This window comes from Ruminococcus sp. NATIVEDY160, from assembly GCF_045819885.1.
Taxonomy (GTDB): domain Bacteria; phylum Bacillota; class Clostridia; order Oscillospirales; family Acutalibacteraceae; genus Ruminococcoides.
Map to the genome: position 1 here is coordinate 515,436 of NZ_CP162391.1, position 57,671 is coordinate 573,106.

Annotated in this window: 49 protein-coding genes and 1 tRNA gene (2 of these 50 cut by a window edge); 34 read left to right on the plus strand and 16 right to left on the minus strand. The window is 53.3% G+C overall.

Annotation, left to right across the window (positions count from 1 at the left end):
• A protein-coding gene (locus tag AB1I49_RS02495; RefSeq protein ID WP_407721301.1) for a leucine-rich repeat protein crosses the window boundary here: on the plus strand, window positions 1-626 show its 3' end. Its footprint begins 2,488 nt before the window's first position; 626 of the gene's 3,114 nt are visible here — the last part of the coding sequence; the start codon falls outside the window, past its left edge; it ends in the stop codon at window positions 624-626.
• Between the two features lie 88 nt (window positions 627-714).
• Here AB1I49_RS02495 and AB1I49_RS02500 read toward each other — a convergent pair whose 3' ends face one another.
• Entirely contained in the window at window positions 715-1,554 is an 840-nt protein-coding gene (locus AB1I49_RS02500; RefSeq protein ID WP_407721302.1) for a hypothetical protein, read from the minus strand.
• 376 nt (window positions 1,555-1,930) lie between these two features.
• Between AB1I49_RS02500 and pyk the strand changes: the two genes are divergently transcribed.
• The 3 genes from pyk to AB1I49_RS02515 all read left to right on the plus strand — a co-directional run bounded on the left by pyk (window position 1,931) and on the right by AB1I49_RS02515 (window position 4,682).
• The gene (pyk, locus tag AB1I49_RS02505) at window positions 1,931-3,373 is read left to right on the plus strand and encodes a pyruvate kinase (protein WP_316610198.1); all 1,443 of its coding nucleotides are present in this window, start codon (window positions 1,931-1,933) and stop codon (window positions 3,371-3,373) included.
• Window positions 3,373-3,885, plus strand: coding sequence for a shikimate kinase (locus AB1I49_RS02510; protein ID WP_316610197.1), 513 nt, complete (start codon window positions 3,373-3,375; stop codon window positions 3,883-3,885). Before pyk ends, AB1I49_RS02510 begins: the two co-directional genes overlap by 1 nt.
• Before the next feature lie 242 nt (window positions 3,886-4,127).
• Complete coding sequence (locus tag AB1I49_RS02515; protein ID WP_316610195.1) at window positions 4,128-4,682, plus strand: helix-turn-helix transcriptional regulator; 555 nt, start codon at window positions 4,128-4,130, stop codon at window positions 4,680-4,682.
• 178 nt (window positions 4,683-4,860) lie between these two features.
• Here AB1I49_RS02515 and mnmA read toward each other — a convergent pair whose 3' ends face one another.
• Entirely contained in the window at window positions 4,861-5,928 is a 1,068-nt protein-coding gene (gene mnmA / locus AB1I49_RS02520; protein WP_405318020.1) for a tRNA 2-thiouridine(34) synthase MnmA, read from the minus strand.
• The gene (nadA, locus tag AB1I49_RS02525) at window positions 5,929-6,846 is read right to left on the minus strand and encodes a quinolinate synthase NadA (RefSeq protein ID WP_407721620.1); all 918 of its coding nucleotides are present in this window, start codon (window positions 6,844-6,846) and stop codon (window positions 5,929-5,931) included.
• A 254-nt stretch (window positions 6,847-7,100) separates the two neighbouring features.
• Here nadA and AB1I49_RS02530 point away from each other — a divergent pair, with 254 nt between their 5' ends.
• The 3 genes from AB1I49_RS02530 to AB1I49_RS02540 all read left to right on the plus strand — a co-directional run bounded on the left by AB1I49_RS02530 (window position 7,101) and on the right by AB1I49_RS02540 (window position 9,591).
• Window positions 7,101-7,334, plus strand: coding sequence for a hypothetical protein (locus AB1I49_RS02530; protein ID WP_407721303.1), 234 nt, complete (start codon window positions 7,101-7,103; stop codon window positions 7,332-7,334).
• A 72-nt stretch (window positions 7,335-7,406) separates the two neighbouring features.
• Window positions 7,407-8,243 (plus strand): class B sortase, encoded by an 837-nt coding sequence (locus AB1I49_RS02535; RefSeq protein ID WP_316611563.1) that lies wholly within the window; start codon window positions 7,407-7,409, stop codon window positions 8,241-8,243.
• A complete protein-coding gene (locus tag AB1I49_RS02540; protein ID WP_407721304.1) occupies window positions 8,227-9,591 on the plus strand; it encodes an LCP family protein in 1,365 nt (454 codons plus the stop codon). The genes AB1I49_RS02535 and AB1I49_RS02540 overlap by 17 nt, the downstream gene beginning before the upstream one ends.
• Window positions 9,592-9,627: 36 nt before the next feature.
• Here AB1I49_RS02540 and AB1I49_RS02545 read toward each other — a convergent pair whose 3' ends face one another.
• Entirely contained in the window at window positions 9,628-10,272 is a 645-nt protein-coding gene (locus AB1I49_RS02545) for a vWA domain-containing protein (RefSeq protein WP_407721305.1), read from the minus strand.
• A gap of 176 nt (window positions 10,273-10,448) precedes the next feature.
• Here AB1I49_RS02545 and AB1I49_RS02550 point away from each other — a divergent pair, with 176 nt between their 5' ends.
• Together AB1I49_RS02550 and AB1I49_RS02555 are read left to right on the plus strand one after the other, a co-directional pair.
• Complete coding sequence (locus AB1I49_RS02550; RefSeq protein ID WP_316611558.1) at window positions 10,449-11,684, plus strand: ATP-binding protein; 1,236 nt, start codon at window positions 10,449-10,451, stop codon at window positions 11,682-11,684.
• Window positions 11,685-11,699: 15 nt separating this feature from the next.
• Window positions 11,700-13,034, plus strand: a complete 1,335-nt coding sequence (locus AB1I49_RS02555) for a peptidoglycan-binding protein (protein WP_407721306.1) — start codon at window positions 11,700-11,702, stop codon at window positions 13,032-13,034.
• A 58-nt stretch (window positions 13,035-13,092) separates the two neighbouring features.
• On the opposite strand, the gene AB1I49_RS02560 is transcribed toward AB1I49_RS02555, so the two are convergent.
• On the minus strand, window positions 13,093-14,268 hold the full coding sequence (locus AB1I49_RS02560; RefSeq protein WP_407721307.1) for a L,D-transpeptidase family protein: 1,176 nt from the start codon (window positions 14,266-14,268) through the stop codon (window positions 13,093-13,095).
• 109 nt (window positions 14,269-14,377) lie between these two features.
• On the opposite strand from AB1I49_RS02560, the gene AB1I49_RS02565 reads away from it, so the two are divergent.
• The gene (locus tag AB1I49_RS02565) at window positions 14,378-14,902 is read left to right on the plus strand and encodes a DUF5662 family protein (RefSeq protein ID WP_186833721.1); all 525 of its coding nucleotides are present in this window, start codon (window positions 14,378-14,380) and stop codon (window positions 14,900-14,902) included.
• Window positions 14,899-15,387, plus strand: a complete 489-nt coding sequence (locus AB1I49_RS02570; protein WP_407721308.1) for a DNA-deoxyinosine glycosylase — start codon at window positions 14,899-14,901, stop codon at window positions 15,385-15,387. Before AB1I49_RS02565 ends, AB1I49_RS02570 begins: the two co-directional genes overlap by 4 nt.
• Before the next feature lie 54 nt (window positions 15,388-15,441).
• On the opposite strand, the gene AB1I49_RS02575 is transcribed toward AB1I49_RS02570, so the two are convergent.
• From AB1I49_RS02575 to AB1I49_RS02585, 3 genes are all read right to left on the minus strand, one after another.
• Complete coding sequence (locus AB1I49_RS02575) at window positions 15,442-15,987, minus strand: zinc-ribbon domain-containing protein (protein WP_407721309.1); 546 nt, start codon at window positions 15,985-15,987, stop codon at window positions 15,442-15,444.
• A 269-nt stretch (window positions 15,988-16,256) separates the two neighbouring features.
• Window positions 16,257-20,021 carry a phosphoribosylformylglycinamidine synthase gene (locus AB1I49_RS02580; RefSeq protein WP_407721310.1) on the minus strand — a complete coding sequence of 1,255 codons (3,765 nt, stop codon included), beginning with the start codon at window positions 20,019-20,021 and terminating at the stop codon, window positions 16,257-16,259.
• Between the two features lie 108 nt (window positions 20,022-20,129).
• Window positions 20,130-20,843, minus strand: a complete 714-nt coding sequence (locus AB1I49_RS02585; RefSeq protein ID WP_316609841.1) for an HAD family hydrolase — start codon at window positions 20,841-20,843, stop codon at window positions 20,130-20,132.
• A gap of 653 nt (window positions 20,844-21,496) precedes the next feature.
• Here AB1I49_RS02585 and AB1I49_RS02590 point away from each other — a divergent pair.
• Both AB1I49_RS02590 and AB1I49_RS02595 read left to right on the plus strand, forming a co-directional pair.
• Window positions 21,497-22,999, plus strand: coding sequence for a phosphohexomutase domain-containing protein (locus AB1I49_RS02590; protein ID WP_186833727.1), 1,503 nt, complete (start codon window positions 21,497-21,499; stop codon window positions 22,997-22,999).
• 34 nt (window positions 23,000-23,033) lie between these two features.
• Window positions 23,034-24,908 carry a fructose-1,6-bisphosphatase gene (locus AB1I49_RS02595; RefSeq protein WP_186833728.1) on the plus strand — a complete coding sequence of 625 codons (1,875 nt, stop codon included), beginning with the start codon at window positions 23,034-23,036 and terminating at the stop codon, window positions 24,906-24,908.
• Window positions 24,909-25,017: 109 nt separating this feature from the next.
• Here the strand turns inward: AB1I49_RS02595 and AB1I49_RS02600 are convergent, their stop codons facing one another.
• Complete coding sequence (locus tag AB1I49_RS02600; RefSeq protein WP_407721311.1) at window positions 25,018-26,478, minus strand: hypothetical protein; 1,461 nt, start codon at window positions 26,476-26,478, stop codon at window positions 25,018-25,020.
• Window positions 26,479-26,480: 2 nt separating this feature from the next.
• Window positions 26,481-27,239, minus strand: a complete 759-nt coding sequence (locus AB1I49_RS02605) for a sporulation initiation factor Spo0A C-terminal domain-containing protein (protein WP_186833730.1) — start codon at window positions 27,237-27,239, stop codon at window positions 26,481-26,483.
• A gap of 212 nt (window positions 27,240-27,451) precedes the next feature.
• On the opposite strand from AB1I49_RS02605, the gene AB1I49_RS02610 reads away from it, so the two are divergent.
• On the plus strand, window positions 27,452-27,814 hold the full coding sequence (locus AB1I49_RS02610; RefSeq protein ID WP_186833731.1) for a helix-turn-helix domain-containing protein: 363 nt from the start codon (window positions 27,452-27,454) through the stop codon (window positions 27,812-27,814).
• A gap of 44 nt (window positions 27,815-27,858) precedes the next feature.
• On the opposite strand, the gene AB1I49_RS02615 is transcribed toward AB1I49_RS02610, so the two are convergent.
• Together AB1I49_RS02615 and AB1I49_RS02620 are read right to left on the minus strand one after the other, a co-directional pair.
• Window positions 27,859-28,536, minus strand: a complete 678-nt coding sequence (locus tag AB1I49_RS02615) for a zinc ribbon domain-containing protein (protein WP_407721312.1) — start codon at window positions 28,534-28,536, stop codon at window positions 27,859-27,861.
• 152 nt (window positions 28,537-28,688) lie between these two features.
• Window positions 28,689-29,477 carry a histidinol-phosphatase gene (locus AB1I49_RS02620; RefSeq protein WP_316609835.1) on the minus strand — a complete coding sequence of 263 codons (789 nt, stop codon included), beginning with the start codon at window positions 29,475-29,477 and terminating at the stop codon, window positions 28,689-28,691.
• 170 nt (window positions 29,478-29,647) lie between these two features.
• Here AB1I49_RS02620 and pflA point away from each other — a divergent pair, with 170 nt between their 5' ends.
• Together pflA and pflB are read left to right on the plus strand one after the other, a co-directional pair.
• Window positions 29,648-30,382, plus strand: coding sequence for a pyruvate formate-lyase-activating protein (gene pflA / locus AB1I49_RS02625; protein WP_407721621.1), 735 nt, complete (start codon window positions 29,648-29,650; stop codon window positions 30,380-30,382).
• Window positions 30,383-30,437: 55 nt separating this feature from the next.
• Window positions 30,438-32,684: a formate C-acetyltransferase gene (gene pflB, locus AB1I49_RS02630; protein ID WP_407721622.1), complete on the plus strand. Its 2,247-nt coding sequence runs from the start codon at window positions 30,438-30,440 to the stop codon at window positions 32,682-32,684.
• A gap of 39 nt (window positions 32,685-32,723) precedes the next feature.
• On the opposite strand, the gene AB1I49_RS02635 is transcribed toward pflB, so the two are convergent.
• Window positions 32,724-33,524 carry an amidohydrolase family protein gene (locus AB1I49_RS02635; protein ID WP_316610712.1) on the minus strand — a complete coding sequence of 267 codons (801 nt, stop codon included), beginning with the start codon at window positions 33,522-33,524 and terminating at the stop codon, window positions 32,724-32,726.
• 118 nt (window positions 33,525-33,642) lie between these two features.
• Here AB1I49_RS02635 and AB1I49_RS02640 point away from each other — a divergent pair, with 118 nt between their 5' ends.
• The 3 genes from AB1I49_RS02640 to AB1I49_RS02650 are packed head-to-tail and all read left to right on the plus strand — an operon-like array spanning window position 33,643 to window position 35,541.
• Window positions 33,643-34,347 (plus strand): Crp/Fnr family transcriptional regulator, encoded by a 705-nt coding sequence (locus tag AB1I49_RS02640; RefSeq protein ID WP_407721313.1) that lies wholly within the window; start codon window positions 33,643-33,645, stop codon window positions 34,345-34,347.
• Between the two features lie 4 nt (window positions 34,348-34,351).
• Window positions 34,352-35,065 carry a tRNA threonylcarbamoyladenosine dehydratase gene (locus tag AB1I49_RS02645; RefSeq protein ID WP_316610714.1) on the plus strand — a complete coding sequence of 238 codons (714 nt, stop codon included), beginning with the start codon at window positions 34,352-34,354 and terminating at the stop codon, window positions 35,063-35,065.
• A gap of 11 nt (window positions 35,066-35,076) precedes the next feature.
• Window positions 35,077-35,541, plus strand: coding sequence for a hypothetical protein (locus AB1I49_RS02650; protein WP_316611583.1), 465 nt, complete (start codon window positions 35,077-35,079; stop codon window positions 35,539-35,541).
• A 381-nt stretch (window positions 35,542-35,922) separates the two neighbouring features.
• On the opposite strand, the gene AB1I49_RS02655 is transcribed toward AB1I49_RS02650, so the two are convergent.
• A tRNA-Arg gene (locus tag AB1I49_RS02655) sits at window positions 35,923-35,999 on the minus strand.
• Between the two features lie 412 nt (window positions 36,000-36,411).
• Here AB1I49_RS02655 and AB1I49_RS02660 point away from each other — a divergent pair.
• Window positions 36,412-37,719, plus strand: coding sequence for a CHAP domain-containing protein (locus tag AB1I49_RS02660; protein ID WP_316609938.1), 1,308 nt, complete (start codon window positions 36,412-36,414; stop codon window positions 37,717-37,719).
• 99 nt (window positions 37,720-37,818) lie between these two features.
• On the opposite strand, the gene AB1I49_RS02665 is transcribed toward AB1I49_RS02660, so the two are convergent.
• Window positions 37,819-39,402 carry a dockerin type I domain-containing protein gene (locus AB1I49_RS02665; RefSeq protein ID WP_316611584.1) on the minus strand — a complete coding sequence of 528 codons (1,584 nt, stop codon included), beginning with the start codon at window positions 39,400-39,402 and terminating at the stop codon, window positions 37,819-37,821.
• Window positions 39,403-39,549: 147 nt separating this feature from the next.
• Here AB1I49_RS02665 and gpr point away from each other — a divergent pair, with 147 nt between their 5' ends.
• The 9 genes from gpr (at window position 39,550) to AB1I49_RS02710 (ending at window position 50,371) form a co-directional block, all read left to right on the plus strand.
• Complete coding sequence (gpr, locus tag AB1I49_RS02670) at window positions 39,550-40,425, plus strand: GPR endopeptidase (RefSeq protein ID WP_407721314.1); 876 nt, start codon at window positions 39,550-39,552, stop codon at window positions 40,423-40,425.
• 62 nt (window positions 40,426-40,487) lie between these two features.
• Window positions 40,488-41,561, plus strand: a complete 1,074-nt coding sequence (gene spoIIP, locus AB1I49_RS02675) for a stage II sporulation protein P (protein WP_316609939.1) — start codon at window positions 40,488-40,490, stop codon at window positions 41,559-41,561.
• 116 nt (window positions 41,562-41,677) lie between these two features.
• The gene (locus tag AB1I49_RS02680) at window positions 41,678-42,175 is read left to right on the plus strand and encodes a hypothetical protein (RefSeq protein WP_316609930.1); all 498 of its coding nucleotides are present in this window, start codon (window positions 41,678-41,680) and stop codon (window positions 42,173-42,175) included.
• Complete coding sequence (dusB, locus tag AB1I49_RS02685) at window positions 42,172-43,137, plus strand: tRNA dihydrouridine synthase DusB (protein WP_407721315.1); 966 nt, start codon at window positions 42,172-42,174, stop codon at window positions 43,135-43,137. Before AB1I49_RS02680 ends, dusB begins: the two co-directional genes overlap by 4 nt.
• 112 nt (window positions 43,138-43,249) lie before the next feature.
• Window positions 43,250-44,506, plus strand: a complete 1,257-nt coding sequence (gene glyA / locus AB1I49_RS02690) for a serine hydroxymethyltransferase (protein WP_316609932.1) — start codon at window positions 43,250-43,252, stop codon at window positions 44,504-44,506.
• A gap of 69 nt (window positions 44,507-44,575) precedes the next feature.
• On the plus strand, window positions 44,576-45,847 hold the full coding sequence (locus AB1I49_RS02695) for a replication-associated recombination protein A (RefSeq protein WP_316611587.1): 1,272 nt from the start codon (window positions 44,576-44,578) through the stop codon (window positions 45,845-45,847).
• A gap of 185 nt (window positions 45,848-46,032) precedes the next feature.
• Window positions 46,033-47,661 carry a starch-binding protein gene (locus AB1I49_RS02700; RefSeq protein ID WP_407721316.1) on the plus strand — a complete coding sequence of 543 codons (1,629 nt, stop codon included), beginning with the start codon at window positions 46,033-46,035 and terminating at the stop codon, window positions 47,659-47,661.
• 15 nt (window positions 47,662-47,676) lie between these two features.
• Window positions 47,677-50,073 (plus strand): alpha-amylase family glycosyl hydrolase, encoded by a 2,397-nt coding sequence (locus AB1I49_RS02705; RefSeq protein WP_407721317.1) that lies wholly within the window; start codon window positions 47,677-47,679, stop codon window positions 50,071-50,073.
• Between the two features lie 52 nt (window positions 50,074-50,125).
• Entirely contained in the window at window positions 50,126-50,371 is a 246-nt protein-coding gene (locus AB1I49_RS02710; RefSeq protein ID WP_407721318.1) for a hypothetical protein, read from the plus strand.
• Between the two features lie 54 nt (window positions 50,372-50,425).
• Here AB1I49_RS02710 and putP read toward each other — a convergent pair whose 3' ends face one another.
• Window positions 50,426-51,988 carry a sodium/proline symporter PutP gene (gene putP / locus AB1I49_RS02715; RefSeq protein ID WP_407721319.1) on the minus strand — a complete coding sequence of 521 codons (1,563 nt, stop codon included), beginning with the start codon at window positions 51,986-51,988 and terminating at the stop codon, window positions 50,426-50,428.
• Window positions 51,989-52,196: 208 nt separating this feature from the next.
• On the opposite strand from putP, the gene alr reads away from it, so the two are divergent.
• The 5 genes in view from alr to tsaD are tightly spaced (at most 13 nt apart) and all read left to right on the plus strand, a layout consistent with a single transcriptional unit that may run on beyond the window.
• Window positions 52,197-53,372 (plus strand): alanine racemase, encoded by a 1,176-nt coding sequence (gene alr, locus AB1I49_RS02720; protein ID WP_316610700.1) that lies wholly within the window; start codon window positions 52,197-52,199, stop codon window positions 53,370-53,372.
• Window positions 53,369-55,918: a DNA polymerase I gene (gene polA / locus AB1I49_RS02725; RefSeq protein WP_407721320.1), complete on the plus strand. Its 2,550-nt coding sequence runs from the start codon at window positions 53,369-53,371 to the stop codon at window positions 55,916-55,918. Before alr ends, polA begins: the two co-directional genes overlap by 4 nt.
• Window positions 55,902-56,336, plus strand: coding sequence for an arsenate reductase/protein-tyrosine-phosphatase family protein (locus AB1I49_RS02730; protein ID WP_316610701.1), 435 nt, complete (start codon window positions 55,902-55,904; stop codon window positions 56,334-56,336). The genes polA and AB1I49_RS02730 overlap by 17 nt, the downstream gene beginning before the upstream one ends.
• Window positions 56,326-56,760: a ribosomal protein S18-alanine N-acetyltransferase gene (gene rimI, locus AB1I49_RS02735; RefSeq protein ID WP_316612259.1), complete on the plus strand. Its 435-nt coding sequence runs from the start codon at window positions 56,326-56,328 to the stop codon at window positions 56,758-56,760. The genes AB1I49_RS02730 and rimI overlap by 11 nt, the downstream gene beginning before the upstream one ends.
• Before the next feature lie 13 nt (window positions 56,761-56,773).
• Window positions 56,774-57,671: the 5' portion of a tRNA (adenosine(37)-N6)-threonylcarbamoyltransferase complex transferase subunit TsaD gene (gene tsaD, locus AB1I49_RS02740; protein ID WP_316612257.1), read on the plus strand. It continues 107 nt past the right edge of the window; only the first 898 of its 1,005 coding nucleotides appear in the window; its start codon is at window positions 56,774-56,776; the stop codon falls past the right edge of the window.

Below are 57,671 nucleotides of genomic sequence, written 5' to 3' on the forward strand. Positions count from 1 at the left end.
GCGTCGCGGAGAACACCAAATGGTTCAACGACCAGCCCAACGGTCCCGTCTATTTCGGCAAGGTATTCTACGGCTATCACGGCGGCGTCCCCAAGGACACCGTGCTCACCATCGAGGAAGGCACCGTTGCGATCGCCGCCGGCTGCATGTCGGACGCGTCGCAAAAGGAGAACCTGATTGCCGTGGTCTTCCCGTCAACGATAACGAAGATCCCCGCGATGTTCCTTTTCTACGACTGCAAGAATATCAAGGAGTTTGAGATTCCCGCTACCGTGACCGAAATCGAGGACAACGCTCTCGGCTACTGGAGGGACGAGGAAGCGGACGAGATGAAGAAGATCGAAGGTCTTACGATCGTCGGCGTCAAGGGCACCGAGGCTGAGCGTTACGCCAACGATAACGGCTTTGCGTTCAGGACAAAGGGCGGCTATATCCTCGGCGACGCTGACGGCGACGGCGTGATAACCGTTATGGACGTTACCGCTGTTCAGAAGCACATAGCAGAGATTAATATTCTGACGGGGGACCGATTCCTTGCGGCTGATGTTAACCGTGACGGCGTTGTTGATATTTCCGACGCTACTCTGATCCAGAAGTATGTAGCTGATATTATCGATGAATTTTAATAGTATGGAAGTCCGCGTTTGCGGGCTTCCTTTTTTTCGGCAAAAAACAAAGGCAGGAGCTCAGTCCTGCCTTTGGATTTTTATTGAATTATTCCCAGCTCTCGGAAATCTTGAAGCTGCTCTTGATGTCGCCGTTGACGACCATAGGATTGTTTTTCTCGTCGGTCACGATTTCCCAGCTGATTTCGGGAGAGGTCGAGCCTGAGCCGATGACCTCGTAGGTGACATACATGAACTTGCCGCCGTCGGTGTAATCATATCCGGCGAGGTTGATACCGTTGAACTTGACCTTGCCGTCGAGCTTGTAGTTGACAACGCTGCCTGAGGAGGCGTCGCCCTGCATTTTGGCGCCCGTAGCCTTGAGAACAGAGCTGTCGTAGTTCAGAGTGGCCTGGAAGTTGATGAAGCTGTCGGGACATGTAACGCTGTAAACACAGGTGATCTCATCGCCGACGCTGAAGCTCTCGCCGCCTACCTTCAGCACCTCGCCGCTGCCGCCGCCTTCGCTTTTGCTTGACTTGCTCGACTTGCTTTCCTTGCTCTCGGAGGATTTGCTCTCCTTGCTGTCGTCGGATTTGCTGCTACCGTTATATCCGTCGTCTGACTTGCTTTCGGCAGCTTCGCTTTTCTCGCCGTTCGACTTGCTCTCCTTAGCCTCGCTCTCGCTCTTTTCCTTAGCGTCTGTATCGGGTGTGCCTGCCGGAGCGGTCATCGGATTGCCGTCTGCGTCCTTGATAATGTTGCCTTCCTCATCGGTAAAAACGCCGTTGACAACCTTGGTGACGATCTGAGTTTCGGTGACGACTCTTGTTTCCTTCGCCTCGCCTTCTCCGCCGCCGCATCCGGAGAGGATGCTCGCTGTTGCCAGCATCGCAGCGAGTGCCGCCGCTGTCGATACTATGAGAAAACGGTTTTTTGACTGGTTCAAATGAATACACTTCCTTTTTTCACTTTTGGTTCATTGTTATTATAACAAATTAAAATCAAAAAATAAAGATGAAATTTATAACTTCCCAAAAAAATATACAAAAATGCCGTTCATTGTGAATTTCGCGTGATAAAATAAAAATAAACAATCATTTTCGGGGCAAAACGGGCAATATTTTGCCGTTGAGATAAAAATAACTGAAACAAAAAAACAAGATTTTGCTTTTCTCACCCGTGATTTATGCAAAGTAATATCAAAGAAATTGCTTACTTTTAGCTATAAAACGGTAAAAAAATATCAGGTTATTATTGAAATTGCGTAAATATTATTGTATAATTAAGATGTATGGTTAAACTATTCTAAAGGGGGATAAACTATGAGAAAAACAAAAATTGTCTGCACGATAGGCCCTGCCTGCAATACAAAGCCAATGCTGCTCAAGATGATCGACGCGGGCATGGACGTTGCCAGAGTCAATATGTCGCACGGCACCCACGAGGACCTGGCGGTCGTTTTCCAGACGATCCGTGAGGCGATTGCCGAGAGCGGAAAGAACGTCGCTATCCTTCTTGACACCAAGGGACCCGAGGTCAGAGTCGCTACCTTCGCCAACGGAAAGGCGACCCTTCAGGAAGGCGCGGATTTCACACTCTACAAGGAGCGCGATGAGGGCGATTTTGACGGAGTTGCGATTTCCTACCCGAAGCTCGTCGACATCTTCTTCAACGAGGGCAGCGCCGCAATCGGCAGAGAGCTGTTGCTTGACGACGGTCTGATTTCCATTATTGTCAAGGAGGTCTATCCCGACCGCATCGTCTGCCGCGTAAACAAGGGCGGCGTCATCAAGAACCGCAAGAGCATAAATATCCCCGGCTATCATATCAGCATGCCATACGTAAGCGCGCAGGACAGACGCGACATCGAGTTCGGTCTTTCGCAGGGCGCTGACGTCGTCGCTGCGTCATTTGTAAGAAATCACGAGGATGTGCGCACGCTCCGCGACTTCATTGACAGTATCGGCTACGAGCACGTTGAAATAATCGCGAAGATCGAGAACCAGGGCGGCGTTGACGACATGGATCTGATCATGGACTACGCCGACGGCATCATGGTTGCGAGAGGCGACATGGGCGTTGAGATTCCCTTCATCAAGCTGCCAGAGATCCAGAAGCGACTTATCCGCAAGTGCGTAGCAAAGGGCAAGTACGTCATCACGGCTACCCAGATGCTCGAGAGCATGACCACCAACCCGCGTCCGACCCGTGCGGAGATCAGTGACGTTGCGAACGCTGTATACGACGGCACCAGCGCCGTTATGCTGTCGGGCGAATCTGCTGCGGGAAAATATCCCCTCGAGAGCGTATGCGCGCTCAACGACATCTGCACCGAGGCGGAGAAGAACGGCGAATTTGAGGCGCTGCAGAACTATGTAGAGCGCCACGCCATCAAGGACCAGAATGTTTTCCGCGGAAGCATCTGCAAGGCGGCAAAGGAGATCGCGAAGGAAGTCGGCGCAAAAGCTATCATCGTAGAGAGCGCCACCGGCCGCGTCGCGCGCGCGATGGTTCACTACCGTCCGGAGGTTCCCGTGATCGCTGTCGTAACGAGCGAGAGAGTCTGCCGCAAGCTCAGCCTCAACTGGGGCGTTACCGCGCTTGTCGGCGAGGAAAAACTCAATTCCGACGACATCACCACACAGGCAATGGAAAAAGCGCTCGGCACCGGCCTTGTCAAGAGAGGCGACACGGTTGTTGTTCTCTCCTCGAACAAGACCGTACCCACCTCGAGCACAGACTCGCTTAATATCCGTATACTTTAATGAAAAACAACGTAATTTTAATCGGCATGCCCGGCTCGGGCAAGAGTACGCTCGGCGTACTGCTTGCCAAGGCAATCGGCTATTCGTTTGTCGATACCGACCTGATCATCAGCAGACGGGCGGGCAAGCCTCTGCAAAAAATACTGGACTCCGACGGGCTGGACAGCTTTCTCGCGCTCGAGGAAGCCGTCGGCTCGGAGCTTGAATGCGACCACACTGTTGTCGCCACGGGCGGCTCGATGGTTCTCAGCGCACAGGCGATGGAGCATCTGCATTCTGTCGGAACGGTGGTTTTTATCGATGTGCCATTTGAGGAGATAAGCCGCAGGGTGAAAAATATCCGCACGCGCGGTATCGTTTTCCAACCGAACGAAACCCTTGAGGATGTTTTCCGCAACCGTTCACCGCTCTACGCAAAATATTCCGACCTTACGGTCAGCGTAAATTCAGCGGCGGATATCGAGGGAACGGTTGACAGGATTTCGGAGGAACTCGGCAACCGCAATATATAAAGTGTACTAAACAAAATTGAATAAAAATGTAACCGAAGTAAAAAATATACATTTGCAAAAAATCATTGTGCACAAACAAACCTTGCAAAAAATGAATATTTTTATCACCATTTCCCCAAAATAATATTATCTGTATGACGAAAGTGTCAATTCTCCAACCAAAATGTCATTGACAAATCGGAAATAGTTCACAAAAGTGAGTTTTTTTGTGATATAATTCTCTTAACGTACAGAATGGGGAAATGAAAATGACTTTCCGGAATCGGTTAAATGACTACATTCTGCAGGCAAAGTGTTCAAGCAAGGAGCTTGCGACAGCTTCAGGGCTATCGGAAGGAACAATAAGCAGGTACAGAAAAGGTTATCGAGTACCCGGCATTGACAGCGAGCAGGTGCGTGCTCTCGCCGAAGGCCTTCATCAGCTGTTGCCCGATCCTCCCTCTGTGGAAGAGATCAGGGACAGTATCTGTGATTCCATCGGAAATGTACTGTCAATTTCTTTTGATACCTATATCCGAAATCTGAAGCAGCTTTTGAGAAGTTTTGAAATCAGCAACAATGAGCTCGGCAGAAAACTTAATTACGATCCCTCGTATATTTCCAGAATTCTGTCGGGGCAGCGCAGACCGGGCGACATTCATAAGTTCACCCACGATGTCGCCGTTTACGTGGCTCACCAGAAGGCGGAAGAAGTGAAGCCACCATTTTTGGCTGATTTTCTCGGATGTGATGAACAGACCATCAGCACCGCTGACGGCCTGCAGGATCAAATTGAAAAATGGTTATGCTCGGATTAAAACGCCGCCAATTTTCGGGGCGTTTTAATCCAATCTTTTGGCATAATCCAAGATTAATTTAACGTCAATATTTGTGGAATCCCCCACAATGAACTGGCAGGCGTTAGCTCTCATCGGTCTGACGTCTGCCTTTAATTTTGCAAAGAAAAAGACGTCCTGTGCGGACGCCTTTTGTTTTCTATTCAATTACTCCGCCGCCGACTACGATATCGCCGTCGTAGAGCACGACCGCCTGTCCCTTGCAGACAGCGCGCTGCGGCTCGTCAAAGACTACGCGGATCCTGTCGCCGTCAGGCTGCGTAACGGTCGCGGGCTGTTCCTTCTGGTTATAGCGCACCCTCGCGCTGACTCTCATTTCGCCTTCTATCCTGTCGGTCGAAATCAGGTTGACATCGGTCGCCGTAAGCTCTTTTGAGAACAGCGCTTCGTTTTCGCAGAGGATAACCTTGTTTTCTTCGAGGTTCTTTTCCTTGACGTACATCGGGTGGGGAAGAGCGAGTCCCAGACCCTTGCGCTGACCGATTGTGTAGCGGATGATTCCCTTGTGCTCGCCGAGTACGTTTCCTTCCTCGTCGACGAAATCGCCGGAGGGATAGCTTTTGCCCGTCCGGCGCTCGATGAACTCCGCGTACTTTCCGTCGGGCACAAAGCAGATGTCCTGGCTGTCGCGCTTGGCGGCGTTGACAAAGCCGTTTTGTTCGGCGATTGCGCGGGTCTCGGTTTTTGTCAGTTCTCCGAGCGGAAGATACAGCATCGAGAGCTGCTCCTGAGTGAGCGAATAGAGCACATAGCTCTGATCCTTGCTGAGGTCGATCGCTTTTTTCAGAATATACCTGCCTCTCTCTTCGTCGTATTCAACGCGCGCGTAATGCCCGGTGACGAGCTTGTCCATACCGAGCTCGCGCGCGTGGAGCATCAGCTTTTCAAATTTAATATAGCGGTTGCAGTCGATGCAGGGGTTCGGGGTCGCGCCGTTTTCGTAAGCGCTGATAAAGCGTTCGATGACGTTTTCGCGGAAGCTCTCCTTGAAGTTGCGCACGAAGTACGGGATACCGAGGTGCCGGCAGACGCTTCTCGCGTCCTCAACGTCGTCGAGCGAGCAGCAGGTCTTTTCGCGCAGCTCGTCCGTATCCTCGCTGTCGTACAGCTTGAGGGTAACGCCAGTGCAGTCGTATCCGCTTTTCATTGTAAGATATGCGGCGACGGAGCTGTCGACTCCGCCGCTCATCGCGATAAGGGCCTTCATTTATTCACCCAGTCTGATCATTTCGTCAATGCACTTGCCGGCGTCTCTGATCGTTTCGTCGGAGAGCAGGATCTCCTCGCCGCCCTTGCCCGAAAGACAGTTGTAGACGTCCATCAGAGTGGTCGCCTTCATGTTGGGGCAGATCAGCTTGAGCGAGAGAATGTGGAAGGTCTTGTCGGAGCACATATACTGCAGGTGCTCGGCAATGCTTATCTCGGTGCCGATGATGAACTCCTTCTTGTCCGACTTTACGGCGTAGTCCATGATGCCCGAGGTCGAGCCGATGTAGTCAGCCTGTTCGCACACCTCGGGTTTGCATTCGGGGTGAACGAGCAGCTCCGCGTCCGGATATTGTTCCTTTGCGGCTTTGACGTCCTCGGCAGTGACAGAGGCGTGGATAGGGCAGCAGCCGCTGAGCAGCTTGATGTTCTTGTCGGGACACTGCTGCGCGACAAAGCTGCCGAGGTTGCAGTCGGGAATGAAGAGGAGATTCTTGTTTTCTATATTATTTACGATCTTTACCGCAGACGAGCTGGTGACGCAGACGTCGCAGATCGTTTTGAGCTCAGCCGTGGTATTTACGTAGGCGACGACGGTGTAGTCCGGGTAATCCTTCTTTACGCGGGAGATCATCTCTCTGTCCATCTGATCGGCCATCTCGCATCCCGCGAAGGGCTGTGCGAGCCATACGTGCTTGTCGGGAGAGAGAATCTTGCAGGTTTCAGCCATGAAGCGTACGCCGCACATCAGAATGTTTTTGTTGCTGACCTTGGTCGCGTCGACGCTGAGCTTGTAGCTGTCGCCGGTGAAGTCGGCGATCTCACAGATTTCGCGCGCGACATAGCTGTGCGCGAGCACACATACGTCTTTTTCCTGTTTTAGTTTGAGTATTTCCTGTTGAAGTGAAGCGACGTTCATCGTCATCAGCCCTTTCATATTTCGTTGTTTCTATTATAACTTTTTAAATCTGAACTTTCAATAAAATACTGTTATTTGGGGGTGCATTTGTTTAAAAGCATGGAAAAATCAAGAAAAAAAACCGCATATTAGTTATAATTAATAAAACTTTACTCTTTACATTTCAGAAACGATGTGATATAATGTTAATGTCCTCAATGAGAGGGCAAGTTGGTACGCACAATACATCAAAATTGTAACAGGAGATAATGAACATGAAAAAGATTTTTGCGGCTCTTGCAGTCACCGCTATTATGGCTTTCTCTGTTGTACCCGCATTTGCGTCTTTGGATAGTCCTGTAGCAACTACTGCTACTTCTCCGAAGAAGGACAATCCCAAGGAGTCTCCCAAGACTGGTTCTTCAGACATCGCGGTTTATTCCGTCATTGCTCTTTCTCTGACAGCTTGCGGCGCGGCTTCCGTTGCTCTTGCTAAGTCAAGAAAGTAATTATAAGCCTGAAAGCTGAAAAGGCCTCTTTGATAAAAGAGGCCTTTTTTATTGAATTAAAGGAGACGCCTTATGCACAAAAGCAAAAAAGGGGTTTTGATTGCGGTAATTGTTATCTGTGCACTCATCGCTCTAGGCACATGCGGTTATCTGGTCTACAAGACCATCAGCTCAGACGCCGAAGAGAAGGTTTATGATAATATTGCAAGCTCCTTTGCGTCGAATATCGACGTTGAAGGAACTACAGCTCCAAAAGTTGACGGCACCACAAAGCCTGAAGAAACCAAGGTTGCCAGACCTGATAAGGTAGACACGGATACCAAAGAGAATCCGGTAAACCTTGAGGAACTGTCTGCTATGAACCCGGACATTTACTCGTGGATATACATTCCCGATACAAATGTCAACTATCCCGTGGCACAAAGTGAGGAAGAGGATAATTTTTATCTTGACCACGACGTTTATAAAAACTACAGCTTCCCGGGAACGATTTACACCCAATCCTGTAACAGCCTGTCTTACAATGACAGAGTAACCGTACTTTACGGTCACAATATGCTTAACGGCTCGATGTTTGCGACGCTGTACAATTTCAGCGACAAGACGTTCTTTGACGAGCATCCGTATTTTTACATTTATACTGCCGACAGAAAGCTGACCTACGAGGTAGTGAGCGCTTTCGAATACGACAGCAGACATATTATGAATTCATTTGACTTCAAGGACGACGCTGTTTTTCAGGACTGGCTTGATCAGGCAAAGAATCCGAGAAGTCTGAACAGCAATGTGCGAGATTCCGTCAATCTGGGCCTTGATTCCAAGCTCGTTGTTCTGAGCACCTGTCTGAATTACGGCGACGGCCGCTATCTGGTGCAGGGGGTGTTGGTAAGCGATGAAAAAACCGAATGATGAAAACGGACAGTTTGAAGATATATATTCGGCATCTGAGGATATCCGTCCGACGGGAGAGAGGGTACCTGTTCAGCAGGACGAAAGAACCGTCAAGGACGACGCAAACGACTATCTTTATCTGAAGACAAAGCGCACTCACCATCATTTACAAACACAGGATGAAAGCACTGAGAGCGCCGATGATATGCAGTTTGTCATGTCGACCCGCAGCAGCAGAGGCAGCCGCAGTCACAGCCACAGCGGACATTCGCACCATCACCATCATCACCACCATCATCACCACGGCTCGCGCCGCAAAAAGAAGATGAAGGGCTGGAAGAAGGCGCTGCTGATAATCGGCTGTGTATTGCTTTCTCTGATACTGGTTACAGTGGGCACAGCGTTGATTCTGTATAACAAGGGCAACCGGGAGCTGTTCAACAGCGAGGACATCAAGATCGTCGCGCCCGAAGAGGTTCCCGCCAAGGTTCAGGACGACGGTAAATACATTGTCTATAACTGCGAGACCTACAAGATGAACGAGCATATCACCAACCTGCTTTTCATGGGCGTGGATATGCGCGATATCGAGAATCTGACTTCCGAGGGACTCGGCGGTCAGGCTGACGCGATCGTCATGATGGCTATGGATTTTGACAAGAACAAGACCAGCATGATCGCAATCCCGAGAGATACCATTACCGACGTCGCAGTCTATTCGGTCGGCGGCAGCTACGCCGGAATGAGAAAGCAGCAGCTTTGTCTTGCTTACGCTTACGGCGACGGCAAGGAATCGAGCTGTGAGAATATGGTAGCGTCTGTGCGCCGTATTTTCTATAACATTCCGATCAGCACCTACTTCGCGCTCGACCTCGACGGCATTTCCGAGCTGAACGACGCGGTCGGCGGAGTCGACGTTATCTCTCCCGAAACTATAGAACAGTTTGTTGAGGGTGAGGAATACCACCTCGTCGGCGATGAGGCGGAGACCTTTGTGCGCAAGAGGCGAATGGACAGGCTTGACGCCAACCTTTTCCGAATGGAACGACAGAAGGTCTATACCAAGTCGTTTATGGATAAGGTTATCTCGCAGACCAAGCAGGATATTTCCGTTCCGCTGACGCTGTTCAACGAGTCGGCGCCGTATTCATGCACAAACATGAACCCGGCGAAGGTTACTACACTGGCGCAGCAGGTTATTTCGGGCAAGGGTATGGACTTTGAATTCTACCGTGTCAACTGCGATATCAAGGAGAATCCCGACGACGGCAGAGCTTTGTATTATATCAAGGACAGCGAGTTCTTTGAGCTGTTCCTCAGCGTTTACTACGACAAGGTAACATCCCTTGACGACACTACAAAATAATTAAGGAGAGGTTTTCAGCCTCTCCTTTTTGTTTTATCAGTGCTTTCTTGAGTTGTAGTCGTCGTTGATTTCCTTGCTCCAGCACGGCGCGAGCGGAGCACTGCTTCTCACCGAGCCAACGGCGGCGCTTACGGTCTCAAAAACAACCGCCGTACCCTTTTTGTCGGCGTGGTAATTGACCGCTCTGTCCTCGCTGATTCCGTAGCAGTGCGCGGTCTCGACAGCGTCGATGTTGGCGCCGATGAAGAGGAATTCCCAGCCGTGCTTTTTCTGTTTCCCGATCAGCTTTTTGATGTCGCTTGACGAGTATCTGCGGCTGGCGTTTTCCATGCCGTCGGTGGTGATCACGAACATCGTGTGCTCGGGCACGTCCTCGGGTCTTGCGTATTTGTGGATATTTTTGATGTGGTGCACGGCGTCGCCGATAGTGTCAAGCAGAGCGGTGCAGCCTCTGACGGTGTAATCCCTGTCGGTCATCTCGGGCACCTGCGCGATCGGGAGCCTGTTGTGGAGAACCACGCTCTCGTGGTCGAAGAGTACGGTGGAAACGAACGCCTCTCCTTCATCCTTCTTCTGCTTTCTGAGCATGGAGTTGAAGCCGCCGATGGTGTCGCTCTCAAGTCCGCCCATGGACCCGCTGCGGTCGAGGATAAAAACGATCTCAGTAATATTGTTTTTCATGATAAATACCTCCGTTTTGAATGATACTGTGTTTTCCCTTTGACAACTACAGTATAACAGAGTTACAAGGCGAAAAGGTCGCTCGTCAGGCGACAATTTTTTCCTTTCAAATCCTGCGCCGCCCTTGACTAAAACGTCAAAAAAGGGTACAATATAAGTTGATTGGAATGATGCATATGAATAAGGTCGAATTGACGCGGCTGCGGATCGCCTCACTTTCCGTATTTCGCGGAATTCTCACGCGGAGCGTTCCAAGGGCGTTTTACCGCCTTCTCTCGTCGCTCGACAAGCCGCCCGAGCAATTTCTTGAGTGCTACGGCGAATTTTACTCACTTATCAGCGAGAGAGGCTGTTCCGACAAGCTCGCCTACGCGATGACCGAGGCGGCGCTTTTTGACGAAAACTGTTTTACAAGAGCCGCTGCGGGCGGTACATACAGGGAGCTTCCCGAGGACGTGCTTCACGCCGTCAGACGCGACTGCGAGGCTATTCTCTCAGCCGCCGAGCTCAGTGCCGACAAGGTGATTTCCGCCTATCCGCACGCCGAGGAGCTTTTGGCTGTGACTGACAGCCTGCCGAGGTGGAAGTGCGGCGAGTGCGCCGAGAGCTTCAGAATGTTCGACGGCTCGCTCGATAACGTAGCCGCCTACTACCGCAAAAACGGCTGCGGTATGTTCGCGAGATACAAAGCGTTCGTTTGGCGCGACGGAGATATCCGTCCCGTGCTAAATTACGACACGATCTCGCTCGATGAATTCACCGGCTATGAGAGCCAGCGCGACAAGGTCGTTGCCAACACAAAGGCGTTCCTCGAGGGCAAGAGTTGCAACAACTGCCTGCTCTTCGGAGATATGGGAACGGGCAAGAGCTCGACCGTCAAGGCGGTTGCCAACGCATTCAGGGCTGACGGACTGCGCATTGTCGAGATCCCCAAGGAGCGGCTGACCGACTTTCCGCTGCTGGCGGACAAGCTCTCGCTGCTTCCGATGAAGTTCATCATCTTTATCGACGACCTCTCGTTCCAGCATCAGGACAGAAGCTACACCACCCTCAAGGCGGTTCTCGAGGGAGGACTGGCGGCACGTCCGCGCAACGCGCTTATTTACGCCACCTCGAACCGCAGGCACATCGTCAAGGAGAAGCTCTCCGACCGCGCTTTTGAGATCGACGATGTAAACACACGCGACAATATGCAGGAGACGCTCTCGCTTTCCGACCGCTTCGGTCTGACGGTTTGCTACACCGTGCCCAAGAAGAGTGAGTTCCTCGAGATCGTTGCGGCTATGGCAAAGGAAAAGGGAATCAATATCAGCGAGGCTGAGCTGTTTGCGGGAGCCGAGCGTTTCGCGCTTGTCAAGGGCGGACGTTCTCCGCGTTGTGCGAAGCAGTACGTTGAATCACTATACACATAAACAGGAGGATTAAATATGAAAAGAATTATTTCCGTTCTTCTCGCGGCAGTCATGGTCTGCACCGCGGCGGTAATCTTCGCGGGCTGCGGCGACGGCAACTATCCCGTCACTGTCGCGAACATTACGATCGACAAGGAACCCGAGGCTATCGTAGTTCTCGATCCGTCGGCTGCGGACATCATCTCGTATATGAACTACGACGGCAAGATTGTCGGCAGAAGCACCGAGGTTGACCAGAGCTACCTTTCCGTTGCACCCGATTTCGGCGCTGCGGCAGAGCCCGATGTAAACAGCATCATCAATTCGGGCGCACAGGTCGTTTTCGCGGGCGACAAGATCAACGACGACGCCGTAAAGCAGCTCCAGGAAAAGAAGATCCAGGTTATTAAGATGTCGCTCGCCGACACTCCCAAGGAGCTCGAGACAAACTACCTGACCATCGGCAAAATCCTCGGCGGCGCTGTGACTGGCCTTGAAAAGGGCACCTCGTCCTACGAGAAGCTCATTGAACATATGGAGAAGCTCAAGATCGAGGTTTCTTCCTCGACTACCTCGGGCGCTCTCGAGACCGCATGCTACCTCTATGTTGACGACGGCAGCCTTCGCGTGATGACGAGCGGCACCTATGTCGATATGCTCATCGGCTACACAGGCGCCGTAAACGTGGCGGTCAATATCATTGACGGAAACGTTGAGGTCAACACCCTGCGCATCGCGAACCCCAACTATATTTTCTATTCAGACGAGCAGACCCTCAACGCGATCCAGAGCGACGACGTTCTCTCAAAGCTCACCGCGGTCACCTCGGGCAAGGCTCTCCAGGTTTCCGAGAAGGATATCACACGTCAGGGACTTACCGCTCTCGCTACCCTCGAGAAGATGATCGGCTTCATGCACCCCGAGCTTGCGAAGAAGGCTACTACAGACGAGGCAGCGCCCCAGGCTCAGACTCCCGCTCAGACCGCTACCGAGGCTGCGACTCAGGCAGCGACTCAGGCGGCAACACAGGCTGCAACTACTCAGCCAGCGAACGCGGCTCCTCATTCAGAGGCGGACAGATATGACATCAAGATCACCGACGACCTATCTCTCAAGAAGGGCGACGAGGACAAGGGCGACTCCAAGGACGTATGGGAGCTGCAGCACAGACTGTGGAACCTCGACTATCTTGTCGGCGTAGATAACGTAACGGGCTATTTCGGCGATCTCACCGAGCAGGCTGTCAAGGACTACCAGAAGGCGGCAGGTTTTGAGGTAACGGGCGTTGCCGACAACAAGACCATCAAGGCGCTGTTCATGAGCGACGCTCCCAAGGGCGTGCTTCCCGAGGGCGTTTCCAACGAACCGTAATCAATAAAATAATTGACCGGCTCAGAACCAGAAACGGTTTTGAGCCGGTCGTTTTCTTTTATTCCACCCAGATTATCAACGACTGTTCGGCGCTTCGGTTCAGCGCGTCGGTTACGCGGTAGGTGATTTTGTACTCGCCCCTGCGCGAGCTGATAACGTTGCCCACAGCCTCGATTTTATCGGTGATATCATTGCCGCAGCTGTCCGTCGCCGTAACTCCGCGGTAGATGTTATAGTCGTCGCCGAGGTGCACGCTGGTGCTCTCGGGCAGCTTGATTTTGGGAGTTTTGCCGTTGTAGGGGTTGTCCTCCTCGTTGTCCGTCGGATCCCAGCCGATTTTCAGGTCGGCAACGCGCATGGGTACGGGTTTGCCGAGCGGCTCGGTTTCGTCGCTGTCATAAATCTTAACGTATGTGCCGACGGGGCAGTTGTCGTAGATCCACTTCGCGTCGCTCACCGCGAGCCTTACGCAGCCGAGAGAAGCGTCTGTGCCGAGCTTGTTGTACTCGTCGCTCTCGAGGCTGTCGTTTTTGAGCAGCTCGGTATAGGGTACGGAGTGAAATAGGAAGTTGCCGTCGATGCCCGTGACGTACTTTCCGTATACGTCGTCGAAAAGTGCGTGCCACTCCGTCTTGAAATAGGTTTCGAACTCGCCCGTGATCGTGCCTTTGTCAAGTCCGCAGGAGCATACCATCGCGCGGACAGGCACGGTGTACTCGCCGTCATCGTCGTAGGTGTAGACGGTGACGATGTTCTGTTCGCGGTTGACGAGAATGTGATAAAGGTCTTGATTTCCCAGCTCGTTTCTCTCCAGGATATCCTCATTCGCGGTTATTGCAGTGGAGAAGATATTTCGCTCGGGTTTTTTCTCGGCTTCCTCGACGGTGACAGTGTAGACGGTCTCACTGCCGTCCTTGTAGCGCGCCGTAATCTCCGCGACGCCTGTTGCGTACGCGTCAAGACGTCCGCCGCTGTCGACCTCAACTATGCTCTCGTCGCTGCTTTCCCATGAGAGCAGCTTATCCTCGTTTTCTTTTTTGATGTGAATGACAGTCGGTTCGTTTTGCTTCATTATAAAGGCTTCCTCGGTGACTGTCGGTTCCGTCGTCGTAAATACGGGTTCGGGCTTTGAGATATGCAGGCTCTGGGTCAGACCGATAAGGCACAGCCCCGAGAGCAGCATGATGGCGGCGGCGATTACGTATAATACGATAATCATTATTCTTTTTGTCATATATCTACCTCATTGTAATACTGATTACTATTATACAATTTTCGGGAAAAATAATCAATAGTTTTACATTTGCTATTTTTTGTGATAAAATAGGGAAGGTGATAGAAATATGGGACATCCGATCAAACACTTTCTGACAATAACCAACCACAGACACAAGGTTATCGCCAACTGCGCGCGCGCGGGAATCCTCTGGCAGGGTCTACGCCACGATTTGTCAAAGTACAGTCCGACGGAGTTTATCCCCGGGGCAAAATTCTTTCAGGGCGACCGCAGCCCCAACGAGAAGGAACGCGAGATCTACGGCAGCTCGCGTGCGTGGATGCATCACAAGGGCAGGAACCGCCACCACTACGAGTACTGGAACGACTACAACCCAAAGACAAAGCAGATCGAGAACGTAGAGATGCCGACAAGGTTTCTGATAGAGATGTTCTGCGACCGTGTGGCTGCTAGCAAGATATACAACGGCAAAAACTACACCGACGCGCATCCGTATGGGTACTTTCTTCGCGTCAAGGGCAAGCACAGAATGCACGAGAACACCGAGGCGATGCTCAACAAGCTGCTCGAAATGCTGCGTGACGAGGGCGAGGAGAAGACCTTCGCCTACATCAGGAGAATGAAGAAATGAGCGAGGCACAGAGAATCGACCATCCTTTTCCGCCGCTGTTTGACAGCGAATCGCGCACGCTGATCCTCGGCAGCTTTCCGTCGGTCAAATCCCGTGAGGCAATGTTCTTCTACGGACATCCTCAGAACCGCTTCTGGAAGCTGATTGCGCTGCTGTGCAATGAGGATGTGCCTGTTACAATCGAAGAGAAATCCGCGCTGATACTGCGACACCACCTTGCGCTGTGGGATTCTATACATTCCTGCACGATCACAGGTTCGTCGGACAGCTCGGTGCGCGACGTTGTGCCGAACGACCTCGGCGTGATTTTTGAGAACAGCAAGGTCAGCCGCGTGTTCTGCAACGGCGCGCTCTCCCATAAAATGTACATGAAATATATCTATCCCGCGACGGGCATTGATGCTGTGAAGCTGCCGTCGACAAGCCCTGCGAACGCCGCGTACTCCCTTGAACGGCTGGCGCAGGAGTGGAAAGCGATTCTTTAAGCAAAGCAAAACCCCGAAGCGAAGTGCTTCGGGGTTTGATTCTATGTAAATATATTACTTGTTGATAGAAGCGTAAATCTTGTCCATCAGAGTCTTGATGAAGGGGATTTTGCCGATAAGCGGAAGCTCAAGCTTCTTGCCTGTAGCCGCACGGACAATACCGATGATCATCATCACGCCGAAGAAGACGTTGCCAAGGCTGAAGATGACGTTAAGGACATTGTACAGACCGCTGTGCCAGTAGAAGCCGTAGTAGTAGGTTCTGGTGGGAATGTCGATGATCACCAGCAGGATCGTCGTGACGAGCCAGTAAGCGATGTGCGCCGCCCAGAGGGTAGCGCCCTCCTTGACGTGAAACTTGCAGTAAGCGGAGGTCTTCTTCACAAACAGGGGGATGAGGAAGGCGGGCGCCCACAGAATGTACGCGAGCCACGCGAGACCTTTTTCGGCGGGGATGGGAGCGCCGTCGTTATTCATCACCTGGGGCTGCACGGGAGCCTGCTGCTGAGCCTGCTGGCCGTTGTCAACGGTTGTGCCGCAGTTGGGGCAGAAAGCCGCGTCATCATTGATCTGCTGTCCGCAATTCTTACAAAATGCCATGATAGTACTCCTTTTTTTACAAGTTGTTTTTTCTGACCGTTCCTCGCTGTTTGGGCGGAACAGCCTTATGTTTTTGGCTTTAGCAAGCTAAATTATAAGCCAATCAGCGCACGTTGTCAACGGATAAAAAACAACTTTGTAGCAATGCCTAAAAATAAAAATCCGTGAATTGTCGGTTGGTGTATTTTAACAATGCAAACAGAGGATTTTTGTGTGTTGTGGACAGAAAAACATGGGCAGCCTTTTGCGGGCTGCCCATTAAAATCAGCTTATTTGAAGTAGTTTACGCCGCTCTCAAAGATTTTCTGATCCTTCTCGAACGGAACGTTTTTGTAGAGGTTTTCGCCTTTTCTCTCGCTGTGGCCCATCTTGCCGAGCACTCTGCCGTCGGGCGAGGTGATACCCTCGATCGCGCAGACGGAGCCGTTGAGGTTGAATTCAATGCTGCTTGAGGGCTTGCCGCCGAGGTCGACGTACTGGGTAGCAATCTGACCGTTTGCTGCGAGCTGCTTTACAGTCTCGGTGTCAGCCATGAATCTGCCCTCGCCGTGGGATACGGGAATCGCGAACACGTCGCCCGCGTTGACGCCGCTGAACCAGGGTGACTTGACCGAGGTAACGCGCGTGTACGCCATATGGGAGATATGTCGGCCGACAGTGTTGAAGGTCAGAGTCGGGTCGGTTGGCTTGAGCTCGCGGATCTCGCCGTAGGGAACAAGTCCGAGCTTTATCAGCGCCTGGAAGCCGTTGCAGATACCGAGCATCAGACCGTCGCGGTTGTTGAGCAGGTCGCTTACCGCCTCAGACACGCGCGGATTGCGGAAGGTCGTGGCGATGAACTTGCCCGAGCCGTCGGGCTCGTCGCCGCCCGAGAAGCCGCCGGGAAGCATTATCATCTGTGACTGGCGGATGATCTGCTCCATGCGCTCGATGGTTTCCTCGATTCCGCTCTGGGTGAGGTTCTTGACGATGAGCATCTCGACCTCAGCGCCTGCCTTCTCAAAGGCTCTCGCAGTGTCTACCTCGCAGTTTGTGCCGGGGAATACGGGAATGAATACCTTCGGCTTTGCTGTCTTAATGACGGGAGAGGAGGTGTTTCTCTCTGTGTACAGAGGAGCGTCGACCGAGATTTCGGGGCATTCAGCCTGAGTCGGGAATACCTTCTCCAGCGGAGAGGTCCACTTTTCTATAATATCACTGAGAGCGACTGACTTGCCGCCCATTGTGATATTCGCGTCGTCGGTAACGGTACCGAGGTCGTAGCTGAGCACGCCGTCGAGAGCCGCGCCGTCAGCGAGCTCGAGAATAAGCGAGCCCGAGAGCGGAGCGAAGAGTTCCTTGTTGGTGAGCTCCTTTGTAAAGCTGAAGCCGAAGCCGTTGCCGAAGCACGCCTTGCAGACGCTTGCCGCAGCGCCGCCTTCCTTGACAACGGATGCAGAGAGAACATTGCCGCTCTCCATGAGGGCGTAAACAGCCTTGTACATCTCAATGAGCTTGTCCCAGTCGGGCATGAGGGTCGCTTTGTTCTCGGGAACGGGAACGTAGATTATCTTTGAGCCTGACTTCTTGAACTCTGCGGAAATAGTCTTGCTTGCCTTTGTCATGGCTACGGCGAAGCTTACGAGGGTAGGCGGTACGTCGATGTCCTCGAAGGAGCCGGACATACTGTCCTTGCCGCCGATAGATGGCAGACCGAGCTTGAGCTGAGCCTGCATAGCGCCGAGCAGAGCCGCGGCGGGCTTGCCCCAGCGTGAGGGAACGTCATTTAGTCTTTCGAAATATTCCTGGAAGGTGAGTCGTGCCGTCAGCGGATCAGCGCCGATTGCGAGGAGCTTTGAGGTAGATTCAACGACAGCGTAAGCCGAGCCGTGGAACGGGCTCCAGCGCGAAACACCGGGGATAAAGCCGTAGCTCATCGCGGTGGCGTCGTCGGTTTCACCCTTCTCAAGCGGTATCTTGGCAGCCATTGCCTCCTGAGGAGTGAGCTGAGTCTTTCCGCCGAAGGGCATGATTACGGTCGCCGCGCCGATGGAAGCGTCAAAGCGTTCGCTCAGACCGATCTGTGAGCAGACCTCAAGACGAGCCATGTTTTCAGTGATAGCTTCCTCAAAGGGCAGGTCTGCGAGCTTTTCGGGGCACGCCTCGCGGTAGCAGTGCTCAGCCTTGGGAGCTGTGATGAACGCCTTTGCAACCTGTGTTACGCCGTTTGTGTTGAGGAATGCGCGGCTGAGGTCGACGATCTTGTCGCCTCTCCAGTGCATCGTCAGGCGCGGATTCTCGGTAACTACAGCTACTGCGGTAGCTTCGAGGTTTTCGGTCTCTGCGTACTTGATGAACTTGTCAACGTCGTTTTTATCGAGAACGACAGCCATTCTCTCCTGAGATTCGGAGATAGCGAGCTCTGTGCCGTCGAGGCCGTCGTATTTCTTTGTTACCTTGTCGAGCTCAACGGTCAGACCGTCTGCAAGCTCGCCTATCGCTACGCATACGCCGCCCGCGCCGAAGTCGTTGCAGCGCTTTATGAGCTTTGCGACCTTTGGATTGCGGAACAGGCGCTGGATTTTGCGCTCTGTGGGCGGATTACCCTTCTGAACCTCAGCACCGCAGGTTTCGATGGAGCTTTCGGTGTGAGCCTTGGAGGAGCCTGTAGCGCCGCCGCAGCCGTCGCGTCCGGTTCTGCCGCCGAGAAGCACGATAACGTCGTCGGGCATGGGTACCTCGCGGATAACGTTCTCCTTGGGGGAAGCGCCGATTACCGCGCCGATCTCCATTCTCTTGGCGACATAGCCCTGATCGTAGAGTTCAACTACCTGACCCGTGGCAAGACCGATCTGGTTGCCGTAGGACGAGTAGCCGTTAGCCGCGCCCGTGGTGATCTTGCGCGAGGGCAGCTTGCCGTGCATTGTGTCCTTGAAGGGGATAGTAGGATCGCCCGAGCCGGTTACGCGCATAGCCTGATATACATAGGCGCGTCCCGAGAGCGGATCGCGGATCGCGCCGCCCAGACAGGTAGCCGCGCCGCCGAAGGGTTCGATTTCGGTGGGGTGGTTGTGGGTCTCATTCTTGAACTGAACGAGCCATTTCTCGGTTTTGCCGTCGATCGTTACGGGGACCTCGATCGAGCAGGCGTTAATCTCGTCGCTCTCGTCGAGGTCGGGGATCATGCCCTTTTTCTTGAGGGACTTCATGCCCATGAGAGCCATATCCATCAGCGACACGATGCGGTCGGTGTCCTTGCCGTAAACCTCGTCGCGGGTCGCGTAGTATTCCTTGAGAGCGTCCTCGATGACAGAGCCGAGAGCCGCCTTTTCGATCTCGACCTTGCTGAGTCTTGTGAGGAAGGTGGTGTGGCGGCAGTGGTCAGACCAGTAGGTGTCGATTACCCTGAGCTCGGTAACGCTCGGGTCGCGGTTCTCCTCGTCGCGGAAGTAGTCGCGGCAGAATTTGAGGTCGTCGAGCGTCATGGCAAAGCCCATCGAGCCGTAGTACTCAGCCATCTCGTCGTCGTTCCAGCCGATGAAGCCCTCAACGCGCTTAACGTCGTCGGGAACGGGAGTTTCCATGTCGAGCGTCTCGGGCTTGTCGAGGGAAGCCAGACGGCTCTCAACGGGGTTGATAAGGTAATCCTCTACCTTCTTCTGTTCCTCGTCGGTAAGGTCGCCCTTGAGAGCGATGACTCTCGCGGTGAGCACCTTGCACCTCTCGCCCTGAGTCAAAAGCTGTACGCACTGCTCGGCGGAGTCGCCGCGCTGGTCGTACTGACCGGGGAGATATTCCATAGCGAAGACCCTCCAGCCGGTTTCTACGGGCAGAGTTTCCTCGTAAATAACGTCGGCGTTCGGCTCTGAGAGCACGATACCCTTCGCCTTGTCATATTCGTCGCGGGTAAGACCCTCGATATCGTAGCGCACAATATAGCGCAGGTCGGTTACGGACCTCATGCCCAAGTTGTGGCGGATGTCCCAAAGCGTCTGCTTTGCGACAACATTGAAGCCCTCGCGTTTTTCTACAAAAATTCTGATTACGTCTGACATGCCATCAGCCTCCTGAATCATATTACATTTTATTCTATCATATCCGACAGTAATTATTTTTCGGTATAGGAAAAAAGAAAAGGTTTGGCGCGCGCCAAACCGTGAAGTTTATTTATATGAATCCTGAATGAAATCGAACAGGTCCTCAAAGTCGCCGTGGCGGAACAGACTGAGGCTTTTATCAGAGCGGTTGATGAGGCAGTCCGTGACGAGGAAGGTGTCGAAGCCGAGGCGTGAGGAAATCATGTCCTCGTCGACATCGTTGCCTATCATCAGGCTCTCCTCGGGGTGGATACCGCAGACTGAGCAGACCTCCTCAAAGTAGTTGAGGTTCGGCTTGCAGGCTGAGGAGTTGTCGTAGGTAGTGATGTAGGAGAAGTCGTTGACGTTCAGACCTGCCCACTCAATTCGGGTGTAGGTTGAGGATTTCGGGAAAATCGGGTTGGTAGCGACAATAATCCTGCCGCCGCGCTTCTTGATGTAGTCAACGACGACCTTTGCGAGCGGCTGAACCTTTGTAGCGGCTCGGCATACCGAAAACTCGCCGCGGTAGAAGCTGTCAAAGTTATCGCTGAAAACGCGCATATCGCGCTTGCAGCGTGAGTTCATCGTGCGCCAGAAAACCGTTTCGTTGAGGCAGTCGCCGTCGTTTCGCGCCATCTGAGCCACGCTCGCCCAGATAGAGTCCATGAGCGGCTTCGACTCGATTTTGGTGACGGGAGCCAGACATTTGCAGAAAGCCGCGACATAGAGCTCGATGAAATATTTCATATCCATCGGCAGCAGGGTGCCGTCTAGGTCAAAAAGAAAGTTCTTGTACAAAGAATATCACCTAATATCTTATTTCCGTTTTAATTATAATACAGAAAAATATTCTTTTCAATATTTATTAAGAAGATTTAATAATTGTCACAAAATGAATGCCCCAAGAACCGGTACAGCCGCAGCGAAGATCAGATGAACATCTCCCGCGAAAATGAGTACTTGAAGTATCATAAACCCCAGAGTACGCGTGTTGCCCGCGGGCGCGTGCCCGCCGCGAATGCCCGCAAAAACCGAAAAGGGGCGCTTGGCAGCGTCCCTTTCCGGATTTAGAAGTTTTGAAATTAACGTGAAAAACGTGGATTGGCTTGATGAAAATGTTCTGTCAGGTGAACTGCTCCTGACAGTCCTTTATTATACTCACTTCTTCGGAAATGTCAACAAGAAATTGCGGTAATATTTGTAAGTTACGCTAATTGAGTGTCGGAAATATACAAAACCACCGCGCGATAACTGGTAATATTTACTAAGCGTAACCGCAAAAAAGAATATATCAGCCGCAAACATACAAATTCGCCTTGGAGGTTTTATACAACTTCAATTGACTCCCGGTGAAAACAAGGTGAGGTTTTTACAAACTTCCCGATTATGTGTATTGAGATTTCCCTGCGGTTGTGTTAAAATGAAGAAAACGAGTGAATGGAGAGATTATTATGCTCAATGAGTTTTACAGACAGTTCAAAAGCGGCACCGATATCCGCGGAGTCGCCTCTGAGGGAGTTGCGGGTCAGCCCGTGAACCTCACCGATGATGTGATAGAAAACATGGCTGACGGCTTCGTGCTCTGGCTCAGCGAAAAGGTCGGCAAGCAGCCCTCGGAGCTTAAGATTTCCGTCGGCAGGGACAGCCGTATCTCGGGACCGCATATCATGGCGCTCACCACCGAGAGATTCAGACGCGCGGGCGCTCAGGTGCTCTGCTGCGGACTCGCGTCCACCCCGAGTATGTTCATGACAACCGTTGATCTGGGCTGCGATGGCGCGCTGCAGATCACCGCGAGCCATCACCCGTTCAACCGCAACGGACTCAAGTTCTTCACACGCGGCGGCGGTCTTGAGGGCAGTGACATCGAGGATATCCTCACTTTCGCGCAGGACGGTAAGCACCCCGATTTAATGGACGGCGGCAGCACCACCGACGTCGACTACATGACCGACTACGCCAAGGGTCTGTGCGAGAAGATAAAGCGCGAGGTCAACGCCGATGACTACGAGCACCCGCTCAAAGGCTTTAAAATCGTCGTCGACGCGGGCAACGGCGCTGGCGGCTTTTATGCAGAGAAGGTTCTCGCCGTTCTGGGCGCCGATACAGAGGGCAGCCGATACCTCGACCCCGACGGAATGTTCCCGAACCACGTCCCGAACCCCGAGGACGCTGTGGCTATGGCTTCCATCAGCGAGGCTGTGCGTGAGAACAACGCCGATCTGGGCGTGATTTTTGACACAGACGTTGACCGCGGCGGCGCTGTTGACAGCAAGGGCAACGAGATAAACCGCAACCGCCTTGTGGCTGTGGCGGCGGCTATCGCCCTCGAGGGAAACGACGGCGGCACCGTTGTCACCGATTCGATAACCTCAAGCGGTCTGAAAGCCTTCATCGAGGAGAACCTCGGCGGAAGGCACTACCGCTACAGACGCGGCTACAAGAACGTTATCGATAAGGCGCTCGAGCTCAACGCGCAGGGCATCAACTGTCCGCTCGCTATCGAGACCTCGGGTCACGCCGCTATGCGCGAGAACTACTTCCTCGACGACGGCGCGTATCTCTGTACCAAAATCATCATCAAGGCGGCTCAGATGCGCAAGGAAGGCAAGGAGCTCGACGAACTGACCGCCGACCTCAGGGAGCCTCTCGAGAGCCGCGAGATCCGCTATCAGATCACTGAGAAGGACTTCCGCGCCTGCGGTGAGAGGATCATCGCCGACCTGACCGCTTACGCCGAGGCTCAGCCCGACTGGCACCTCGCCGACGACAACCGCGAGGGCGTGCGCGTTTCGTTTGACAGGGACAACGGCGACGGCTGGTTCCTGCTCAGGCTCTCGGTTCACGACCCGATCATGCCGCTCAACATTGAGAGCGACAGCGAGGGCGGCGTTGAGATAATTCTCGGCAAATTACAGGAATTCCTGAAAACAACCACAGGCTTGAAGCTGTAAAATAATATACGCGGCTCTGAAAGGGGGCGTTACCGTGGACGAACAGAAAAAATATTACGCGCTGCTCTCCGAAAAGTACCCGACAATGCGCTCGCTCTCGCGCGAGATCATCAACCTCACCGCGATTCTCAACCTGCCGAAGGGCACCGAGCACTTCATGAGCGACATTCACGGCGAGTACGAGGCGTTCTGCCACATTCTCAACAACTGCTCGGGCGTTGTGCGCGAGAAGGTCGATATGCTCCTCGGCGGCACTCTGTCCGCGGAGGAACGCGGCGAGCTGTGCACTCTTATTTACTACCCGAAGGAAAAGCTCAGGCTGCTGCGCAAATCGGGCGAGCCCGACCGCGCGTGGTACGAGCAGACAATAAACAACATGCTCGAGGTCGCGCGGTTTCTGTCCTCGAAGTACACCCGCTCAAAGGTGCGCAAGGCGATGCCCGAGGACTACGCCTACATTCTCGACGAGCTTCTCCACGCCCAGCGCGACGAGGACGACAATCAGGTGCGCTACCACAAGCAGATCCTTGATACCATCACCGAGCTCGGAGCAGAGGACTTCGTTATTTCGCTCGCGGAGCTGATAAAGCGCCTCGCGGTAGACAGGCTGCATATTGTCGGCGATATCTTCGACAGGGGCGACTCCGCCGAAAAGATTATCGATCTGCTCATGCGCAGACATTCCCTCGACATCGAGTGGGGCAACCACGATATTCTCTGGATGGGCGCGGCGTCGGGCAGCGAGGCTTGTATCGCAAACGTCGTGCGCAACTGCGTAAAATACCGGAATCTTCGCACCCTCGAGAGCGGCTACGGCGTCAGCCTTCGCGCGCTGACACTGTTCGCTCGTCAAACCTACGGCGGCGAACCGATGGACGCGGCTCTCAAGGCGATCGCGGTCATTCAGTTCAAACTCGAGGGTCAGGCGATTCTCCGTCACCCCGAGTACGGCATGGACGACAGGCTCCTGCTCGGAAAAATAAACGGCAGCACGGTCGAAAGCGAGGGAGTTACATATCAGCTCAACGACAGCTTTTTCCCGACCGTAAACCCCGACGGTCCATATGAGTTGACGGAAGGCGAACGCGAGGTCATCGACGGACTGAGAGATTCCTTCCTTAACAGCGCGGTTCTCAGGAGCCACATCACGTTTCTGTACGAAAAGGGCGGAATGTACCGCTGCTGCAACGGAAACCTGCTCTATCACGGCTGCGTGCCTCTCAGGGACGACGGCAGCTTTGACGAGGTCGAGCACTTCGGCAAAAAGTACAGCGGAAAGGCGTACTTCGACATGGCTGACAGCCGCGCGCGAAGGGCGTTTTTCAGCAGGCATAAGAATCAGGACGAGCTCGACTTCATGTGGTACCTCTGGTGCGGCAGAAGGTCGCCTCTCTGCGGCAGGAACATCAAGACCTTTGAGCGCACCTTTATTTCCGATAAAAGCGCCTGGCACGAGGAACAGAACCCATACTACCGCCTGTACCACGAGCGCGCGACCTGTGAAAATATCCTCGCGGAGTTCGGGCTGAACTCACCGTACGCGCACATCGTGAACGGTCACACTCCCGTGCGCACCGTCAGAGGCGAGCTTCCTATCCGCGCGGACGGCAAGTTGCTTGTGATCGACGGCGGCTTCTGCCGCGACTACCACGACACGACGGGTATCGCGGGCTACACTCTGATTTTCAATTCCCACGGTCTGCGGCTCAAGGCTCACCAGCCCTTCGAGAGCGTCGAGGCAGCGCTGAGAGCCAACCGCGATATCAGATCTCATTCAGAGATCGTCGAAACGGAGCGCTACCGCGTGATGGTCGACGACACCGACGCGGGCGAGCGTATCCGCGGTCAGATCGCCGACCTCTTCCGCCTGCTGCAGATGTACAAAAGCGGCGAGCTGGAGCCGAAATAAAAGCCACGATGGGCGCGCTCTCCCGCCTTTGGAAAAGTTCATCAACGGCGGGACGGAGAAGTTCCCTATAAAGAAAAAATCTGCCCTTCCGATAGGGGAAGGACAGATACTATTCATTGATTACCAAAACGTCCTCTCTTGTGAGGGCGTTTTTTATTTGTTCGGCGCGCGGTGATTTTATGACGAACTTACCCTTGCCGTCAAAGCGGAAGCCGACTGATTTTGTGAAGGGCAGACCGCTCTCGAATTCTGTGATCACAATGCTGCCGTCGCAGGCTCTGAGCGTCGAGAAGGTTTGCATAAAGCCAATGCCGCTGCCGCCGCTGTCGGAGTGGGTGGTGACGCGCTCGCGTCCGAGCTTGTCAAATACATGGAGCTCGAACGGCGCGCCGTTGTCGAGCACCGTCAGGGTGTAAACTCTGCCGTCGCGCGCGAGGTTGAGCAGGATATTGCCCTGCTTGTCGTCACGGCTGCCGACAGCGATCACCGCGTCCTTTACGTGGTCTGAAATCAGCGTTTGAAGCGCCGTGCGGCTGAGGCTGTCGCCAATGATTTCGGTCACGGGAGCGGTCACGTTTGCGCTCAGGCGGATTCCCTTTGAAGCCGCGCTCAGCGCGAGTGAGTGCAGGGTGTTGTCAATCATTCTGTCGCCTGTTTCGGGCATCAGATCTGCTTCCCGAATTTCGCTTTCGATCAGCTCCGAGCGCTCGCGGACGAGTGTGCGTATCTCATCTGCGAGCTCTTCCTTGCTGCGCGCGTTGTCGGCGGCGGATTTAAGCGACAGGAAGAGGTGGTTGTCGCGGTGCACTACTACCGAGAGCAGCTCGTTTGTGCGGTTCAGGCGGTCAAGCTCCTCACCATGGTTCTCGAGCTCGCGCAGGTTGAGCGTAGCGTCACGGTCGCGCAGCTTTGATTTATAGTGCCTTGTGATTGCGAGCTTTACCCATACGAACATACCTATGCCCGATACCGTTATTCCCGCGAGCAGCGCCAGCAGAGTCGTGTCAGATACAATCACGCGGCGCAGGTCGATAGAGGTCAGTATGAAGATTATGCCCGAGAGAAAAATCCCGATGCCGAGGTTCTCGGTCTTGTGGAAAAACTGTACTCCGTTTCTCAGACGCTTCAGCCGCGCGATAAGCTCAGCCTGAAAAAGCGTCAGTGCGTTGGCGGTAAGCGCCATGTAGATGTTATATACTCCGATTCCTAACACGCTGAATACACAGGCGACAGTGATCGCCGAGAGGAACCTCAGAAAATGCGCGAAGCCGTTGGACATAAAGCCCACGGCGGTGGTTTTGTTGCGGTTTCCCTTGAGGCTCATTGAAAATACCGCTGTCGAACCCGCAAACGAGATGACCTGCGCGAGCTGGCAGCTGTATCTGAACACCCACGCGTAGAGCGCGGATATTGCTACCCCGAAGGCTAAAAGCAGGAAGCACTTTCTGAGAGATATTTTTTCATTGAGCGATCTGTAAAACAGCAGTCCCGCCGAAAAATAGGTGAAAATGCAGTTCAGAAAAAAGCAGAGTACGATGTTGTTCTGGGTAAAGATGTGGCGAAGTTCCATGGTTATTTTACGATTTTTTCCGCGTAGTAATAGATAAACTCAGTGGTGGTCGGAACGCCCTTTGCAGGGTTGATACGCGCGGTGTAGCAGGTTATCAGGGTGTCGATGTCCGTCAGCTTCCACGCGCGGTTGATGGCGTGCTGCATGGCGCGCTCAACGCTCGCGGAGGTCGTTGAATAGCGCTTCGCGATAACGGCGCTTATGTTCGGCTGCTTTCGCTCGCAAATCAGCGCGATCGCCTCGCGCAGGTACTGTCTGCCCTTGTGCTTGGGGTTGATGCCGATGCGGTCGAGCTCGGCGCATATCCTGCCGTCGAGGTCGCCGCAGCTTTCGTCGGGAACGGAAGCCGGTTTCTTTCCTTCATACATACAGGCGCTGATGCTTTGGAGCATCGAGAGCACCATCGAAACGCTGTAGTCGGTCTGGCTCTTTGTGATGATAAAATCCGCACCCATCTTGCGCGCAAGAGAGTGGGTGGCGGCGCTGATGTTGTTTGTGACGACCATCACGTACGGCTGATGACCAAGCTTGAGCTTTTGCAGTTCCGAAAGGTATAGCAGCCCGTTGCCGCTGCCGTTGTGCAGCTCGAGGTCGAGCACGACCGCGTCGGGCTGTTTTTCTTTGGTGAGTTCAAGACCCTCCTGTGATGAATTCGTAACGCCGGCGAGAATGATACCGCGTGAGGTGCTGCACAGCCGCGCGTATTCGCCGCAGACGGAGTCGTCGTCCTCAATGACGAGCAGAGTAAGAGTATTTGCCATAATAAACTCCCTTTCAGAGTCTATAAAGTACATTTTTATTGCCAATTTGTCAATGGCTTCTTGCGATTTCTATTGTATCACAAAAACCAACAGAAACCAACATATTTTTCGTGATTTTTTTAACAAAAATGAATTGTCTCTCCGCTTTGTCACAGTATATAATAGAAACTGGGATAATAAGGAAAGTATAGAAGAAATAGGAGATGATTGAGATGCTGTTCGGAGAATTTGTCAGACTGAAGCGCAGAGCGAAGAAGCTGTCTATCCGTGTGTTGGCTGAAATGCTCGGGATTTCGCCCGTATACCAGTCAAGCATCGAAACAGGCAAGCGTTACGCGCCAAGCTACGAGATTTTGCAGAGAATGGTGTCATTGTTTGGGCTTGACGAAGATGAGCAGGCGTATTTTTACGACCTAGCGAGCGAATCCGCGTCCGAAAAGACCGTACCGATGGACATTGTGACGTATATCAACGACAACGAGCATATCCGCGCTCTTATCCGCGCGGCGAGGGACGGGAAGGTTTCCGATGACGAGATCCTCCGTCTTGTGAACAAGGCAAAGAAAAGAAAATGATTTAAAAACAAAACAGGACACTGAAGTGTCCTGTTTTGTTTTTATCAGTTCGCCTTCTCGAGTTCAGATGCTTCTACCAGACGTCTGCCGCAGTCGTTGCAGAACATGGTCTCAACGTCAAAAATCTCAAAGCCGCAGTTGGTGCAGACTTTCTTGGTCGGCTCCTTCGGAGCTTCCTCTTCCTGTGTGACCTCTTCGCCGTCCTCGGTGACAAGACGTCTGCCGCAGTTCTCGCAGAACATCAGGTCGGGGTCATTGGTGGTGAAGCCGCAGTTAGCGCATTCCTTGAGCGCCTTGGGAGGCTCGGGCTCTTCGAGCATCGAGTGGCCGCAGTTTGTGCAGAAGCGGATACCTTCTCTTACAGCCTTGTTGCAGTGCTTACAGAGAACCATACCCGGCAGGAGCTTGACGGGCATCTTTGCGCCGCAGTTGTTGCAGAAGAGAGCGTCCTCGTCGACCTGCTCGCCGCATTCCTCACAGAAGGTGATATCAAACAGCTGACCGATCTTGAGCTTGCTGTCCTTGATTTTCTTTTTAGAGGCGTTAACGCCTGCTACAAGCGCGCCGAGCTCACCGTCGGTCTTGTGGGAATTGTTCTTGTAGTAGAGTCTGCCGATTTTCTCGTACTCACCCTCGATTTTTTCCTTTTCCGCGGTGATGACCTCGGTCAGTTCTTTGATTTCAGCTTCGTGCGGTGTTTTTGCGGAAACGCAGTTTTCCATAATGTCCTTGACAAATCGTCAAGGTATAGCATAAAAATTATCCTCCTTGTTTTTATTGTTCGTAATCGCGAAAGCATTATTGCGCAAATTACAATTTTTCCTCATATGTTATACAACACATTGTGTAAAGCGTCAATGCACTAAAATGTTTTTTATCCGAAAATCTTGCCGTTCGGACGGCGTATTTCTATATCCCTGAACTGTATCGGCGTGATACCGAGCATATTCAGGTACCCCATGCACGCGTCGTAGTTGTTTTCCTCGAGAAGCGCTCCGGGTTCGTGCGCGTCATAGCCGAGCACAACGCGGTTGCCGACCTCGGCGACTACCTGCCAGAACAGCGCGTTCGGATACCATTTTTTGTTGCGGTAGCCGAGAATATTGTACTCAACGGGGATATCCATATCCTTCAGCTCCCTGCAATACTCCGTCATCAGCTCGCGGTAAAAGACAGGATCCTCGTGGCGGAGAATATCGGGGTGGGCTATGTAGGTGAACATGCCCGTTCTCAGACCCTCGAGAGTCTGTCTGACGTACTGCTTTGCGTCCTCATATGTCGGGTTGCTTGCGTAGTAATTCGGCACCTCGTACTCGTTGTGAATGAAATGCTGACCCATGATCATGTAGTCAAGATCAAGCGGCGCGATGAATTCCCTGAACTTGTCGAAAATCGCGGGGTAGTACTCTGTCTCAAAGCCGATCAGAATCTCTATGTCGTCCTTGTACTCCTTTTTGAGCGTGCGAAGGCTCTCAACGTAATCAGCCGCCGCCTCGGGCCGCATGCGGAAGGTGCTGTAGTAGTCATTCGGAAAAAACTGCGGACAGTGATCGGCAAAGCCTAAGGTTTTCATGCCTGCCTTTATAGCCGCCTCAACGTATTCCCTGTCCGTTCCCGACGCGTGATTGCAGCGGTAGGTGTGGGTGTGCAGATTGTATCGCATAATGACCTCCGATGGTTAAATTCTACTATATTATATCTTATTTTCACGAGCTTTTCAATAAGTTGCCGATAATTTGAATTTGGGTGTCAAATTGATTTAAATCAATGTTGAAAGGGCGTATGGTTGTTATACTAAAACCATAATAAGAACGGTATTGAAAGGGTGTGAGAATGATGTCTGAGGGCAGGATCCACTCCATCGAGAGCTTCGGTTCCGTCGACGGGCCGGGCGTGCGCTTCCTGATATTTCTGCAGGGCTGCAAGCTTCGCTGCCGTTACTGCCACAACGCCGACACATGGCGCACTGACGGCGGTACTCTGATGAGCGCGGACGAGCTGCTTGACAAGGCCGAACGCTGCAGACCCTACTGGGGGAAAAACGGCGGAATAACCGTCAGCGGCGGCGAGCCATTGCTTCAGATAGACTTTCTCCTCGAGCTGCTGCGCAAGGCAAAGCAGCGCGGCATCAACACCTGTATCGACACCGCGGGACAGCCGTTTGCGCGCAAGGAGCCGTTTTTTTCGAAATTTGAGGAGCTGTGCACGCTGTGCGACCTCTTTCTCGTCGATATAAAGCACATCGATCCCGACGCGCACAAGTCCCTGACGGGCGCTTACAACGGCAGCATTCTAGATATGCTGAGATACTTGTCCGATATCAACAAGCCGGTGTGGATACGCCACGTGCTCGTACCCGGGATAACCGACGACGATGAGGCGCTGCGCAAAACGCGCGGTTTCATCGAAACCCTGCAAAATGTCGAGAGGGTAGAGGTGCTGCCGTATCACAGCATGGGCGCCTACAAGTGGAAGGAGCTCGGCGTGAGCTACACCCTTGAGGACACTCAGCCCCCGACGGCTGACAGAATCAAAAACGCAAACGATATTCTTAACGGATTGAAATAAAGGAGTGTTTGAAATGACCTTTGAAACAGGAGTAACCTTCCCTGTCACCAAAGAGATGGAGCACGCATGGAGAGGCTTCACAGGCAGAAAATGGCGCGAGGACGTCAACGTCCGCGAGTTTATTCAGAGCAACTATACCATGTACGACGGCGACGAGAGCTTCCTTGAGGCTCCCACCGAGGCTACCGACAAGCTCTGGGGCAAACTTCAGGAGCTTCAGAAGGAGGAGCGTTCCAAGGGCGGCGTATTGGAGTGCGAGACCGAGATAGTTTCCTCACTCACAGGCTACGGCCCCGGTTATATCGACGAGAGCATGAAGAATCTGGAAAAGGTCGTCGGACTCCAGACCGATAAGCCCCTCAAGCGCGCGTTCATGCCCTACGGCGGCATCAAGATGGCGGTTCAGGCGGCTTCCACCTACGGCTACACGGTGAATCAGGACTTGGTAAAAATCTTTACCGATTATCATAAAACCCACAATCAGGCGGTATTTGACGCCTACACACCTGAGATGAAGCGCGCTCGTCACAGTCACGTCATCACGGGTCTGCCCGACACCTACGGCAGAGGACGTATCGTCGGCGACTACCGCAGAGTTGCGCTCTACGGACTTGACTACCTTATCTTCACAAAGGAGAAGGATTTATTCTACTGCGGCGGCAGAAATATGAGCGAGGAGCATGTCCGACTCAGAGAGGAGATCGCCGAGCAGATCCGCGCTCTCAAGGGCATGAAGCAGATGGCTGAGATCTACGGCTTCGATATCTCTGCGCCCGCTCAGAACGCTAAGGAAGCTGTTCAGTGGCTCTACTTCGGTTACCTCGCCGCGATCAAGACACAGAACGGCGCAGCTATGAGCGTCGGCAGAATCTCGACCTTCCTGGATATCTATATTCAGCGCGACCTCGAGGAGGGCACCCTGACAGAGAAAGAGGCTCAGGAGCTTATCGACCACCTCGTTCTCAAGTTCCGTATGGTCAAGTTCGCGCGTATTCCGTCCTACAACGAGCTGTTCTCCGGTGACCCCGTATGGGTAACCCTCGAGATGGCAGGTATCGGTATGGACGGCAGACACATGGTAACAAAGAACGACTTCCGCTTCCTCCATACCCTCGAGAACATGGGACCTGCGCCCGAGCCTAACCTCACCGTGCTCTGGTCGTCAAGACTTCCCGAGGCGTTCAAGAAGTACGCCGCGAAGATCTCGGTCAACACCTCGTCTATCCAGTACGAGAACGACTGCGTAATGCGTCCTGTCTGGGGCGACGACTACAGCATCTGCTGCTGCGTTTCCGCGACTCAGACCGGCAAGGAGATCCAGTTCTTCGGCGCGCGCGCAAACCTCGCGAAGTGCCTTATCTACGCGCTCAACGGCGGCGTTGATGTAGCTACCGGCGAGCAGGTAGGCCCCGAGATCGCGCCTATCACCTCCGAGTACCTCAACTACGACGAGGTCATGCACAAGTTCAACGCTATGATGAGCTGGCTTGTTGAGCTCTATGTCAACACCCTCAATCTCATTCACTATATGCACGACAAGTACTACTACGAGGCGGCTGAGATGGCTCTCATCGACACCTACACCCGCCGCACCTTCGCGACAGGTATCGCGGGCTTCTCCCACGTTGTAGACTCCCTCTGTGCTATCAAGTACGCCAAGGTTAAGCCGATCCGCAACGATAGCGGTCTGATCGTCGACTACGAGATCGAAGGCGACTTCCCGCGCTACGGCAACGACGACGAGCGTGCCGACTCCATCGCTATCTGGCTGCTCAAGGCGTTCATGAAGAAGGTCAGAGAGCACCACACCTACCGCCATTCCGAGCCGACGACATCTATCCTCACGATCACCTCAAACGTCGTTTACGGCAAGGCTACAGGCGCTACCCCCGACGGCAGAAAGGCTCACGCACCCTTCGCCCCCGGCGCGAATCCCTCCTACGGCGCTGAGAAGAACGGATTGCTCGCTTCTCTCAACTCCGTCGCTAAGCTGCCCTATGAGTACGCTCTCGACGGTATTTCCAATACCCAGACCATCAGCCCCGACGCTCTCGGTCACTCCCTCGAGGAGAGAAAGGACAACCTCTGGCATATCCTCGACGGCTACTTCGATCAGGGCGCTCATCACCTCAACGTCAACGTATTCGGCGTTGAGAAGCTCAGGGATTGCATGGAGCACCCCGAAAAGCCCGAGTACGCGAACTTCACTATTCGCGTTTCAGGCTACGCTGTAAAGTTCATCGACCTCACACGCGAGCAGCAGCTCGACGTTATCATGAGAACCGAGCACAAGACACTTTAAAATACAAGCGCGGTAACGGAACCCGTTACCGCGTGATTTTTATTTTACTGATAAAATCCTCTCAGCATTCCTGTGGAGGATTTTTTCTTTTTCGCCCTCACTCAGCGGCAGGTTCTCAAATATCCCGAGATACTCGCCCTGAGATTTCCACGGCGAGTCCGTCGCGAAGAGAATCCTGTCCGCGCCGTGCTTTCTGATTATTTCAACGCATTTGTCGGGGTAGAGGTCGAGCACCGCCGCGGTGTCCATGTAAACCGGCTTGCCGCAGAGCTTGCAGAGTACCTCGTCGGGCATTTCGTAGCTGCCCATGTGCGCGAGAATCAGTCTGTTGTCGATTACGCCCTCAAGCTGACCGAGTACGTTCAGAATCATATCGGGCGTGCAGTGCACATGATCGCGGAAGCCTACGTCGATACCCGCGTGAGTCACGATGTACAAGCCGCGCTTTGCTGCCTCGCGCATGATGTTAACGTACCTCGGGTCGTCGAAGTGCACGCCCTGATAGTCGGGGTGGAGCTTGATGCCGAAGAGTCCGCTTTTTTTGATGAAATCCAGCGTGCCGCACACGTCCCCGCAGTCGGGGTGGATTCCGCCCGCGTAAAATATCACGTCTTTTCCGTTAAGCTCGGCTGAGAGAGCGTTGATAGACCTCTCCTGCTTCGGCAGTGTCGCCACGGGCAGAACAACGCTGCGGTCAATGCCGTATTTATTCATTGACTCAAGCAGAGAGCCTCGTTTGCCGTCGGTGTGAGGCGGAAGTCCGCCGATTTTCGCGAGGTGCGCGACGGTTTTCTCCGCCATCTTGTCGGGAAAGGTGTGAGTGTGAAAATCTATAACCAAAATAATACCTCCAATTCTCCAAAGCTAAGTATATCACCGATTCTCCGCCGCCGCAAGTCTTTACATGCGCGAAAAATTGCGCTATAATATACAAAAACCTGACGAGAGGAGTGCGCGCATGAAGTTCAATCCCAACTGCCAAAAGCCGAATACCTGCGAGGAATGCACAGACAGATGCATAAAGGACATCGCCTTTCTCTACGGTCTGCCCGAGGAGAAGCAGATCGACATTCTGCGCCACTCAACACATAAGACACTGCGCCGCGGAGACTTTGTTTTTCACGAGGGCGACAGCGTGGAGTCGATTGTGATCATCAAGCAGGGGCAGGTCAAGCTCAGCAACTACGAGGCTGACGGCCGCGAGAACATCATCGGTATATTTGCAGACAACGATACCATATGGGAGGGAGTTTTCTCTGCCGCGAGCAGCTATCCCTATTCGGCGGTCTGCCTGACAAAGACATATTGCTGTTATATCCGCCGCGTCGATGTTGAGTCCGCCATCAGCGACCCCAAGGTCGCGCTAAAGGTTATCCATATGCTCAGCAACAAACTCCACGACGCGAACGAGCGCAGCCGCATTCTTTCTATCAGCGAGCCGGTCAAGCGCGTGGCGGCGTTTCTTATCTACCGCGAAAAGCGCAGCAACGAGCCGTATATAACCCTGCGTCTTGACGATATCGCGGGCAGCGTCGGTCTGCGCGCCGAGACGGTCAGCCGCAATGTGCGCAAGCTGGTCAGCGACGGACTTATCGAGAAGGTCGGCAGAAGCGGCTTCCGCATTCCCGACTTTGAGCGGCTCAACAGCTTTGTATCGGAGTGAAAATATGAACCAATTTGAAAGAACTGAGTTGCTTTTGGGAACGGAAGCGCTCGATAATCTGAAAAACTCGCGCGTCGCGGTGTTCGGAGTGGGCGGCGTCGGCGGCTATACGGTGGAGGCTCTCGCCCGTTCGGGAGTGGGAAAGCTCGATCTGATAGACAACGACACTGTGAGCATTACTAATCTCAACCGACAGATCATTGCCCTGCACAGCACCCTCGGTCAGTACAAGGTAGATGTTGCGGCGGCTCGGGTGAAGGACATCAACCCCGACTGCGAGGTCAAAGCTCACCGCATGTTCTATCTGCCGGAGACCGCCGAGCAGTTTGACTTTACGGAATACGACTATATCGTCGACGCGATCGATACCGTGAGCGGAAAGCTCGAGCTCGCGCAGAGGGCACAGGCGGCAGGTACGCCGATAATCAGCTCGATGGGCGCGGGCAACAAGCTCGACCCGACAGCCTTCGAGGTCGCGGACATCAGCAAAACCTCTGTCTGTCCGCTCGCTCGCGTAATGCGCATAGAATGCCGCAAGCGCGGAATAAAGAAGCTCAAGGTCGTTTACTCAAAGGAACAGGCGAGAAAGCCGCTCGGAAAGCCGTCTGAAAGCAGCGGCGTCCGCAAGGATATCCCCGCTTCAAACGCGTTTGTGCCGTCGGTTGCAGGGCTCATCATCGCGGGCGAGGTAATAAAAGACTTGTGTGATGTAAAGTGAGTGTGAATGAAATGAAGAAAGTTATTTTTATATTATCAGCGTGCGCGTTTATCGCGTGCGCAGCAATGTCGGGCTGCGGTGAGGAAGCGTCATCACAGGCTCAGACCACAGCTACGTCAGCAACACAGGCGGCAGCACAGGACGCGACAAAGGCGAAAGGAACAACTCAGCCGACTGCTGCCGCCGAAACTGAAGTATCTACAACAAAAGCCGCCGATTCCAAGGCCGAAAGCAGCGGCGGTGAAGAAACGCCCGATAATAATTTTGATGTCTACGGCGGAATGCGCGAGGACGAAGCTATAGCCGAGGCTCTCGGCAGCTCGGGCGGCACGGTCGTGAGCGTTGAAAAGGGCAAGGACAGCGACGGCAGCGAGGAATGGGTCATAGGCGTAAAAGAGGACGAAAAATCCGAGGTCGTCTATCACCACGTCAAGGGCAATTCGGACTCAGAGGTGGAAACCCCACTTATTTATTGATGAACATAAACAAAAACAGACGTCCGCTATGGACGTCCGTTTTTTATGGCGCGTTGGAATAAATGTGAAAATACCTGCGTCGCTTGAGCGGTTCAGTGCGTAAGGAGAGATTCATCAGTCGCTCTCGTTAAAAACGCTTCCCCGAAGCGTTTTTGCCTGCGGCTCGGCGTTCCGCCTGCGCCTTGGCACACTCTCCGTTTGAAACATGGTCGTTCAGCGTCGTACCTGAAGGTACTTCCTCGAACTCCCTGTTTCGGCGCTTCCTCGAACTCCTTTTATCCGCCACCGGCGGCGGTCGTTCTCGTCACCTTCGAGTCTCTTCCGGCTTGCTGTCAGCAGTAAATAGAAAAAAGGATACCCGAGTGGGTATCCTTTTTTCTATGGCGCGCCGGAAGAGACTCGAACTCCCGACCTTCTGATTCGTAGTCAGACACTCTATCCAGCTGAGCTACCGGCGCATATGGGTTCTTTTGAACCGCAAGATATATATTACCATACTTTCGGAGAAAAAGCAAGTCTTTTTTTCAGGAATATTAAATTCATCAAAAAGCACATAATTTCCCCCACCTTTTATTGAATACTGCGCCTTGTTTTTGCTTCTTATTTAATAATAAAAGTTGGAGGGCGAAAAAACGCAATAATTTGTGGCGGTTACAAGCCGGCCACCAGATATTGTGAATGTTGTCCATATTTCGGAACACGTTTTTGTGTAATCTCGTGGTAATTAAGGTTTGATTTTTGCGGAAAAATATGTTAGAATAAATAACGGTAACGAAATTGTAATCATATAGTCGCTTACCTAAAAAACACTGAATTCTCTTTAATGAATTGAATTCCTTTGCTTAAAGAAAGGGTGTTACTTTGACTAAGATGCTAATCAGAAGGATACCTGCGGTTGTCCTCACGGTCGCGATCCTGTTTACAACCGTATTCGCGCTTTCGATTTCCGCAAGCGCACTGACATTTACAATGCGCACTACAATGCCTTCTACGGATAACGAGTACTACTACAGCGATAAGAACCCGTTCTATCCAGCGGGCTACGGTCTCCCGAACTGTACAGCTTACGCCTACGGCAGAGTTTACGAAATCACCGGCAAGAAGCCCAACCTCGCAACCAGCAACGCAGAGGACTGGTACGGCTACAATATGAGAAACGGCTATTACAGCTACGGCCAGACTCCCAGACTCGGCGCTGTAGCATGCTGGTCTTACAACGGCGGCGGCGGTCACGTAGCTGTGGTTGAGTACATAAACACCTCCACAGGCGAGATGATTCTCTCAAACTCCGCATGGAGCGCCAGATACGGCACATGCGAGCCGTTCTATCTCACATATGCAAACGTCAACGATTCCAATCCCGGCGGCAGCAGCTGGTGGAACTTCCAGGGCTATATCTACGCTGTAGATTCCGCTGAGGTCGTTGTGAATCCCGGTTCGGGCGGTAACGGCGGCAGCGGCAGCAACCCCGTTATTATCGACGACAACAGCGACAATACCGATACTCCCTTAGTAGGCAAGAACTACGAAAAGGGCGTTTATCAGGTAACAGTTGACGATTATCTCATGATGAGAACAGGCGCCGGCACACGCTACAGCTTTGTTACAAAGGTTCCCGACGGCGCTAAGCTCCAGGTTACTGCTGTCAAGAAGAACGAAGACCTCACTTGGGGCGAGACAAGCTATGACGGCTGGGACGGCTGGGTAGCTCTCAACTACTGCAAGTACACAGGCGGACTTGATACATGGAAGGATGACGTTGTTCCCACCGAGGAACCCACAGAGGCTCCCACAACAGCTCCTGCCACACAGAAGGCAACTGAGCCTGCCACAACAATCCCCGAGGTTCCCACAGAGGCACCCACGACGGCAGCTCCCACCACCGTTGCTCCCACAACAGCAGCTCCGACGACTCTTCCCGAGGTTCCCACAGAGGCTCCCACAGAGAAGGCAACCGAGCCCGATTTCTCAAACGGTATCGGCACAGGCGATGTTAACGCCGACGGTGTGATCGACATTGTAGATGCGACCCTGATTCAGAAGGCAGCCGCAGGTATGGGTAACTTAACCGCTAAGCAGCTTAAATGGTGTGACTTCGACTTTGACGGAAAGATCACCATTGCAGACGCAACTCTCGTTCAGAAGATTGCGAGCGGTATCTATAACTACTATCTCTAAAACAAAGGGCGGTTCAAAACCGCCTTTTTTGTTTGTCCGGATACGCGCAAAAAAGAGAAGTCCTGTTTGGGGACTTCTCTTTTTGCTTTTATTGTGTTGTTAAGAAGCTATCTTTACCTGAATCGCTGTTGCGTCGGAAATGTCAATTTCGCCGTCGCCGTTAAAGTCCGCGAGCTTTTTCTGATTCGTACTAAGCTGTTCGAGTTCCGCAAGATACTGTTGAATCAGAGTTACATCTAAAATATCGACATTTGAATCCAGATTAACGTCGCCGCTCTCGGGCTTGAATGTCAGCCCCTTGATAACAAGGGTTCCGCCCATATCGTTGTTCAGAGTGTCCTTGTACCACTGCATAAGATCGGTCATTTTGCCGTTATCATAAAAGTAGCTCATTCCGAATTCGGATTCGGGTATAAACTTGAACGCGCCGTTGCTGGTATCGACCCACTCGTCAACGCCGATTTTGGCGTCGCCGCCGTTGTTTTTGAGCTTGACCGCGATCGACGCGGTGCTTTGTGTCAGCTCTATGTTGTTGATGTCAGTGCAGATATAACCCGCGTGATCGGTTGTACCGCTGCCGATGAGCTTCCATGTATCCGTGTCGTTTGAAGGTGCTCCGTCCGCTTCGGGAACGAGGTAGAGTTCATATTCGGTGCTTTCGGCTTTTGTTTCAAAAATAACCTTGTCGAGTACATAGAAGTCCTTGTCAAAGGTGAGGCGGTTGAGAAAAACGCCCTCGTTTTTGCCTTCCAAGGTGACCTCGTATGTCGCGCCGAAGATTTCGTTCTGAATCATCTTTTTGCGGTCGGTTATCTCCTCGTACTGTTCAATAGCGAAGCACGGCTCGTAGGCTTTTCCGTCAAAGAGATATTTGGTTTCGTAGGATATCCAGTAAAAACCGTTCAGCGGACTTCCGCTGCCCCAGCTGCTTTTCATCAGCCACGCGCCGTTGTTTTTGGGAGTGCTTTTGAAATTGCTCTTGTCGTAGTTGTCATCCCAGCCGACGATTTCAACCTGATGGCCGTTTTTTGGTTCCGTATAGGATTCAGGCATATAGTAGGAGGTACTGTTGTTCATGAAGATGCCTTTGTGCGAGTAGCCCGTGGTCACTCCGCCGTTCTCCATGATCGCGCGCTTGATGCCGTCCATATTGTTTCGGGAAACATATCGCATCGCGGTAACGCCGTATTTGGCGCGGTCGGTCGGCACCTCGTCGCCCTTGATGTTGGAATCGGGCAGAATGTCGGCAGCGTCGCTCTCGAAAATACCGCCCTGCCACGAAGCGTAATATCCCGGGGCTATGTAGCAGTAGCCCGAATCGCTTATGCTGCGGATCCAGCCCTTGCCGTTTGTGCGCGTAGTCGCCCAAAGGTTCAGGTGAAGCTCGGACATTCGCACGGCGTTTGTGTCGGTGACGACGCCGTCGCGGAGCAGCTTGCTCTCAAACGCCGCGGTGGCGCTGTACGCCCAGCAGTCGTTATAGCTCTGGCTTTTTGCGGGAGTGACGTAGCCCTTGTCAAGTGAGCTGTACGACGACGGCAAATCGTCTGAGGAGCCTTCTGCAACGGTAGCATCGTAGGTCGCGGCGACCTCTTCGCCGTCGATGACAACTGCTGAGGCGGAAACGCTGACGGCGCCTGTAAGCAGCGCGGCAGCGGAGAGCACGGTGATAATTTTAATCATTGGATTATATTTCAATCCGTTCACCTCTGTCAAAATATTTTATATTGCCGTATTTTTTGATTATTAACTCAGTATACCAGATTAAAATCGATTTGTAAAGAATATTTCTCTGCCAAAAGTCACAATCTATTTTCGGGAGGCGAACTGATGCGTTTAAGAACAGATTTGGCGGTTGAGGCTCGCGAGATTGCGGGAGAAAACATCGGCGGAGTGGATTTTGATACCTACAGCGAGAACGGCATGGAGATTTCGCGGCTGACCGTGAGAACCGAGCGCGCGAGGCTGGCGCTCGGCAAGGAGGAAGGCACCTATGTCACAATTGAGCTAGAGTCGCTGACGGACAGGTTTTCGGATACCGACGGGCGGCTCAGGACAATCGGAGCCGAAATCCGCCGTCTGCTTCCCGTAAACGGTCTGCTGCTCGTCGCGGGACTCGGCAACGAGGAGATTACGCCCGATTCTCTCGGCCCGAAAACCGCCGCGAAGGTGCTCGCAACGCGCCACATCACGGGAGAGCTCGCGCGCGCGACGGGACTTGACAGGCTGCGGCCTGTCGCGGTGATGAGCACGGGAGTCACGGGTCAGACGGGCATAGAAACGGGGGAGTATATCCTCAGCATCGTAAGGCGTATCCGACCGAACGCGGTCATCGCCGTGGACGCGCTCGCTTCACGAAGGCTCGAGCGGCTCGGCTGTACACTTCAGATCAGCGACGCGGGAATATCCCCGGGAGCGGGAGTAGGCAACCACCGCACCGCAATCAACAGGGAAACCCTCGGTGTGCCCGTGATTTCGATAGGCGTTCCGACCGTAGTTGACTTGCGAACCCTCGCCTGCGACCTTCTCGGGAGTGAGTTCAAGCGCGACAAGGCGGAGAGCCTTGTGCCCGACGGCAGACAGATGCTCGTTATCCCGAATGAAATCGACCTTTTAACGGAGCGCGCGTCACGGCTCATTGCGCTCTCGCTGAACGCCGCCATGCAGGACAGGTTCACGCTTGAGGAGCTCGTTGAGCTGATGTAGCGCATTCATAAATATTTTGTCGCCTGCATATAATTATTCCAAAAGCAGGTGATGATTTGAAAGTGCGGATTCGAAAATTTTTCAGGATATGTCTTGCCGTTTCGCTTATCGGAACGGCTTGTTACTGTCTGATGATGCGCCTGCCCGAGTGCTTCGGCGGCAGCGACACGGCTCTCGCGGCAGCGGCGTTCACGCTCACGGACGGCAAATACCGCGTTGAAGCGCCCACAGAGCCGCAGACAGAGGCTCCGCGCGCAGTCAGAACCGAGGCTCAGGCTTCAACCAAACCGTCCGTGAAAACAGGAGGCTCACGCGACAAGTCTGGCTATTACGATTCTTACGGCGACCACAGCGGCGAAGCGCGATACTCCGTCGCGGAAAAGACCGTCGGCGCTGACGGCACGGCAGTTGAAAACGCATATGTCAAGAACCGCACGGGGCTTGATTTTGACTTTGATTCTATACTACATACGCCGCTGACATTCAGGACAGAGAAAAACTCAGCCACGCCGCAGGTGCTGATTTACCACACCCACACCAGCGAGGCTTATCTCGACGAGGACGTGGATTATTTTTACGAGAGCTTCTATTCGCGAACGCAGGACGAGAATTTCAGCGTTGTCGGCGTTGGCAATGTGCTCACGGAAACCCTTGAGAAGCGCGGTATCCGCACCCTGCACGACAAGACCGTCCACGACTCCACCTACAACGGCTCCTACGACAGGAGCGCCGAAACGGTTTGCGCGGACATGGCGGAGAATCAGGGGATAAAGGTAGTTCTGGACATTCACCGCGATGCGCTCGGAACAGAGGACTGCAAGGTCAAGACCGTTTTTGAGCACGACGGACAGAAGGCGGCTCAGATCATGATACTATCTGGCTGCGACATCTACGGCGAGCGCGGCTTTGACAATTGGCAGAATAACCTCAGTTTCGCCTTGAAGCTCCAGACGACAGCCGAGAGCATGTACCCCGGCATGACGCGGCCGATGAGCTTTGACTTCTTTGCTTATAACGAGTACATCTGCGACGGCTCGCTGCTGATCGAGGTCGGCACCGACGCGAATTCCGTCGACGAGGTTCAGCGCACGGCGGAGTATCTCGGCAAGGTGCTTGCGGCTGTGTTAACAGCATAGAAACAGCGTTTTGTAGATATTTACAAGTTGCCATGCTTCGCAAAAGTGATTTTTTACTTGCAAAACCCGTTTGAATTTGATATAATCATCATATATATGCCAAATGGGGTATGAAAATGAAGCACAGAACTCTGATAAATCGGATAACGGCGGTCATATTCGGGCTCGTTATGATATCGGCAGGCGTCGTCGGCGTTTTTGCCGAGGAGGAGCCTGTTGTTACAGAGCAGCCGATTGTAACCGTGCCCGTGACCGAAGAGCCTATATGGACGGATCCGCCGACAGAACCGCCGACAGATCCGCCTACCGTTCCGCCGACCGAGCCTGTTACCGAAGCGACCACCCAAGCTCCGACTCAGGCGACAACCGCTCCGGCAACCGCGCAGGAAACAACCGAAGCGCATACCGAAAGCGGCGGCGTTATCCATGATAACACTGATACCACCGAGTTTGTACCGCCGACGATACCAAAGACTGTCAGCGAGAAGAGCTACACAACCAACGCAGCCGCAGGTATCATCTCGTGGATATGCGTGATAGTCGGACTGATTGTTATATTCGCGGTCGCTGTCAGCACCAAGCTGAGCGGTTACCGCGCAGGCAGACGCGTATGACGGAAGCTTCAATCGGCGCCGTCAGGCTCAGATCGCGCGCGCTTCTCGCGCCGATGGCAGGAGTTACCGACCGAGCTTACCGAGAGCTGTGTATGGAGCACGGCGCAGGCTGCTGCGTCAGCGAAATGGTCAGCTCAAAGGCGCTCTCGTTTCAGAGCAAGAAGAGCGAGAAGCTGATGGTGATCTCCGGTATTGAACGCCCGTGCGGCATTCAGATATTCGGGGACGAGCCTTCCTGCATGGCGGAAGCGGCTGTTCACGCGATGAAAAACCAGCCTGATATTATCGATATTAACATGGGCTGTCCCGCTCCGAAGATAAGCGGCAGCGGCAGCGGCAGCGCGCTGATGCGCAAGCCCGAGCTTGTCGGCGAGATCGTCAGGGCTGTCACCGCCGTCTGCGACGTTCCCGTCACCGTAAAAATCCGCAAGGGCTGGGACGACGGCAGCGTAAACGCCGTTGAGATCGCCCAAATCTGTGAGCGCGCGGGCGCCGTGGCGATCACCGTTCACGGCAGGACGCGAATGCAGTACTACAAGCCGCCCGTTGACTATGAGATTATCCGTCAGGTCAGGCAGTCCGTGCAGATTCCCGTCATCGCGAACGGAGATGTCGACTCCGCGCAGAAGGCGAAGGAGGTCATGGAGCGGACAAGCTGTGACCTTGTGATGGTCGGCAGGGCGAGTCTCGGCAATCCGTGGCTGTTCGGGCAGATCAACGCCTATCTTTCGGGCGAAAAACTCTTCTTTCCGACTCTTGAGGAAAAGCTCGACACGATGGTCGGGCAGGTTGAGAAGATGGTTGAGTACAAGGGCGAGTACATCGCCATGCGTCAGGCGCGCAAGCTGGTCATCGGATATTTCAAGGGTATGAAGGGCGCGGCGGCGCTGCGAAACGAGGCAGGAAAGCTGAGCGCGCTCGAAGATATATATAAACTGAGAAACAGAATACTGAATACTTGAGTATTTTCTGTGGGGTTCGGTCAGAGCCGATTTATAACGTCGGTTTTGACCGAACCCCGCAGGCGGGTATATCTATTCAAAGCACAATAATGACACAAAGGGGAAGTTAAAAATGAGTGAATTAACAAACATCGCGGCACTGAAATACCTTCAGGAGTATGACCCCGCCGTCGGAAACGCAATGAACGACGAGCTTAAAAGACAGCGCCGCAATCTTGAACTGATTGCCAGCGAAAACATCGTAACACCTGCCGTTATGGCGGCTATGGGCAGTCATCTCACCAATAAATACGCAGAGGGTTATCCCGGAAAGCGCTACTACGGCGGCTGCGAGTGCGTAGACGTTGTAGAGGAGATCGCGCGCCGGAGAGCATGCGAGCTGTTCGGCGCAGAGCACGCAAACGTACAGCCTCATTCGGGTGCACAGGCAAACACTGCCGTATACTTTGCAATGCTCGAGCCCGGCGACACCGTTATGGGTATGAACCTCAACGAGGGTGGCCACCTGACCCACGGTTCACCCGTAAACATCTCGGGTAAGTACTTCAACTTCGTACCCTACGGCGTTGACAGCGTTACCCACCGTATCGATTACGACAAGGTTCTCGAAACCGCCAAGGAATGCAAGCCCAAGATGATCGTTGCGGGCGCTTCCGCATATCCCAGAATCATCGATTTCGCAAAGCTCAGAGAGATTGCCGATGCGGTCGGCGCTTATCTGATGGTTGACATGGCGCACATCGCCGGTCTTGTTGCCGCGGGCGTTCATCCCAACCCCGTTCCTTACTGCGAGTTCGTAACCACCACCACCCACAAGACCCTCAGAGGTCCCAGAGGCGGTATGATCCTCTGCCGCGCAGAGTTCGCAAAGCAGATCGACAAGGCTATCTTCCCGGGCACACAGGGCGGCCCGCTCATGCACACGATCGCCGCGAAGGCTGTTTGCTTCGGCGAAGCTCTCAAGCCCGAGTTCAAGGAGTACGGCGCAAAGGTCGTATCAAACTGCAAGGCTCTCGCGGAAGGACTTCTCAAGAGAGGCTGCAAGCTCGTTTCGGGCGGCACCGACAACCACGTAATGCTTCTCGACCTCCGCGATACCGACGTAACAGGCAAGGAGCTTGAGGCGCGTCTTGACGACTGCTACATTACCGTCAACAAGAACACTATCCCCGGCGAACCCCGTTCACCCTTCGTTACCAGCGGCGTAAGAATCGGCACAGCAGCCGTTACCACCCGCGGTCTGAACGAGGAGGACATGGATCTCATCGCCGAGTACATCACCCTCGTTCTCAACGACTACGAGAACAGCAGGGATAAGGTAAGAGCAGGCGTAGAAGCCATCTGCAAAAAGTATCCTCTTTACGAATAATCACGGTCAGCGGCAGGGCAAAGTGCTTTGCCGCGCCTTTTTTATACAGCTATACGGAGGTGACACACAATGCAAAAACCGCTTGCCGACCGGTTACGTCCGCAGTCGCTCGACGATATAGTCGGTCAGAAGCACCTGCTCGGAGAGGGCAGACCGCTGAGAAAAATCATCGAGAGCGGCGACGTGCCCAACCTGATTTTTTACGGGCCTTCGGGCGTCGGAAAGACCACCCTCGCGACCTACATCGCAAAGCAGACCCGCAAGACCCTCAAGAAGCTCAACGGAACCACCGCCTCGACCGCAGATATCAAGGAGATCGTCGCCGGGCTCAATACCTTTGAGGGGCTCAACGGAATCCTGCTCTATCTCGACGAGATACAGTACTTCAATAAAAAGCAGCAGCAGACCCTGCTCGAATACATAGAGAACGGCAGCATCACCCTGATTGCCTCGACCACCGAGAACCCGTATTTCTACGTCTACAACGCGATTCTCAGCCGCTCGACGGTTTTTGAGTTCAAGTCCGTCGAGCCGAAGGAGGTTGAGCGCGCCGTGATCCGCGCCGCTGAACTGCTCTCGAAGGAGCAGGATATCGAAATCACCCTCGAGGACGGCTGTGCCGCAAAAATTGCGACAGGCTGCGGCGGCGACGTGCGAAAGGCGATGAACGCCCTCGAGCTTTCGGCAATCGCGACGGACTGCATTGACGGCAAGAAGCATATTCTGCTCGAAACCGCCGAGGCTCTCTCACAGAAGAGTGCCATGCGCTACGACCGCGACGGCGACGAGCATTACGACATTGTTTCCGCTTACCAGAAGAGCATGCGCGGCTCAGATCCGGACGCGGCTCTGCACTACCTCGGCAGGTTGCTCGAGGCGGGAGATTTGCCGTCAGCGTGCAGAAGACTTATGGTCTGTGCCTGCGAGGACGTCGGACTTGCCTATCCTCAGATAATCCCTATCGTAAAGTCCTGCGTTGACATCGCCCAGGCGGTGGGTCTGCCCGAGGCGAGGATACCTCTCGCTGACGCGGTGATTCTCGTCTGCAACGCGCCGAAATCAAACTCGGGCTGTATTGCAGTTGACAAGGCTATCCGAGATATCCGCCGCGGAAACACAGGCCCAGTGCCGCGTCAGCTCCAGAATATGCACTACGACGGCGAGGATAACGAAAACAAGGGACAGCATTATATTTATCCTCACGATTACCCGAACCACTACACCTATCAGCAGTATCTTCCCGACATAATTAAGGACTCAAGGTATTATCAATACGGCGAAAACAAGAACGAGCAGGCATTCAAGGCCTATTGGGAAAAAATAAAAGGAATAAAACTATAGTGATTCTGCACAAAACTGACTGTGATTTTTCGTCATTGCAAAAACGGATATTTTCTTTAACGAAAAAAACGAAATTCAAAATAAAAATAATGTATAATATAATAGTGATTATAGGGTAGTATACACTACCTGTTGTGAGTACATTTTATGAGAGTAAACATTTAGAAGTTTGGAGGAACATCACTATGGTAAAAAAGCAACACAAATTTCTGTGCCTTGTTCTCTGCCTGGCTCTGATTGCGACTGCCGTAATGGTAGGTGCTGTGAGTGCGTTTGCGGCAAGCGGAGATACAGTCTATGTCAAGGCGAATAACGGCTGGACAAATCTCCACTGCTACATGTGGAACGGCAACGGCGAGCAGAAAAACGCCGATTGGCCCGGCGTTAAGATGACAGAGGTCGGCGACGGCGTTTATTCCTATACGCTTTCAGGTGACTTCTCCAAGATCATCTTCAACAAGGGCGAAGGCGGCAACGGCAACCAGACCACTGATATGGATTATCCCGGCGCAAACAAGATTTACGATCTCAGCGCCGGCTCATGGGGCGACTATGGCAACACACCCACAACTCCCACTCCCACAACTCCCACTCCCACAACTCCCACTCCCACAACGCCCACTCCCACAACTCCTTCGGGCGACAATGTGGTTTATTTCAAGAACACAGACAACTGGAGCGTTGTTAAGTGCTATATGTGGAACAGCGACTCCGACAAGAACGCCGCATGGTCGGGCGAGGAAATGACAAACCTCGGCGACGGCGTATGGATGTACACCGCAAAGAAAAAGTACGCAAAATGCATCTTCAACAACGGCAATGACCAGACAGACGACCTCACCGCTAATTACGGTCAGATTTACGACCGGTCAACAAAGCAGTGGTCACCCTATGACGTAAATGACCTGCGCATTACTTCGTTCACCGCAGACCCCGCTTCCGATGTTTACACAGGCTCGGAGGTTACTCTCACTGCGGAGGCGGCAAGCAAGAGCAGCTCCAATGTATTCTACAAGTTCAGTGTAACAAACGCCTCGGGCGGCAGCTCGGTTGTTTCCGACTTCAGCACAGCGAAGAGCGTTTCATGGACTCCCACTGCAGCGGGCAGCTACACCGTTACTCTCGATGTCAAGGACGACGCGGGCAACGACAACAGCCGTACCCTCAGCCTTACCGTAGCGCCTGACACAGGCGTCACAAACCCGATCATCAAGAAGGTTACTCCCGCTAACCTCAATCTCATCAAGATGGGTTCAACGGCGACCGTTTCCGTCACTGCGGGCGGCGGCCAGACAGGTACCAACCTGCTCTTCTACAAGTACGTTGTCACCGACCCCAACGGTGTGCCCAACGTTCCGTACTACACTCTCAACAGTACATATCAGTTCAAACCCTCAATGAAGGGCAACTACACAGTTGATGTTTTCGTTCAGGCTTCCGACAACTCAACAATCAGCAAAACCTACACCTACACCTCAACCGACGGCAACATTCCCACCCCGACCGAGCCTGTAACTCAGCCTCAGCCTACAACTCAGAAGCCCACCACAACTACCCCCGTACCGACAACAGTTCCCGCAACTACCTCCTATCCCACACCGACAGTTGCTCCCACAACTTCTCCGTCGGGCTACCGGTTCGGCGACGCGAATCAGGACGGCGATGTTAATATCATGGACGTTACCTACATTCAGAAGCACTGCGCCGAGTATGCTGACGCACGCACAATTGATTTGAGCCTCGCTGACATCAACCGTGACGGCATTATGACAGTATCTGACGCTACCGCGCTTCAGTATATTCTTGCAACTTAATTCGGAGGAGGAGCTATGAGCGGTATCAGACGAATTTTGACTCTGGTGCTCGTCCTGCTGATTGTCACCGCGACAGGAATAATTGCAGTTAATGCTTTGGAAACCTCGGAGAAATCCGAGGTTTCTGCGTCTGAAACTGAAATTGTCGTGTTTGTCAGACAGGATGGGCTGACCCAGCCGTATATTTATCTCTGGAACTCGCTGCCAACCAACAGCGCGATGTCAAAGTCCTACCCGGGCGAGAAGATGACAGAGTCGGGCAAGTGGTTCCGCTATTCGATCAAGGGCGTTACAAAGGTCAACGCTCTTATCACCGGCGCCGACGGAAAGCAGTATTCGCGCGAGTACAAGCTGACAGCGCCTCAGGGCGAGCTTGGACAGTGGTGGTTTTCAAACGGCAGATGGACTAAGTACGATCCCGACGAGGTAGATCCGCCTGACAGCGTCGATATGCGCGAGGAGAGCATCTACTTTGTAATGACGACCCGCTTCTACGACGGCGACAGCGGCAACAATGTTCACTGCTGGGACGACAGCAAGGCGGGCAATCCCGATTCCGACCCCGCGTGGCGCGGAGATTTCAAGGGCCTTGCTGAAAAGCTCGACTACATCAAGGCACTCGGTTTTTCCGCGATCTGGGTAACTCCCGTTGTCACAAACGCCTCGGGCTACGACTACCACGGCTACCACGCGATGGATTTCTCCACAGTCGACAAGCGCTACGAGAGCGACGACTTTGATTTTGAGGATCTGATTCACGCCGTTCACGAAAAGGGCATGAAGATTATCCAGGACGTTGTCTGGCAGCATACGGGCAACTTCGGCGAAGCGTTTTTCTGTCCGCTCTTTGAGAAGGACTACAGCGCCGACCTCTCAAACCTCGAGGAATCGATGATCCCGACAAAGTATCTTCTCGATTCCTACGGACTCAAATCACCTGAGGAATACTGGGCACAGAAGGGCGAGCTTCAGTACAAGCAGCGCCTGAACCTGATGAAGAACGTAGATTATCCTGCCGAGGTAGGCAACTCCAAGGGACTCCAACCCGACAAGAGCGACTACGATATCGTCAAGGTATCTGATAGCAAAACCTACAATCCGAACAACTATTACCATACAGGCTTCTTCCAGAGTCTTAACTGGGACGACTGGAGCTGCAAATACTGCCAGATTGACGGCGACTGCGTTGACCTCAACACCGAGAATCCCGCTGTCGCGGAGTACGTAACCAACGCCTACAGCAAATACATCGAGATGGGCGTCGACGGCTTCCGCGTCGATACCGTAAGACACATTCCGCGCGTAGCCCTGAATATAATGTTCAATCCCCAGATTCTCGACGCCGCGAAGGGCGCCGGCAACCCGAACTTTTTGATGTTCGGCGAAATCTGTACCCGATATACACAGACGTGGTACAGAGGTCACGCCGAGGAGAGCTCTCCGTACTACACATGGAAGGAAAGCAACCCCGAGTGGGAGAAAAACTGGTCGTGGGGTACTACCGCCAAGGATATCAACGACAACATGAACCTCACCTTTGACCACTACTTAGCCGAGGACGACCCGTCCGATGAACCTACCTCGGACAACGCATTCCTTAAGGGTATTTCCTACCACACGCCCGACCGCACCAAGGCATCGGGCATGGAGGCGATCGACTTCCAGATGCACCGCATGTTCGGCAGCGCCGAAAGCGCCTACAATATCGGCAGAGACGGCGACAAGTATTACAACGATTCGACCTATAATGTGATGTATGTCGATTCCCACGACTACTCGCCCGAATCGCCCGACGAGAAGAACCGCTTTGCAGGCGGTACCCAGACGTGGGCTGAGGATCTTGATCTGATGTTCACCTTCCGCGGTATTCCCTGCGTTTACTACGGCTCCGAGGTCGAGTTCAAAAAGGGAGCGGTCATCGACGTGGGTCCCAACGCTCCTCTCGAAACCACGGGACGCGCCTACTTCGGCGATTATCTGGAGGGCGCTGTTGAGGCAAATGATTTCAGCGACTTCACCGCGACAGGTACGGTCAAGGAAACGCTTGAAAAGCCGCTTTCTCAGCATATTTCAAAGCTCAACGCGATCCGCCGCGCGATTCCCGCCCTGCAAAAGGGTCAGTACACGACCTCGTCAACGTATGTCAGCGGCAATATGGCGTATATCCGCCGCTTCACCGACGAGAGCACAGACAGCCTCGCCTGTGTTACGATCTCGGGCGGCGCGACCTTCAAGGGACTGCCAAACGGAAGATACGTCGACGCCGTGACGGGCGATGTACAGAACGTAACCTCGGGCACGCTCACTGTTCCGACGATCGGAAAGGCTAATATGCGCGTTTATGTCTGCTGCGGCGAGGGCTTCACAGGCATCGACGGAGCAATAGGTGGCACGGGAACTTATCTGAAGTAAATAATATGCGGTCAGAATCGCATACTGAAATATTGTAAAAGATGTGCTTTTTATGAACAAGACAGACTTTATCGCGGAGCTCTGCAAAAAGACAGGACTCAGCACTGAGGACGGCTCAAAGGTTAATGACGTTATCGAGAACAACAACCTTCTCGGAAACGCTGCCAAGATCATAAGCCAGATCGCCGAGAAGCTCAACATCAGTGAGGAGCAGGCTCAGGATATCCTCGCGAAGGCGAAGGACATCATCGGCGGCGGTATCATGGATAAAATCAAGAATCCGTTCGGCGGCCAGTAATAAGGCAAAACAAAACGCCCGGCGCAATCGCGTCGGGCGTTAGCTTTATGCTGTTTAGATTTCGATGTTCTTGATCGACTCGAATTCCTTGACGATATCGTCGGAGGGCTTCTTTGAAATCAGAGAAACCACAACGTTGACGAGGAGCGCGAGGAAGAAGCCGATAGCCAGAGAGTAAAGACCTGTAGCTGCGCCGGGAGTCTGACCGTTAACGAGCGGAATGTAGTCCCAGACGATAACGGTGAGAGCGCCGACAGCCATGCCGCTTACGGCACCGGCGAGGGTGGAGCGCTTCCAGAACAGAGCGAGGAGAACTACGGGGCCGAATGCGGAGCCGAAGCCTGCCCACGCGTCGGAAACAAGACCCATGATGCTCGAGGAGGGGTCAAGCGCGATGAAGAAGGCGATGACCGCGACAACTACAACGGCAATCTTGCCTACCCAGAGCGCGTTTTTCTCGGAGGCGTTCTTCTTGAAAACGCCTTTGTACATATCCTCGGAAACAGCGGATGCGGTAACGAGGAGCTGGCTGTCCGCGGTAGACATGATAGCAGCGAGGATGCCGCAGAGGAAGATGCCGCCGATGAAGATAAGCACGCCGTTGTTAGCGAAGATCTCCTGGATCAGGCGGATAAACGCGGTTTCGCTGGAGCCTGCCTCAAGCTGAGTGCTGAGGTAGCCTCTCGCGATCATACCGATAAGGCAAGCCGCCGCGAGTGAGAGAACGACCCAGATGATTGCGATTTTTCTGGACTTCTTGACCTCCGCCTCGTTCTTGATAGCCATGAAGCGGATGATGATGTGGGGCATACCGAAGTAGCCGAGACCCCAAGCGAGGCTTGAGATGATAGAAACTGCCGATACGGGTGAGCCGTCGGTGTTCTTGAGAAAGTCAAGGTAGTTTTCGGGACTCTCAACGCCCTTGGAGATGAGCGCCTGAGAGAAGCCCTGATCCCATGTGAGGATCGCGTAAGCAACGATCGGCACGGCAAGGATTGCCACGAGCATCAGCAGACCCTGAATGAGGTCGGTGGTGCATACCGCCTTGAAGCCGCCCATGAAGGTGTAGACGAGAATAACTACGGAAGCGATGATCAGACCTATGAGATAAGCGGTTTGATCCATCTCGCCGTTCTGGCTGTTGCCAAAGAGGGTAGCGAAGAGCTTGGCGCCGGAGCTGAACGCGGAAGCCGTGTAGACCGCAAAGAAGATGGCGATGATGACCGCGGAAACGATCTTGATGATGCCTTTCTTGTCGCGGTAGCGGTTCTGGAAGAAGCTGGGGATAGTCAGCGAGTTGCCCGCTACGATCGTGTATTTCCTCAGTCTTGAGGAAACGATGTACCAGTTGAGGATTGTGCCGAGCAGCAGACCGATAGCGATCCATACCTCGCCGGTACCCGCAAGGTATACCGAACCGGGAAGACCCATCAGCAGCCAGCCGCTCATATCGGAGGCCTGTGCGGAAAGCGCCGCAGTCCAGCCGCCGAGGTTTCTGCCGCCGAGGAAATAGTCCTCGTTGTTTTTGGTTTTCTTCGAGTAAACAACGCCGATCGCAATCATAACCAGCATGTAAAACGCGAAGGCAACCAAAACAATAATATTGCTTGTTGTCATTTTCGGATGTTCCTCCTTTTTAATATTTACAACATACTTCATAAGTTTAACATATTAAAGCGAAAAAATCAATAAAAATTGCAATAATTTGTGAATTTATAATATTTTATGATCAATCGGGTATTGAAGGTTGATTTGAGCGGGAAAAAGTAATATAATAAACATAAATATGTATTCTTATCTACAGATTAAGAGAAGAGGTATTATTGTGGATTTTGTCAAGAGAACATGGGCGGAGATTTCACTCGACGCCATTGCGCATAATTTCACTGAGATACGCCGCAAAACAGACGGCGCAAAGCTGTGCTGTGTGATCAAGGCAGATGGCTACGGTCACGGCGCCGCCGAGCTCGCGCAGCTTTACGAAGCGCTCGGCGCGGACTTTTTCGCGGTATCCAACATTGACGAGGGCATCGAGATCCGCAACGCGGGTGTAAAGCTGCCGATTCTGATTCTCGGCTACACTCCCGTCCGCGATGCGGCAAAGCTGTGTGAATACAACATCAGCCAGGCAGTTTTCTCTCTTGATTACGCGAGGAGCCTTTCTGAAGAGTGCGAAAAGGCAGAATGCACCTGCAAAATCCACATCAAGGCTGACACCGGTATGAGCCGCATAGGCTTTATGTGTCAGGAATTTCCGCGCGATGATAATTCCGTAGAAGAAATATGCGAGGCGTGCGACCTGCCCGGACTGATTCCCGAGGGCATGTTCACCCACTTCTGCGTGTCCGACGAGAGCGAAGAGGGAAGAGACTTCACCGAGAAGCAGTATTCCAACTTTATCCACGTTCGCGACGCTCTTGCCGCAAAGGGCAGGACGTTCGATTTCTGCCACTGCTCAAACAGCGGCGCGATCGAGGACTATTCCCAGACCTATTGCGACATGGTTCGCGCGGGCATTATCCTCTACGGCTTAGCGCCGTCGCCGAAGCTCAGCGGCAAGCTCAACCTCATTCCCGCGATGACGCTCAAGACCTCCGTTGCCTACGTCAAGGAGCTCAAAAAAGGCGCGACGATCTCCTACGGCAGAACCTTCACCGCCGAAAAGGACATGAGAATCGCGACAGTGCCTATCGGTTACGCCGACGGCTATGTCAGGGCGAACGCCAAGGACGGCTATATGCTCGTTAACGGTCAGAAGGCTAAGATCGTCGGCAGGATCTGTATGGATCAGACCATGCTCGACGTTACCGAAATCGACCACATCGAGCAGGGCGACGAGGTCATTGTTTTCGGCACGGGCGAAAAAGGCGAGCCCACCGCGGATACTCTCGCCGCTAACACAGATACTATTAACTACGAGGTCGTTTGTCTTGTCGGCAAGCGCGTACCCCGTATCTACTATAAAAACGGAAAAATGACCGAGGTGATGTACAAGCTATGAGGATTCTTGTTGTTGACGGAAACAGCATTGTCAACCGCGCCTTCTACGGCATACGTCCGCTGACCAACAAGGACGGTCAGTTCACGCACGCAATTTACGGCTTTCTGAATATGCTGAACAAAATCGAGCGCGACGAGAACCCCGACGCGGTGGCGATCGCCTTTGATCTGAAGGCTCCGACCTTCCGCCACAAGGCTTACGATGGCTACAAGGCGAACCGCAAGGGAATGCCGCCCGAGCTTGCCTCACAGATGCCTGTTCTCAAGGAGCTGCTCACGCTTCTGGGCTACAAGCTCGTCACATGTGAGGGCTTTGAAGCGGACGATATCCTCGGCACCTTTGCCGACGCCTGCGAGCACAACAGCGACGAGTGCGTTATCGCCACAGGCGACCGCGACAGCCTGCAGCTCGTTTCGGACGAAACCGTGGTTCACCTCTGCACCAACAAGGGCGATCTGCGCTACACTCCGGAAAAAATCATGGAGGAATACGGCGTTACTCCCTCGGGACTGATCGAGATCAAGGCTATCCAGGGCGACAGTTCCGACAATATCCCGGGTGTCGCGGGCATTGGCCCCAAGGGCGCGGGAGACCTTATCAAGCGGTTCAAAACCGTAGAGGAAGTTTACGAGAACATCGATTCGCCCGAAATCAAGGACGGAGTGCGCAAAAAGCTCATCGCCTCAAAGGACAACGCAATTCTCAGCCGTATGCTGGGCGAGATTGTCCGCAACGTTCCGATTGATACCGACGTCAGCCGCTACAAGGTCGTATGTGAGGAGCCGACAAAAGCGCTCGCGCTCATGCAGAAGCTGGAACTATTTTCTTTAATAGAAAAATACAACCTTTCGGACGTGCCTGTTGCCGCCGAAACAAAGGCAGACCTGCCGACTCTTACTATTTGTGACGATACAATTTCCGTGAATGAGCTGCTCGGAGAGGTGTATCTCATTGCTGAAATTTCCAAAAAGGAATTAAAATCCTTTTCTATATTATATAAGGGCAATATTTACGTCAGCGATGACGCTGAACTCTTTGCTGCGATACTTCAAAATCCCGAAATCCGCCTGTATACAACCGGCTGCAAGGCGCTGTTTGCTTATGCCGACAGGCATGGGTTTGAGATAGCTGATCTCGCCTTCGACGTTGAGCTCGCCGCGTATCTGCTGCAGCCTTCCGAGAAGGACTACTCCGACGAAACCCTCTGCACGGTCTACGAGGTCACAATGCCCGCCGCCGAAAGTGAAGAGGACAAGAAATTCTGTCCTCTGGCGGTTTATGACAAGCTCTGCAACAGGCTCGAGAACGAGATCAAGGCAAACGGTCAGGAAAAGCTGCTGCGCGAAATCGAAATCCCGCTTGCGAGAGTGCTCGCGAAGATGGAAAACGTCGGTTTTGCGGTCGACAGGCAGGGTATCGCCGACTACGGCGCCATGCTCTCACAGCAGATCCACGAGCTTGAGCAGGCGATTTACCTTAACGCGGGTCAGGAATTCAACATCAATTCGCCCAAACAGCTCGGAAAGGTGCTCTTTGAGGATCTGCATCTGCCCGCGAAGAAGAAAACAAAGAGCGGATACAGCACAAACGCGGAGGTTCTCGAGGGCTTGCGTTACGACCACCCGATCGTCGACATGGTGCTCAACTACCGCGCTCTCGCAAAGCTCAATTCAACCTACTGCGAGGGCTTGCTCAAGGTTATTGCCGACGACGGCAGGATCCACTCGAGCTTCAATCAGACCGAAACGCGCACGGGCAGAATCAGCTCCACCGAGCCGAATTTGCAGAATATTCCCGTCCGCACTGAGCTTGGCAGGGAAATGCGCAAGTTCTTCTGCGCAGAGGAAGGCTTTGTTCTCGTGGACGCTGACTACTCCCAGATCGAGCTGCGAGTGCTGGCGCATATAGCGAACGACGAAAACATGATCGCCGCCTTCAACAGCGGCGAGGATATACACGCGATCACCGCCTCACAGGTGTTCAATATGCCGCTCGAGATGGTGACACCCGCAATGAGAAGAAACGCCAAGGCGGTCAACTTCGGAATCGTCTACGGAATCGGTGCTTTTTCGCTCGGGAAGGACATCGGCGTTTCCACAAAAGAGGCGAAGCGCTACATCGACAGCTACCTCACCCACTACAGCGGCGTTGACCGATACATGGAGCGCGTGACCGAGCAGGCAAAGCGCGACGGCTATGTCGAGACGATGTTCGGCAGACGGCGCTACCTGCCCGAATTGAGCTCGGGCAAGCACATGCTCAAGGCGTTTGGCGAGCGTGTGGCGAGGAATATGCCCATTCAGGGCACCGCGGCGGATATCATCAAAATCGCGATGGTGCGCGTCGACGAGAGATTGAAGCGCGAAAACCTGCGCGCGCGGCTGATTTTGCAGGTGCACGACGAACTGATCGTCGAAGCGCCCGAGGAAGAGAGCGAGCAGGTCAGACAGCTCTTACAGGAAGAAATGGAGAGCGCCGTTAAGCTCAGCGTTCCGCTGACGGCAGACGCGGCGGTCGGAAAGACGTGGTATGATGCAAAAGGTTAAGTATATCGCCTTCGTCTGCACAGGCAACACCTGCCGCAGCCCGATGGCGGAGACAATTTTCAATAAAGAGGCTGAGGAACGCGGAATCAACGTACGCGCTTACAGCTTCGGCTTGGCGGCGGTCAGCGGAATGCCTGCCTCCAAGCACGCGGTTGAGGTATGTAAGGAAATAGGAGTCGACCTCAGCGGCTTCAAATCGCATTTTATATATGATTACGACATCGCGGACTTTGAGAAAATCTACTGCATGTCAAGCGAGCATTATCAGATACTCACCCAGAGCGTCGGCCTTGCTGAGGACAGAGCGGAGGTGCTCGATATCGCCGACCCATACGGCGGCAGCGTCGAGATTTACCGCATGTGCCGCGATATGATCAAGCTCGCGGTTGAGGAGATTCTCAGAAGCTATGAGGATTGAGAAAATGACAGCCGCCTGTATTGACGCGGTCGCGGCGATTGAAGCGGAGTGCTTTTCGCACCCGTGGTCAAAAAAGAGCCTTGAGGAGTCGCTCGAAAAGGAAAACTCGCTCTTTCTCGTCGCGGTTGAGGACGAAAAGGTCATCGGCTATGTCGGCATGGAGGTCATCGTCGACGAGGGATACATCTTCAACGTCGCTGTCAGCGCGGATTACCGCAGGCGCGGCGTGGGCTACGCTCTCGTGCGCGAGCTTGTGACCTACTCAATGAAGAACAGCCTTTGCTTTATCACCCTCGAGGTCAGGGAGAGCAACTCCGCGGCGATCTCGCTCTACTCAAAATTCGGCTTTATCAAGGCGGGTGAGAGGAAGAATTACTACTCCGATCCGACCGAAGCCGCGGTTTTGATGACAAAATACTTTTGATATGGTGAAAACAATGAAAATTTTAGCAATAGAATCCTCCTGCGACGAGACCGCAGCGGCGGTTGTCGAGGACGGACGGTGTGTGCTTTCGTCGGTAGTTGCCTCTCAGGTTGAGGAGCACAAGCTCTACGGCGGCGTTGTGCCGGAAATCGCTTCCCGACGTCACGCCGAGGCGATCGTACCCGTAGTGTCGCAGGCACTGGAGCAGGCGAAGGTCACTCTGAGCGACATTGAAGCTATCGCCGTCACCTACGCGCCGGGTTTGATAGGTGCGCTTTTGGTAGGAGTGAACTTCGCGAAGGGCTTATCGCTGTCTACGGGCATACCGCTTGTGCCGACGCACCATCTTCGCTCGCACATAGCGTCAAATTATATTTCTAATTTAGAACTAAAGCCGCCGTTTCTCTGTCTTATCGTATCGGGCGGCCACAGTCACATCGTAATGGTCGAGGACTACACAAAGATGAAAATCATCGGCAGAACGCGCGACGACGCGGCAGGCGAGGCATTTGACAAGGCAGCTCGCACGATGGGAATGCCTTACCCGGGCGGAATCGCGCTCGACAAGGTCGCAGAGGACGGCGACCCTCACGCGTTTACGCTTCCGCGGCCGGTTGTACACGACGCACCGTATGATTTCAGCTTCTCGGGGCTCAAGACCGCGGTGATTAACCTCATTCACAACTCCGCACAGAAGGGAATCGAGCTGAACAAGGCTGACGTTTGCGCTTCCTTCAGATATGCGGTTGTGGATTGCCTGACGACGAATTTTCTCAGGGCTGCCGAGGATCTGGGCGTGAAAAAGCTCGTTATCGCGGGCGGCGTTTCGGCAAATTCGCTTCTCCGTTCAACTCTTGAAGCCGAGTGCAAAAAACGCGGCTATGAATTTTATATGCCCGATAAGTCGCTCT

Excerpts from the sequence above, each read along its gene's own strand:
- pyk (WP_316610198.1), top strand. The coding sequence starts at position 1,931 with ATGAGAAAAACAAAAATTGTCTGCACGATAGGCCCTGCCTGCAATACA.
- AB1I49_RS02510 (WP_316610197.1), top strand. The coding sequence starts at position 3,373 with ATGAAAAACAACGTAATTTTAATCGGCATGCCCGGCTCGGGCAAGAGT.
- AB1I49_RS02515 (WP_316610195.1), top strand. The coding sequence starts at position 4,128 with ATGAAAATGACTTTCCGGAATCGGTTAAATGACTACATTCTGCAGGCA.
- mnmA (WP_405318020.1), bottom strand. The coding sequence starts at position 5,928 with ATGAAGGCCCTTATCGCGATGAGCGGCGGAGTCGACAGCTCCGTCGCC.
- nadA (WP_407721620.1), bottom strand. The coding sequence starts at position 6,846 with ATGAACGTCGCTTCACTTCAACAGGAAATACTCAAACTAAAACAGGAA.
- AB1I49_RS02530 (WP_407721303.1), top strand. The coding sequence starts at position 7,101 with ATGAAAAAGATTTTTGCGGCTCTTGCAGTCACCGCTATTATGGCTTTC.
- AB1I49_RS02535 (WP_316611563.1), top strand. The coding sequence starts at position 7,407 with ATGCACAAAAGCAAAAAAGGGGTTTTGATTGCGGTAATTGTTATCTGT.
- AB1I49_RS02540 (WP_407721304.1), top strand. The coding sequence starts at position 8,227 with ATGAAAAAACCGAATGATGAAAACGGACAGTTTGAAGATATATATTCG.
- AB1I49_RS02545 (WP_407721305.1), bottom strand. The coding sequence starts at position 10,272 with ATGAAAAACAATATTACTGAGATCGTTTTTATCCTCGACCGCAGCGGG.
- AB1I49_RS02550 (WP_316611558.1), top strand. The coding sequence starts at position 10,449 with ATGAATAAGGTCGAATTGACGCGGCTGCGGATCGCCTCACTTTCCGTA.
- AB1I49_RS02555 (WP_407721306.1), top strand. The coding sequence starts at position 11,700 with ATGAAAAGAATTATTTCCGTTCTTCTCGCGGCAGTCATGGTCTGCACC.
- AB1I49_RS02560 (WP_407721307.1), bottom strand. The coding sequence starts at position 14,268 with ATGACAAAAAGAATAATGATTATCGTATTATACGTAATCGCCGCCGCC.
- AB1I49_RS02565 (WP_186833721.1), top strand. The coding sequence starts at position 14,378 with ATGGGACATCCGATCAAACACTTTCTGACAATAACCAACCACAGACAC.
- AB1I49_RS02570 (WP_407721308.1), top strand. The coding sequence starts at position 14,899 with ATGAGCGAGGCACAGAGAATCGACCATCCTTTTCCGCCGCTGTTTGAC.
- AB1I49_RS02575 (WP_407721309.1), bottom strand. The coding sequence starts at position 15,987 with ATGGCATTTTGTAAGAATTGCGGACAGCAGATCAATGATGACGCGGCT.
- AB1I49_RS02580 (WP_407721310.1), bottom strand. The coding sequence starts at position 20,021 with ATGTCAGACGTAATCAGAATTTTTGTAGAAAAACGCGAGGGCTTCAAT.
- AB1I49_RS02590 (WP_186833727.1), top strand. The coding sequence starts at position 21,497 with ATGCTCAATGAGTTTTACAGACAGTTCAAAAGCGGCACCGATATCCGC.
- AB1I49_RS02600 (WP_407721311.1), bottom strand. The coding sequence starts at position 26,478 with ATGGAACTTCGCCACATCTTTACCCAGAACAACATCGTACTCTGCTTT.
- AB1I49_RS02605 (WP_186833730.1), bottom strand. The coding sequence starts at position 27,239 with ATGGCAAATACTCTTACTCTGCTCGTCATTGAGGACGACGACTCCGTC.
- AB1I49_RS02610 (WP_186833731.1), top strand. The coding sequence starts at position 27,452 with ATGCTGTTCGGAGAATTTGTCAGACTGAAGCGCAGAGCGAAGAAGCTG.
- AB1I49_RS02615 (WP_407721312.1), bottom strand. The coding sequence starts at position 28,536 with ATGGAAAACTGCGTTTCCGCAAAAACACCGCACGAAGCTGAAATCAAA.
- AB1I49_RS02620 (WP_316609835.1), bottom strand. The coding sequence starts at position 29,477 with ATGCGATACAATCTGCACACCCACACCTACCGCTGCAATCACGCGTCG.
- pflA (WP_407721621.1), top strand. The coding sequence starts at position 29,648 with ATGATGTCTGAGGGCAGGATCCACTCCATCGAGAGCTTCGGTTCCGTC.
- pflB (WP_407721622.1), top strand. The coding sequence starts at position 30,438 with ATGGAGCACGCATGGAGAGGCTTCACAGGCAGAAAATGGCGCGAGGAC.
- AB1I49_RS02640 (WP_407721313.1), top strand. The coding sequence starts at position 33,643 with ATGAAGTTCAATCCCAACTGCCAAAAGCCGAATACCTGCGAGGAATGC.
- AB1I49_RS02645 (WP_316610714.1), top strand. The coding sequence starts at position 34,352 with ATGAACCAATTTGAAAGAACTGAGTTGCTTTTGGGAACGGAAGCGCTC.
- AB1I49_RS02650 (WP_316611583.1), top strand. The coding sequence starts at position 35,077 with ATGAAGAAAGTTATTTTTATATTATCAGCGTGCGCGTTTATCGCGTGC.
- AB1I49_RS02660 (WP_316609938.1), top strand. The coding sequence starts at position 36,412 with ATGCTAATCAGAAGGATACCTGCGGTTGTCCTCACGGTCGCGATCCTG.
- AB1I49_RS02665 (WP_316611584.1), bottom strand. The coding sequence starts at position 39,402 with ATGATTAAAATTATCACCGTGCTCTCCGCTGCCGCGCTGCTTACAGGC.
- gpr (WP_407721314.1), top strand. The coding sequence starts at position 39,550 with ATGCGTTTAAGAACAGATTTGGCGGTTGAGGCTCGCGAGATTGCGGGA.
- AB1I49_RS02680 (WP_316609930.1), top strand. The coding sequence starts at position 41,678 with ATGAAGCACAGAACTCTGATAAATCGGATAACGGCGGTCATATTCGGG.
- dusB (WP_407721315.1), top strand. The coding sequence starts at position 42,172 with ATGACGGAAGCTTCAATCGGCGCCGTCAGGCTCAGATCGCGCGCGCTT.
- glyA (WP_316609932.1), top strand. The coding sequence starts at position 43,250 with ATGAGTGAATTAACAAACATCGCGGCACTGAAATACCTTCAGGAGTAT.
- AB1I49_RS02695 (WP_316611587.1), top strand. The coding sequence starts at position 44,576 with ATGCAAAAACCGCTTGCCGACCGGTTACGTCCGCAGTCGCTCGACGAT.
- AB1I49_RS02700 (WP_407721316.1), top strand. The coding sequence starts at position 46,033 with ATGGTAAAAAAGCAACACAAATTTCTGTGCCTTGTTCTCTGCCTGGCT.
- AB1I49_RS02705 (WP_407721317.1), top strand. The coding sequence starts at position 47,677 with ATGAGCGGTATCAGACGAATTTTGACTCTGGTGCTCGTCCTGCTGATT.
- AB1I49_RS02710 (WP_407721318.1), top strand. The coding sequence starts at position 50,126 with ATGAACAAGACAGACTTTATCGCGGAGCTCTGCAAAAAGACAGGACTC.
- putP (WP_407721319.1), bottom strand. The coding sequence starts at position 51,988 with ATGACAACAAGCAATATTATTGTTTTGGTTGCCTTCGCGTTTTACATG.
- polA (WP_407721320.1), top strand. The coding sequence starts at position 53,369 with ATGAGGATTCTTGTTGTTGACGGAAACAGCATTGTCAACCGCGCCTTC.
- AB1I49_RS02730 (WP_316610701.1), top strand. The coding sequence starts at position 55,902 with ATGATGCAAAAGGTTAAGTATATCGCCTTCGTCTGCACAGGCAACACC.
- rimI (WP_316612259.1), top strand. The coding sequence starts at position 56,326 with ATGAGGATTGAGAAAATGACAGCCGCCTGTATTGACGCGGTCGCGGCG.